Origin of the sequence: Bacteroides faecis MAJ27 (genome assembly GCF_900106755.1) — a bacterium.
GTDB lineage: Bacteria > Bacteroidota > Bacteroidia > Bacteroidales > Bacteroidaceae > Bacteroides > Bacteroides faecis.
Genome location: NZ_FNNN01000003.1, coordinates 57672 through 115342, shown reverse-complemented (window position 1 = coordinate 115342; position 57671 = coordinate 57672). Strand labels below are relative to the sequence as shown.

The following is a 57671-nucleotide window of genomic DNA, read 5'->3' as shown; positions in this document are numbered from 1 at the left end:
CATAGAATTGATAGAGTACACCCGAAGTAAACTGACTTGATAGTCTTTCTTCTCTATATAGGTGTAAGTCGCTTCAAAATCAATATTAGAGAGATAGAAATATACTTTATGTCCTTCACTGAACTCTCCCTTGATAGAAAGTGTTTCCATGATTGCAAGCAACTGGTATAGCTCTTCTTTCAGGTGTGCTACATCGTCTTCTGTGATCAGATTCAGACTGGCAAAGTACTTGATTTCCTTGATGAATGAAAGGAATATGTTGCTGTCCCAAATAAAATAGGTTTTCGGACATTGCTTCACACTTTCACTTAACTTCTTATGCGCTTTTACGATTTTCGGATCTACTTGCATTTCTGCCAATGAATTGGGAGTTTTCATTTGCCCGTTCTGGTAAATCCATCGACAGAGACGAAACTTGGACATGTGTTCAAAGGAAGAGTAAAGAGTGAAAGGGAGAAGATTGGAAGCTGTATAGACTTCCGTTGTGTTGTCTCCTTTCACATAATCGAATATTTGCTGATACCGATTAATAATCTCATAATAACTGTCCAAGGTGTTAGGTGAATTGAGCAGATTCATGTCAAAAGTAACTCTATTGGATAGATGGTTACCTATAATCTGATCAATGGAAATACCAAGCTTTTTGGATAGCAGGGCTACTTCGTCAATAGTAAAAGCCACTTCGCCACGAAGTCTACGATAAACTGCTTCTTTTCCCATATAGAGAATGTCTGCCAAAGAATTGGCAAGATTTTGTCCTTTGGGGATACGCTCTTTCATTGCAATAATCAACTCGTTTACAATACCATTTTTCATTGTTTGTTCTCTTTTATATACGTTAATAATCTGTATGATACATTCTATGCAAAATTAAGTCATGTAAACGATAGTTTTGTGTGGGAAAACAGCTCTGAGAGGTGATGGCTTTTTCTCATTTGATAGAATAGCTAAGTGCGGAGGTCGTATAATGAAAAAAGTAGGCAAGAGGCTTGTCTACTTTCATGATTTAGAACTAAGATTTTCGCTTAGTTTCGATAATCGAAACTAAGCGAAAATTAAAGAGCATCAATAATTTCACGTTTTTGCTTGAAGAACTGGATGCGTTGCATTTCTCCACTTTGTGAAATCAGTGTAGAGAATTTTTTTAGTGATTGAATCCATTCCTTCAAGCTTCGGAACATTTGAGCATCCAGCGTGGTTAGTGAGTTGATGGAATAAACTCGTATCATACTGAGTTGCATCAGGTTTGTTTCCAGGTAGCTGTAAGTTGCTTCAAAATTGATTTGTGACACATAGATATGCACATCATTGCCGAAGTCTGTTTTTCCTTTCATGGCGATGCTTTCCAACTCATCCGTAAGTTTCAGTAATTCCTCTTTAATGTTTTGCTTCATTTCGTCTGAAATAAGGTGAATGTCGGAGAAGTACTGTATGTCATTGATGAGATGAAGAAAAATCATACTGTCCCAAATATAATCGGTCGTATGAATATGCTGTGATAACTTCACAAAGTCTTGTTGGGCATTGATAATCTTTTGGGGAATTTTCAGGTCCTCAAAATGTTTGCAATTGATATGTTCATTTTGGTACATCCATTTGAAGAAACGAAACTTAGCCAGAAGTTCATGTTTCAGATAGAGCGTTTGGGGAATCACGTTTGAAGCAGTTCCTAATACAGCACTCGTATCTTCCCGTAATGTGTGGAATAACTTGACATGTTTGTTCAGGAAATCATAATAGGTCTCAAAGGGTTCGTTATGATCTACTACATTGATATCGAACATTGCATTATTGCTGAAGCTCACTCCTGCAATTCTATCCAATGATATCCCCAGTTCTTTTGAAATAACGGCTGCTTCCTGAAATGTAAAGGGGACTTCGCCGCGCAGCCTCCGGTAAATAGCTTCTTTGCCCATATAGAGGGTATCCATCAATATATTCGCTAGCTGTCCTTTTGCTGGGAATCTTTCTTTGGCCGCTTCTATCAGGTTTGTATTAAGTTCATTCATTATCATAATCCTATTGAATTAGTGGTTTATTGGTATTAATAACACTTGGTGCAGGGAAGTTGTTTCGAAAACTGAAACTATTTTATTTTTGCTTTTCTTAAAAAATATCCATCTCTAAAATTGTATATTATGAGCAAATCGTTTACATTTGCCTTTATAAACAAAACAGAGAAGTTATGTTCTCTGAAAAACAATAGTTAATATTAGAAAATGAAAAGAATATTGGTAAGTGGCGGGGCTGGATTTATAGGCTCTCATCTTTGTACTCGACTTGTAAATGAGGGGCACGACGTGATATGTCTGGATAACTTCTTTACAGGTTCCAAGGACAATATAAAGCATTTGATGGGGAACCATCATTTTGAAGTTGTAAGACACGACGTTACTTATCCTTATTCTGCCGAGGTGGATGAAATATACAACCTGGCTTGTCCGGCGTCTCCTATCCATTATCAACATGATCCGATTCAAACAGCCAAAACATCTGTGATGGGTGCTATCAATATGCTCGGACTGGCAATGAGACTGGATGCGAAAATACTGCAAGCCTCTACCAGCGAGGTGTATGGTGATCCGATTGTTCATCCCCAGCCGGAATTTTATTGGGGAAATGTGAATCCGGTGGGGTACCGGTCATGTTATGATGAAGGAAAACGATGTGCTGAAACATTGTTTATGGATTACTATCGTCAGAATCAGACACGTATCAAGATTATTCGTATCTTTAATACTTATGGCCCGAGAATGCTACCTAATGATGGACGTGTGGTTTCTAACTTTATCATACAGGCACTAAATAATGAAGACATCACTATATATGGTGATGGAAAACAGACACGCAGTTTCCAGTATATTGATGACCTGATAGAAGGTATGGTGCGGATGATGGATACGGAGGATGATTTTACAGGTCCTGTAAACCTTGGAAATCCAAATGAATTTCCGGTTCTTGAATTGGCGGAGAGAGTAATCCGGATGACGGGCTCTACTTCGAAGATTGTATTTAAGCCTCTGCCGACGGATGATCCGAAACAACGCCAGCCGGATATTAAACTGGCAAAAGAGAAACTGGGATGGCAGCCTACCGTCGAACTGGAAGACGGATTGAAGCGTATGATTGAGTATTTTAAAAATGTTTGATGTAACATAAAAATAGAATGATATGAATGTGGAAATAAATCCTTCCGAATATAAGATACTTATTGTGGACGATGTAATTTCAAATGTCCTTCTGCTGAAGGTGCTTCTGACTAATGAGAAGTTCAATATTGTAACAGCAGGTAATGGTACACAGGCTTTGGAACAGGTAAAGAAAGAGAAGCCTGATCTTGTATTATTGGATGTGATGATGCCGGATATCAGTGGTTTCGAAGTAGCCCGGCAAATGAAGGCGGACGAAGAAATGAGCGAAATTCCTGTTATCTTCCTTACTGCTTTGAATAGCACGGCGGATATCGTAAAAGGATTTCAGGTGGGTGGCAACGATTTTATTTCCAAGCCGTTCAATAAGGAGGAACTGATTATTCGTGTGACGCATCAGATTTCGCTGGTGGCAGCCAAACGAATTATTATAGCACAGACAGAAGAGCTACGCAGGACTATCATGGGACGTGATAAACTTTACTCTGTGATTGCGCATGACCTGCGTTCTCCTATGGGCTCTATCAAGATGGTACTCAATATGCTGATTCTGAACTTGCCGAGTGAAACGATCGGTCCTGAAATGTATGAACTGTTGACGATGGCCAATCAGACAACAGAGGATGTATTCTCATTACTCGATAACTTATTGAAGTGGACGAAGAGCCAGATCGGTAAGCTGAAGGTTGTTTACCAGAATATCGATATGGTAGAAGTTGTGGAAGGAGTCAGCGAGATCTTTACGATGGTAGCTGGTTTGAAGAATATCCGTATAGCAATGGATATTCCTGATGAACGTGTGGAAGTACGTGCAGATATTGATATGATTAAAACGGTGATTCGCAATCTGATAAGTAATGCCATCAAGTTCAGCAATGAAGGATCGGAAGTTTTGGTATCGCTGAAAGAAGAAGATAATATGGCGGTAGTGAGCGTGAAGGATAGCGGTTGTGGTATTGATGAAGAAAATCAGAAGAAATTGCTGCATACCGATACGCATTTTAGTACCTTTGGTACTAATAATGAGGAAGGTTCGGGACTCGGACTGTTGCTCTGCAAAGATTTTGTTACTAAAAATGGTGGTGAACTTTGGTTTACTTCGAAGAAAGAGGAAGGCTCTACATTCAGTTTCTCGATTCCGCTGTTAGAAAGCTAATATAAGTTCGATAAAAGTTGATATAAATTCGAGATAAGTCAAAAGACTGTCCTGTCATTCAGAGCGGGCATTACTTGATAGAAGTGGTGTCGGTCCGGAATGGCAGACAGTCTTTGTTATAACCCTCTATAGGAGTACTTCCTAATGAGCACAAGACTTGCTTGTGACAAGTACTTAAGTTATCCGATTCTTGTACAATATTTGAGTCAAAGATGTACAACGTTTGAGTTAAAGATGTGCTACATTTGAATGAAAGATGTACTAGTTTTACTCATACTATTATCGGGATACTTACCGCATTCAGCCTTTTCAGTATCTCTCGCAAATGCCCTGACAGAAGGGGATAGCGGCTGAAGACTCTATTTTATAACCTGTCTCTAGTAGGCTTTGGGAGGGGGTGAGTGGTTTCAGCCCTTTCAGCCTTGACCATACATAAATTCATCGTTTATTTAGCCTATGGTTACTCTGCCTGCAAGTGATCGTCACTTAACATACGGGGTGAATTTCGTAAGCCCCGAGATGAATTTCACTCACCACCGAGATGAACTTCACTCAGCCCCGAGATAAAGGCTACTCGCCTCCGAGGTAAAAGTAAGATGGTATGCCGACTTATTTTAAATGAATAAGCCGACCTATAGTTCAGAAAAAAAAGAGGGTCTGTTTACCTCAAACAGAGGTTCTATTGGGAACAAACAGAGCCTCTGTTTGAGGTAAACACAGGCTCTATTGAGTCAGAAATTATTAGCCTCTGAACTTTGAGTCTTCCCGACTGAAAGGGCTGAAACCGCCCCCCCCTTCTCAGAGCCTATCAGAGACAGGTTATAATATAGTGTCTTCAGCCGCTATCCCCTTCTGTCAGGGCATTTGCGAGAGATACTGAAAAGGCTGAATGCTGAATGGCTTTATCTTTTACAGATTGCCTTGAAATCACAATAAGCACATTTTTTAGTATCTTCTGTCTGTGTGAAAGGCTCATTCTTATCGAATATTTCTTCTAATAGTCTTTGCAGATGTTCGCGGAATTCATCCTCAAAAAAGGCAAAGTTGCTGACCGGGATTTTCGGTTGGCGAGGTTCTCCCATTTCAATGACCGGCGAATAGCTTTCAGAAGCAGCCCGATGGATATAAAGAAGGGAAGGAGCTACTTTCAGAGATTGCTGCCGGCTCATAATAGCAGCATACAGAAAAGTCTGGAAAATGTAGTTGGGACGACTTTCTGATGGAGTAAACAGTTGTTCAATGTTGGCAGGTGTCTTGGGACTTCCTCCGGTTTTATAGTCTACGATACGCAGAGTAGTGTCTTTGGCATCTATGCGGTCAACAGTTCCCCCTAGACGAAGGGTGATGGGACCTTGTCCGGTTTGGATCGTTATTTTCTCGGCAACTGGCTTTTCCATAGCGACCATTTCAAAGGGAGCGTATTGCAGGTCATTTCTCAGTAGTTGTTTCAGATAGGAAACAATCACTTTGGAATTGATGAGCTGCACACCATTGTATTCGGGTTTTTCTTCTGCCGGAACCTTAAAGAGTTCTTGCTTGAAAGCCAGATCCACATAGTTTTGCAGTTTGACTTCGTTGCGTAGCAGGCGTTCCAAATCTTCTTTTTGTATCATTCTCCCATTAGCGGTCAGGTCTGTGTAAGCTAATTGGGCGGAGAGATGGAAGATCGTTCCAAACAATGCGGAGTCGATTTCCGCACTGACTTCGTCCGGTGCTTTTAATTTGGCTACATAACGGTAGTAGAATTTCAGCCGGCAATCGAGATAGGCGTTGAGGGCTGAAGGAGAAAGTATATATGATTGAGGACTTGAACAATCATAGGCACTGCGTAGTCGTTCGAATACTTCGGGAGTTTTCTCTATACTGATATCTGTTGTGCTTTGAGGAGATTGTCCGGCTTCGAGATACTCACGGACAATTTTGTGAGGCCCTTCTACCAGTAGTTGAAGCATGAAACGGGATTCTTCTCCACGATTCAGTCCATTGGAAGAAGTGTTATAGAGCAAAGTAATGTTTTCCGCCCGTTGTATCAGTCGGTAGAAATAATAGGCGTAGACTGCATTCTTATGTTCGATGGTGGTCATGCCGAAAGCTTTCCGAAGGTTGTAGGGGATAAAAGAAGAGTCTCCTCCGGATTTCGGTAGCTGCCCTTCGTTGAGCGAAAGAAGGATTATATTGCGGAAATCAAGGTTACGGGTTTCCAGTACTCCCATGACTTGCATGCCAATGGCAGGTTCTCCATGGAAAGGAATGTTGGAAGCGGTCAGAACCTTGCTGATCAAGCGTCTTAACGTGTCGGTACGTATGTTCAGTTCTCCGCTTTCTATCAGGCTATAGAGACGATTGATAGTAGTATAGCTCTTGAAAAGTGATTCCCGGTATAGTTGGTTGAAGATATCGCTATACTCGCTTTCTTCCCGATAGAGAAGGGAGATTTCTTTGACTAATTCCGTCAAATAATCGCATAACTCTTTGATGCCGTTTCGAGGAGTAAAGAGCTTTGCCAGAAAGTCATCCATCTTCAGTTCCGAAGGGAGCGGGTAGAAGCGGTTGGTCTTGGTCAGTTCCCGTTCTAAAGGTTCGGCATTGATGGATAGCTGCCGGGTATAAGGGTGCTTCAGTATAGCAGATACGGTTTCGTAGGTGAAGCGTCCGGTATCGCTGCGGTAGCCGTTGGTTTGTAATTCCATAGCGGCATTGATAAAACTGTATACCGGAGTTTGTGCCAGCGGGAAACCCATCGTGATGTTGACGTTCTTCACTTCTTGTGGAATGGAATGGAGTACGGGAAGCAGCAGAGCTTCATTGCAGAGCACAACGGCGTTCTCTTTCTCTTCGTTGGTAGTGGAAAGAGTGTTATGTGCCCATTCAGGAAGAAAGCGGGCTTGTGCATTTTCAGTAGAAGCGGAGATGTAGCGTATATTTTTCGGTTTTCGCAAAGTGTCGAAACAACTTTCGGGTAATTCATTCGGAAATAGTTTCAGGTTACGGTTGATGAATTCTCCGGCTTCGTGTTTGGTAATCTGCTTGGTGTAGAAGATATCGTAATCCCAATAGAACATGGCTTTATCTGCATCTTGTAATAGTTGGAAGAATTTTGTCTCTACTTTATTGAGTACATTGAAGCCGACAAAGATATATTTGTCGTATTTCAATTGGGTGGTATCCAGTTGCTCGATTACATTGCGGTAGAGCATGCCTTCATAGGCTATTCCCAGTTCCGCTAAGTTTTCACGGTAACGGTGGTAGATGGTGCCTAGTTTGTCCCAAAGGGAGATGAATTTCTCTTTCAGCACTGTCCGGCGTTCGATAGAGAAATTTTGGAAGAACTGCCGGATCGCCTCTTCCTGTTCTTTATCAAGAAACTCGTAATCGTCCATCAGATTCTTCAGGTCCTGTAAATTGCTGAAAAGTTTATCCGCATCAACGAGATTTTTGTCTACGTCGTCGAAATCACTGATCAGCAGTTCGCCCCAAAAATAGAAATCGTCCAGCGTTTCCTGGCTTTCTGTCTCTTCGCGGAATACTTTATATAGTTCGCAGACCAGTCGGATAGGATCACCGGCTTTCTGCACAGATAACTTCCGGAACAGGTCGCTGATACTCATTGCAGCAGGTGACCAGATGGGTTGATCGGATTCTCCTGCCAAATATTCGTTGAAGAATAAGTTGGCACGTTTATTAGGGAATACGAGTACTGTACGAGATAAGTCGTTTCCTATCTTGGCATATAAATCGTGAGCGACTAGTTGGAGAAATGATTGCATATCAATTATAGATTTTCTAGCTTATATATTTGTTTATTGTAGCCTGAACATTACGGGAATTGTGAATCGGACGGCAACTTTCGTTCCGTCATCCAGCTCTCCCGGTTTCCATTTAGGCATAAGACCGACAATGCGTAATGCTTCTTTGTCTAAATAGGGATCTACACCACGCACCACTTTAGGCTGAATAATATTTCCTTCTTTATCAACGATAAATTGAACGATGACGCGACCTTGAGCGCCCAATTCTCCTTGAGCTATTTCTTTCGGATAATTTATATTTTTAGTGATAAACTTCATCAGTTCTTGTGCTCCTCCGGGAAATTCGGGCATGACAGCAGCCACTTCCAATACGTCGGCAAGCGAGTCTTTTACTGTTATTATATCGCCTGATATAGGAGTGATCTCAATTAATCCCTGTTCTTGGGGTAGCTCAGGTAATTCTTGTTTGTTTACTGTATCTCTCTCTACCATAGGTATAGTATCCTCTATAGGAGTCGGGCATACTTCTCCAAACATTACACTTGTATTGGCGGAGTCACTGATAGTTTCCTGATTACTTCCTTTATTAGGGGAACTACTACAGGAAGTCATCGGTGCCATTGCTACCAAGCCGGCAGATATCCCTAATATAGTTATAGCTTTCCCGGCCATCCGTTTACGTTCCAGTTGTTGCTCTAAATAGCGTACTTCTGCTTCGCATTTGGGACATGTGCCCAGACAATCTCCTTGATATTGACACTCGGAAGTAATGAACTCAATATCGTTGGCTTCTGCTATTTGTCTGCGGATATCCTTTAATATCTTGCAGGTTTGTTTTCCTCGTTTCATGGCTGGTAAGTATTAAGTGTTTTATATGTAAACCGATCGAACTGGGTGATACCCATTTCTTTTAGAAGACGGATACTGTTGTCTACGTCACTCTCTGAATTATACACGGGAATGATGGGGGTACGAACAATGATTTGCTCATTTTTTCCATGCTCAATTAAATAATGAAGATTATTCAGTACCTTTTCATTTTCTTTTCCGGTGTATTGCTGGTATATATCATTATTGATGTCCTTGATATCGATGATATAATAATCAATGACAGGTAATAGTTTCTCTATATTCTCTTGTGGTACATTGAGTGATGATTCTACGGAAAGTTGCCATTCCTGTCCACAGAGCTGACGGAATTCATAAATAAAATCACTTTGCAAACAAGGTTCTCCACCTCCGAAAGTGATTCCTCCATGAGTGGCGAGAAAGTATAATTCATCCAGTCTGACTTCCTCATAAAGCTGCATGCAGTCATAGTGCTTCCATATGCCTTCCGAATGCAGAGATTGCGGATTGAGGCAATACTTACAACGCAATGGACAACCATGGAAAGCCACAAGTGTAGTAACTCCCTCACCATCAGTAGTGAGCCGATGACGACTGATTCCTATGAGCGGTGCCGTCTTCATTATTTCACTTTTACAATTAGTCCTTCATCCACATACCACAGATAGCCTGTGATATTTTTATATCCCATCTTAGTGAGTAACTGCATGTACCCTTTAACCTGTTTATTGTATTGGAGGTTTTCTTTTCCGAATTTGAAGTCAACTACCACTACTTGTCCGTCTTTCATCATTACACGGTCAGGACGTCGGGTCTGTAAAGCCCCTTTTTCTTTGTAAATGATAGCACATTCGTTAAACAAGGTCCATTCCCCTGAATACCAGTCTTGAATTTCCGGAGAAGAAAAAGCTTTGTGAGCCACTTCACGTATTTCTTCTGCTTTTTCGTTGCTGCCGATGACCCCTTCGAAAATCAGACGTTCGATAGCCGGATCAATGTCTTCTGCCGTTTCAATGGCGGAAAATAGTGTGTGCAGCATACGCCCCCGGTTGATAAAACGGTCGTCCGATTCTTCTTCTTCGATTCCCTGAATGAAATCAGCGGAACGGTTGGATTGCCGGAATTCAATATCATGACGCATAGATTCCATGCGGACGGGTAATTTCTCAGGTTTTTGAGTTAGTTTGTTAGTCGAAGTTTTTGCTTTTTCTTCTTCCGAAGGACATAGTTCTCCTTGCTCATAACAATCTTCTTCCCAATCAGTACCTTCTTTGAGGGCAACTACAGGCAGCGTATTGGCTAACAGTTCGGACATGGTGCCTTTTTGACCTTTTTTACTCCATATGATAAGATTCTTTCCGGCACGGGTAAAGGCTACATAAAGCAAGTTGAGATTGTCCACCCACAGTTGAAGACGTTCCTGCAAATAATCGTTCCCGTAAATGGACTCGGCCATTTGTGTCGAGTAATTGATTGGAAGGATGTCCATGTCATTAAACGGAGCCTCTTGAGGAGCACACCATACCAGTTGGTTATTCGTTTCATTTTCCAGTTTCCAATCGCAGAAAGGGAGGAGTACTGTATGAAATTCCAATCCTTTGGATTTGTGGATGGAGAAGATCCGGATACCTTCCACTTCACCGCTGGGAATAGTTTTGCTGCATAGTGTCTCGTCCCAGTAGCGGATGAAACTGTCAAGCTCAGAGGAATTACTTTGCAAATAATCCGTCACGGCATCGAAGAAGGCAAACAGATAGGCATCTTGTTCTTTGATGTGCCCCATCTCGAAGATGCTGAATAGTTCTTCCAGTAATTCGTAGAGAGGCATGAAACGGAGTTCTCTTTGCTTTTCGAGAAATACGGATGGCAGATAGTTCTCTATTGGAAGAAGCAGGAGCGTATTCCAGTCCATATTCTTCTGCAAAACTTCATTTTGGTAGGCTATTGCCAGTTGGGCCCGGGCTATCTTATTGTTTTCATCGGACAGATAACGCAATGCGTCTATCATCATACAGATGGCGAGAGAGGCATCGAGGCGAAAGGCTTCGTCTGATACGATTTTATAATGTAACTCTTTGTCGAAATAGTCTGCGATACGGGGAATACTTTTGTTCTTTCGTACAAGGATCGCTATGTCATTCAGTCGTATACCGGAAGAGAGTAAGTGTTCTACTTCTTCCCCCAGACTAATTAATGTCTGTTCGATGTAGTCGTGTGTTTCGTCCGGTTCCAGAAAAGTAGCTTTGACATATCCCTTTTGCATACTTCGGGGGGATTCTTGTACAACATCGGCATAAGCCTTTTGTAAGTCATCGCAATCTTTGCCCAATTGTTGTTTGTAGACACCGTTCAGGTAATCTACAGCGGCAGTAAATATATGATTGTTGAATCGGATGACATTGGTTTCACTTCTTCGGTTGGTAGCCAGTGTTTTTACTTTAATAGGAAAGTGCTCAATGCGGTCATTCAGACCATTAAGAATTCCCCAGTCACCGTTTCGCCAGCGATAGATTGACTGTTTGACATCTCCTACTATCAGGCTGTCTGCTCCTTGTGAAAGACCTTCAAGCAACAGTAGCTTGAAGTTTCCCCATTGCATTCGGCTGGTATCCTGAAACTCGTCAATCATGACATTGCGGATGTTGGTTCCTATCTTCTCGAATACGAAGGAAGAATCTCCATCCTTGACCAGTTGATGTAACAAGGCATTGGTATCTGACAGAAGGAATCGGTTGTTGTCATGGTTCAGTTGGCGTACCTCCTCATCGATATTGGCGAGCAGCTGCACTTTGTTGAGATGTTGCAGGGAAAGCCGGCAACTGTTTAATAAAAGATTGTTTTTAGAACGTAGTTTTTCTGCATCTTCCAGTATCTGTATCAAACTGGAATTTGCCAGATCTATAATATCGGTATAACGGGGAGAGGTTTTTGTCGCCCAGTTCTTGGCGTCATCCAGACATTTCTCAACAGTCGCGTTACGAATGTCATTGCTTAGAATGCCATTATTCAATTTGCGGAAATAACTGCCTATTCCCCGTGAACCGTTTTTTAATTCATCGGCAGTCAGGGCGTGCCCTTCTAACTCTCCTTCAAACTGCTCGTAGAATCCTTTCATCTGCTCCAGTATCTCTGTTTCAAGAGCTTTCAGTTGCTTGCGGTATTCTTTGATAGTATCCGGATTACGGAGGCGTTGACGAAGACCTTCTCCTTTTTCTATATATCCTTCATCGAAGATGTTACGTCCAAAGTTTTTGACTTCATCCGATACATTCCAACGTTTGTCATCGGCTATTCGTTCATTAATGTAGTCCAACAGCCACGCGAGGACAGGAGAGGTAGGACCTAATTTCTCAATCATGCTATCCACTGCATCGCTGAGTACTTCTGCGTTGTTCAGTTCGATGTTTAAATTCGGACTGAGTTCCAGTTCGCGTGCCAGATTGCGCATGACGGACTGAAAGAAAGAGTCAATGGTCTCTACGCGGAAACGGCTGTAATCATGCAGCATAAATCCGAGAGCAATTCCTGCCGCTTCCCGTATTTCCAGTTCTGTTTTTCCTGTTTCTTCTTTGATACGGTTCAAGTAGGCTTCGGAATCTTTATCACCGATCTGAATACCGTATAGTTGGCTAAGGATACGTTCCTTCATTTCAGCTGTCGCCTTATTGGTAAAGGTAACGGCGAGTATCTGCCGATAGGCGCGTGGATTAAGTATCAGCAATTTTATATATTCTACGGCGAGGGTAAAGGTTTTGCCTGAACCTGCCGAGGCTTTATAGACTAGGAGTTCGCTCATGCTTTTAGTATGAATTGTTTCATGATTGTTTGAATATATTAGGCCCGAAATAAAGAATGAATAAAGGCAAATAGTCTTTTAAGGCAATACGTAACAGCTTTAATGCTTGTCCGATACGATAGTTGACTGTTTGGGGAGAGACGTTCAACTTCTCTGCAATTTCTTTATGAGTCAACCGGTGACTACGATTCATTTCGTATGCTTCACGATAATCTTTGGGAAGTTGCTTCAAGGCATTCTCATAAAGACGGAATAACTCATTTTCCAGATAAAAGTCAGGATTATCGAATTCTTTCTCGTATTTCTCTGTAATTTCCTGATGTACCTTACGCTTGATTTCAAAATGCGAAATACGGTTCAGGGCCTTGTTTTTCACGATAGTAAAAAGAAGCGTTTTCAATGTCAGCTCTTCTAGAAGGCTACAACGGTTTTCCCATAACCACATCATTGTGTCCTGTACAATCTCCTCAATCTCCTCTTGTTCGCTGACATATTGCGAACAAAAAGCACATAATCTACTGAAATAGTGCCTGTAGACGGCGTCGAATACATATTCTTCGCCTGCCTTTAAGGCGGTGATGATAGATTTATTATTGTTAATATCTAGGTATATAGGAGGTTGTTGCATTCTTCATTATTTTTTATGCAGAGCAAAAATAATGAAAGCAATGAAAGAAACGAAATAAAACGGGAGAAAATATTTTTTTCTTTTTTAGTTTAGTATCTTTGCGCTGTCAACTGTATTAATAACAGAGGTATTATATTTTTTTATAGTAAAAGGATGATTGAACATGGATGAATCTATCTTGGTGAACTACTTGCGGGGAGGAAGCAATGACGAAGAATGTCGGCAGGTAGAATTGTGGTGTGAAGAAGCACCGGAAAACCGACAAATACTAGAGCAACTTTATTATACCCTTTTTGTAGGCGACCGTATGGCAGTGATGGATGCTGTAGACACAGAAGCTTCATTGACGAAGTTTAAGTCGCTCGTACGTGAAAAGGAGAAAAAAGCCAAGCGAAGAAGTATATCGGTTCGATGGGGACATTATGCGTCCGCGGCAGCCGCTTTTCTGGCAGGTCTTGTTTTCGCAGGTGGAATTGCGTGGGGATTGCTTTCCAATAAACTTTCTGATTATACAGTGATGACTACCGGCGGACAGAGAGCGCAAACAGTACTTCCGGACGGTAGTAAGGTTTGGCTGAATGCATCTACGAAGCTTATTTACCGTAATTCTTTCTGGAGTACGGATCGTCAGATTGATTTGTCGGGTGAAGCTTATTTTGAGGTGGCTCGTGATAAGCATGCTCCTTTCATTGTTAATACTAAGCATATTAAGACCTGTGTGTTGGGTACAAAGTTTAATGTACGGGCACGTGAAGAAGAGGATAGGGTAGTGACTACTTTGTTGCAAGGTTCTGTAAGAATGGAATCTCCGCGAACCGTAAATAATGGATACTTGCTGAAGCCGGGACAAACGTTGAACATTAATACAACAACTTATCAGGCTGAATTGATAGAATATGCCGAGCCGACTGAAGTTCTGCTCTGGATTAACGGAAAGCTGAAATTCAAGCAGCATTCATTGCTGGAGATTACAAATATCATGGAGAAACTGTATGATTTGAAGTTTGTGTATGATGACGAGAGTTTGAAGGTTGAACGTTTTACCGGCGAATTTTCTACAGATAATCTTCCAGACGAGATATTGAATGTGTTGATGCATACAAATCACTTCAGTTATAAGAAGGAAGGGCGGATTATTCGATTGTCTAAAAAATAAAGAGATATAGAGAGAATGTTTAAAAAAGGTATGTCGCTGAATGGCATACCTTTTTTATTTGAACTTATCGGAGATCCTTTAACAGCAACTCTTTTCTTAGGTTTTATTCCAACCCTATTTCATCTACGAATATAAATGCGGGTCTTCCTTTTCCCCAGTGCCATGTCGGTATGTCATATTCCGGTCGGGCTGTTATTTTCACATAATGTGCCTGCACTGTATCAAAAGATAGTTCATGGGTATAAATACCATTTCTATCTTCCTTACTGGCAACAGGGTAAACTTCAGATTTTATTTCTTTGTATCCTTTCCCATCGTTTGATATGGCTACGGAAAGTTCGCGCAAATCGAGAATTTCTTCTCCTATTTCGGCATAAGTGCGTACCCATGCTTTGCTTATCGGAGTCTCCTGCTGTAAATCAATTACTGCTTCAAGGTCATTCTGATAGAATGCAATCCATCGTCCGGTACGATAATTTCTGCTGCCTGCCAACCCGTCAATTAGTGTGTTTTTTCCTTCGAATTTATACTTTTCATTGATGGGCTGTAGCATCGTTACTGGCTTCATAGTAGCTTTATTGAATTTAACTTCCTCTTTCAACACTGTACTTGTACCGTTTGGACGGATGGTGATTGCTTTCAATGTGCAGCTTTGATTAATTCTCAACGTATCTGTATATACGTTGGAACCGGCAGTAGGCTCATTGCCATCGAGGGTATAATAAATCGGAGCATTATCAATAGTAGATAGGACCACATTCAGTATATTGGCTTTTGTGTCAGGAATGTATTGGGATTTTACTTGAAAAATATGTTTGGCATAATTATAGTAGTTCAGATCATAGATGGTAATCAGTCCGGGCAATCGTTTCAGGAAATCTGCATAGTCTTTCTTCTCCGGCATAGTCCATTGTACTTCTGATAATGCAGCCATACGGGGTAATTCCATATATTCTACTTGGCTGTAAGTAGGAATATATTCCGTCCATAAATTGGCTTGTACTCCTACGATGTATTTTGCTTCTTCGGAAGTGAGTGTCTGAGGTACCGGTTCGTAGCTATATACTTTTTCCAAAGGTACATATCCGCCAATGGCAGGTGGTTCATTGTCTGTATCCATGGTCTGATAGTAGTCGAAGTACAGGAATAAACTGGGAGTCATGATCGCGTCGTGTTTGTGTTTTACAGCTTCAATTCCTCCTTCTATACCTCTCCATGACATGACAGTGGCATTAGGTGCCAATCCTCCCTCCAGTATCTCTTCCCAGCCGATGATCCGACGTCCTTTACCGTTAAGGAACTGCTCCGCATAATTGATGATGTAACTCTGTAGTTTCTGTTCGGCTGTATGATTTTTATCGGCTTTCAATCTTAGTTCTTTGATACGTGCCTGACATTTTGGACACTTTTCCCAGCGTATCTTCGGGCATTCATCTCCGCCAACGTGAATATATTCGGAAGGGAAGATATCTACCATTTCACTTAAAACGTCTTCTATAAATAGCAGAGTCTTGTCATTTCCCGCACATAACACGTCCTCCGATACTCCCCACATTTTCCATACTTCATAAGGACCGCCTGTACAACCCAATTCGGGATAAGCAGCAAGTGCGGCTTGCATGTGTCCCGGAAGATCTATTTCCGGTATTACCGTGATATGGCGTTCTTGGGCATATCTTACAATATCTTTGGCTTCGTCTTGTGTGTAAAATCCACTATAGGGAACGTCGTCGTATTCTCCGGAATTGTGCCCGATGACTGTTGCTGAACGTTTGGAACCTATAGTCGTGAGTTCCGGACGTTTTTTTATTTCGATTCTCCATCCCTGATCATCTGTCAGATGCCAGTGCAGACGATTGATATTATGTAAGGCCATCATATCAATGAAACGTTTAATGGAGTCGATAGGGAAGAAGTGGCGTGAAACGTCTAAATGTACTCCGCGATAGGAGAAACGTGGATAGTCGTTAATTTCGACACCAGGAAGGCTTATATCTCCTTTGTTTGTTGCCGGAAGTGACTTTCGTAATGTCTGTATACCATAAAAAGTACCAGCTTCTGAGGCTCCCCTAATAATTATATTATCCGGAGTTACTTTCAACTGGTATGCTTCAGCATTGTCTGTATTCAGTCCCGTTGTTAATGTAATAACGTTCGATGTAATCTGTTCATCGATAACTTTCAGCTTTTTGCCGGACATCTGACGAATGTATGTCGCCAGTAGGTTGGCATTTTGCTGCATTTCATCGTTGCCTTTCGGATAAACAATAGAAGTCCGGTCGTTCAGTACAAAATTACCAGTACTGATTTTGATTTCCTGGGGCAGAGGAATGATTTCATAATTTGCCTGTTGGATGACTTCTGAAGAACAGGAAAATAACCCACCGCATAAAAGAATAGCTCCTAATAGATGATGTTTTCTCATTTTATCTAATTTATGTTTGTCAAAGGTTGATTTTAGCTCTATATAAAACAAGAGCAAACTTATACATTTTCCTTGTAAGTTTGCTCTTGTCTGTTTTTTAATTGATGGAAAACTTATTCCACATGTTTATTCCCATGCATAGATATAGAATTTTGTGATATCTACACGGCTGGGAACAGTAACCATCTGATATTTCAGGTAACGTGTCTTAATCCGTTCATCAAAAGTAATGGTTTGGTTTCTTCCTTTCGTGTCCCATTGTCCGATAGACGTCCACTTGTCTCCATTTTCAGAGGAGAATATTTCCACTTTTGAAGGAGCATATCCGGCTCCCCAATGGGTAGTTTGAATACCTGTGACTGTTTTTACTTCTTTAAAGTCAACTGTCAGCCAAAAAGGTACTCCATTCGTGGCAACGTCATTGCTTCCTGTTCCTGCAACGGAGTTTGATTCTGCATTTTCTACTCCTTCTATAAAGGTGAATATCCAGTCTTTGGCATTGGTCAGCAATACACTTTCTTTTTTCTTTTCTGCAGTTTTAGAGATTTTCAGGATGATTTCCTGATAATATGCTGCATTTGCGACTTCCGACGATGTAGACTCAATATCTGTGATCTTGATTTTCAACGTATAGTCAAGGGCTTCTTTGGTGCTTTCCAGATACTTCCAGTCTGTAATACTTAAGGTAATCGGCTCTGAGGCTGTAGAACCACCTTTTATCACTAGATTTTTATCACTCAGATTGATCTTGTCTGCATCAATTCCATCACAAGTAACACTGTAGCGCACATTTATATCCTGAGCAATGGCTTTTTGTGTTGTAGCCATAAACTGAAACTCAACACTGCCTTCAATACCTTCTTCTTCAACATGTTTCAGTGTGAATGAAGGAGTCGGCTGCAAATAATCTGCCGGTAATAAAGAAACGTAACTCATATCCCATTCATTAACCGAATCATCATCACTGCAAGATGAGAAGAAGGGAATCATTGCACTCATGAGCGCAATGATTATAGATTGAAATACTTTATTCATAGTAATTATATTAATTTTATTTCCATGGAGTAGCTTCATCCGTAGACAGAATCTTATCTATCCACACTGGAGTGACTGTTGTGGTAATAGTATGTCCTTTGCCGGTAGCATCTTCAAATACATTACCTTTACCTTCATTGAATCTCCAATAAGCTTCTAATCCCGGAGATTTCGGGCTTGTGATAGTCATGTTATTCTGAATCTGAATTTCCGACCGGCATACGGACCAAATACGAGCTTCGCTCACCAATATCTTACATCCGCTCCACCAGCTACCGCCACTAAACCAACTCATACTACCAAATATACAAGGTCCGCCGGCAACGTCTTTTGAGCCTCCGTCTTTACCGTTAATGTAGATACGATATTTGGAACCATTGTATGTCACAGCAAGGTGTTGCCACTTATTAGGTTCGAAAGAGTAGGTCGGATTCAGATAGGTTTCGTGAGTCTGAATCTGAACCAATGAGTGAGCCTTGTGGTCATTATTATCGCTTTGCGGGTCTTCGAAACGTAATAACAAGCTCTTACCGTCGCTACCGGATGTGCTGAATACTGCACGGTTACGATTGGCGGTATTGCTGACCTGGAAACGTACTTCGACAGTAAATTCATTGTAAGTTTCGGGAGCTTCTGAGAATTTCTTGGCTACGAGTTCTGTGCTTCCGACAAACTGTGGAGCAGAGAATTCCATTATGCTATTGGCCAGAATCACCAGACTGCCGGTAACGGGCATTACGTCAATGCTGCCCTGTTTAGCTACCAAACGCACAGGTAAAGCATATGATTCGCCGGATGCGTTCATCTCTTCAGAGAATGCTTTAATGTGTATGGAAATGGGATCTGCGTTATAGGCACCTGCCTTTATCGTTATATTGTCCGGAAGGGTGTAATGAGTTTCCGGCAATGCGATATAGTTGGTACCATTAGCTTTGTTGTATGCGTCAAGAGCCGCCTGATCTATTGTCAGGCTGTAGCTGTTATCTTTTTGTTGTGTATTGCTGATATGAGCATTCAGAGTCACATTAGTTTCACCGCTGCCCATGACAGTCACTTTAGTGCTTGATGCAGTTAAAGCTTCTTCGAAAAAGACATGTGTATCCAATGTGCTATAATTCGCATCATCACAGCCAATCCATGTACCGCCTGCAATAAGCGATATCAGCAAGAAGTTTCTTATGTTCTTAATCTGTTTCATAGTGAATTAATATTTAATTAACGGTTTGGTAGAAGGATTCATAATTTGAATAGCTTTGCGTAGATTCTTGTATTCCGGGTTTGTCGGATACTCCGCTTCCATATGATAGCTTCCTACTCCGCCTTTACGGAAACCGTTTTTCGGTTGCCAGCGTGCCATTCCTTCCAAGGATTTCATGCTGTTACCATAACGGTCGATATAAGGATATCCACCATCCATTGCAGCATCTACGGCTTCAAAGTTTTCGGTCATGATGGTCATTTTTGTGATTTGTTCTTCGGACATTACACTGCCGTAGGTCTGAACAAGTCCCGGACCTGCCACACCGCCATCAATCAGTCGTTTGTCCAGGTTGTTGTCATTACCGGGTTTATAGGCCTGAATGATAAAGTAATCAAAGTAAGGACCTACATCGGGTCTGTTCTTTATACTTTGTGGTTCGCCGTCGATGATCAATAACTTGCCGGTTCCGGATTTAGGACCGAAGTATTTGCCAAGTTCGTCTACAAATATGAACATTCTGTCATCATCGTCTACAATGTTACCCGAATTACCATAATTGGGTTCGTAGTCAATGTCAAAACCGTCATATCCATATTTATTGATTGTATCAGCAATTGCACTCGCATATTTGCGGATGGATGCTTCAACTGCCTCTTTATTGGACTCATCGGAAGGCCACCCCCAGAAGTCATTTACAGCCTCCTGTTGACTGGCAAATCCCATTGATTCCCAATTGTCATATATATGTTGCGGAGTGATCTGTGTACCTACGGAAGTGATAATAAAGCACATAGTGAAACGAGTTCCTTTTACCTGCTGGCAGAATTGAAGGTCTTTCTTTTGTGCTTCTGTGATATTCGACCAGTTTCCCCAAATAGATACAACGTCTACGCTATCAGGTATTCCCGCCATGCTATTAACCAATGAAGCACCTTCGCCTGTCCAGTTGCCGAACCATCCGAAAGCTTTTGGATGATCAGACTTTTTATATGCACGCAAGGCTGCATAATATTCTTCAGAGGGACCTTCGAAGTAATCTTTCGCTTCTGATTCTGTCCAGTCATTACAACTCACCCATATCGGGGTGCTCAATGCTAACAATAAAAAATATAGTAAATAATTCTTTTTCATATTAACTTTAGTTAGGAGGTTATATTAATTTGTTTTTCCCCATGACAAATCTGTGGCTTCATTGTCCGGACCACCATTTCTCAGATACGAGACACCTTGCTGGTAGTTATTATGATTGTTCTGTACTTCCGTATAAGGGAATCTCAGGCGACGCATACCTCGTTTGCTATCTACTCCGGATGGAGACAGATTATCGATGCAAGGATAGAGCTCTGGATAACCGGTGCGGCGGTATTCAGCCCATGCTTCTAGTCCCAATGGATAGTTGGCTATCCATTTCTGAGTAATGATACGTTGAAGATTTTCTTCTTCATTGTCATTCCAGGCAACAGCAACTGTGTTGGAGATGGTGTATGCATGACCTCTGGGATCATTATTATGTGATACAACCGGTTTTTCCGTATTGGTCAGATAGTTGTCAGGCATCGTTGTTCCGTATTGTTCCATGGAGAGTTTGATTCCTTCTTCATAGTACTCTTTAGCTGATTTGCTGCCTACAGACCAGTTCTTTAATTTGCCTTCTGCACGAAGGAATGCAGTTTCGGCAGCGCAGAATACCAGTAGCTTGGAAGTACCTGCAATAGCCGGTATAGAATAACCTGCAACGTCACTTTTGGCAAAACCATCTTCTCCGGAACGCATACCCACATATTCCTGAGTATGACCAGTGAAAGTTGAATGATTAAAATACTTAGACATACGTGGATCGTTGTAGCCATTCATGTAATCAACGATATTAGCGTTAACACGCAAATCACCCCAACTTACAGCAGCCAATTGGTATGGGTTTGTCTGTGAGCCGCAATCCATCATAGCATTGTCATTATTCGCTTCAATCAACCCGGCTTCATGAGCTACAGCAGCTTCTGCGTTCTCTTTTGCCATCTCCGGATATGCTGTGCTAATGCGGATAGCAACTCTTAGTCGCATAGAATTTGCTAATCTTGCCCAATTGGCATAATTGCCGCTGAATACGGGGTCGTTGCTGGCGAGAGGGGCATTACCATTAGTGTCTTTATAATAGTTGTAGAGTACGTTTGCAGCACTTGCAAAGTCTTCCATTATATTCTTGTAGACTTGTTCTTCTGTGTCATAAGCTACATAGAAGTTACCTTTTTTCACTTGGCTGTAAGGCATCGGACCGTAACAATCGGCAACACGCAACATAGTTATGGCCCGTATCATACGTGCAAAAGCATAATAATGACCGCTTTCATTGGTTGCTTCCTGTATCTGAAAGAAATTACCGTATATTTTCTCGAAATTGGTATTCCAGGGACCTGCATTCCAGGCATCGCTTTGATTGAATGTGCCGAAATTAGTACCACTCCATACATTCGCACATGTCAGATAGCCTCCTAGTTGACCTACCATCTGATCCATCATCTGTGAGTCATTCTGCTGAATGTTTACAATCGTTTCAATCATTGACTTCATCAAAGTAGAAGGATCAGCTTCATGAATCTGGAATTGATTGGTGTTGTATTCTTCAAAATTACCAGTACAACTCCCGGCAACTAATGCCAAAGCAGTACCGACTGTTATATTTCTTAGATATTTCTTCATAATAATTTTCTCATTAATTTAGAATTGTACTTTCACATTAAATCCTATATTGCGCATGCTCGGTTGCATAAAGTAATCCACATTCATATAGTAATTACTTGACGTAGAAGCTGACAACTCTGGGTCAAACGGTGCTTTACAATAGATCATCCACAGGTTACGTCCCACAAGACCGAAAGTCACGTTGGCGACATTGTTCAGCCATTTCTTGGGAAGTGTATAACTAAGGCTAAGTTCCTGGAGGCGGACATTGGTAGCACTGTATAAATAATATCTTCCATAACCACCTTCACCGGTACCGATAGTCTGAAAGTATTTCTGTGTATCGACTTTTCCGTTATTCATTGGTACACCTTTATTGTCACGCGCATTGGCTGTAATACTTGATACACCATAGTAGTCAAGAACACCTTGTGTGGCTGAATATGCCAACCCACCTACACGTGCGGAAAGAACGACTCCCAGATTGATACCTTTATATGTGAAATTGTTTGTCCATCCTAAATTATAGTTGGCATTCAAGTTTCCGACTTTGGTAGGAGTCTCTGCTGTATGCATGCTAAGTCCTCCGGTTTGAGAATCTACTTTTATGTTTCCGTTATTATCTTTGGTCAATTCATTGTATACATAGATATCAGTCATTGTACCTCCTTCTGTTAAGATCACCCGGGGAGCCACATTCTCTTTACCGAGCCATCCTACAGGCATGTTCGGCATGTCAATCAGTTCGCCTGTTACGGGATTGGTGCTACCACCTGCCAGACGTTTCACTTTATTACGGTTTAGGGTGAATGTAGCATTTGAGGCCCATCTGAATCCTCCCCATTCGTCAGTAAAGCCAAGTGCCAGCTCAATTCCCTGATTTTGTACGTTACCAGTTTGTACAATAGCCTTATTATATCCGGAGGAAGAAGGAATATCTACTTTAAATGTTTGGTTCAAAGTATTGGAACGATAATAGGTTGCGTCCAGATTAAAGCGATTTTCCCAAAATTTTAAATTCAAACCGATTTCCCATGATTTGGTCTTTTCTGGTTTCAGATTATTCATTGGATAAACTGTCGGGTTTGCCCAGTTATGAGTCTGGCTGTTGTATTCATATCCCGGGTTAGTCAGGTAACGGTCGAAAGAAGAGGCTACAACAGTGTAAGACCCACGTACTTTTGCATAAGATATGATTTTAGGCAGAGCAAACATTTCTGTCAGTACAGCCGATAAGCCGACAGATGGGTAGAAGTATGAAGACTGATTGGAGAAAGCCAGTTTGGAATCCCAATCATTACGTCCGGTCAACGTGAGGTAAAGTTGACTTCTCCATCCTAATTCGACATTAGCGAATATACTTTGTACTTCGTCATCGTATCCGTCCGGTAGTGGTTTATAGTTTGCAGCGTAATTAATATTATTCAGTGCAAAGAAGTTAGGGATTATTAGGTCACCTGCAAAGCCGATTGTCTGCATGGAAGTGTGATAAAGTGACATACCGATATTGGTATTTAGACGGAAATCTCCGAATGTTTTATCAACAGTAGCCAGTACGTCAGTATATAAAGAACGTTCCTGGCGCATAGCATCTTCAAAGCCACCGTTAACAGAACAGAAAGTAGCAAGCGTTGAAGCATATTTCTCTGTTTTGTTACGATAGTCCGAATTATCCAGATTTACGCGTCCGGTGATATTTAACCAGTCTGTAATTTTCCATTTTAGGGAGGCATTCAACATATAACGCTTTTTGTCAGAGGTACGTCTGATACGGTTTTGAGTCCAGTATGGATTCTGCAATGACAATCCACCGTCGCCATAAGGCCAGTATTGTTTCATGAATCCGTAATTTGTATCGTAACGTTCGTACAGACGAATTTCATCAAAATTATCTCCGCGTGGAAATAGATACAAAGCGGGTAGGGGGTTGTAGTATTGTCCCTGAGATACCATGTTGGTATTATTCTGTATGATGTATTGTGCACCGATATCCAGTGTCAACTTATCATTCAGGAAGTTAGTAGTATTACGTGCGGTAAAGTTATAGCGGTTGTAGCTGTTATTGGGCAAAATACCATCTGAATTTGTCGTAGAAGCTGAGAAGTAAGTCTGATTTTTATCGCTTCCTGTCGATAATGTAATGGAGTTTATGATATTACTACCGGTATTGAAGAAGTCTTTCGGATCATATCTTTTATCTGTCAGATCTCCCCAGCTGAACAAGCCTGAACTTGTTCCGTATCTGTTCTGCATCTCAGGCATAATATATGCCTTGGAGAAGGTCGTACTATTGGAAACAGTAAGTGATATCTTTTCTTTTTTCCCTTTCTTTGTGTTAACCAGGACTACTCCATTGGCTGCGGCAGAGCCATAAAGGGCAGCAGCTGACGGTCCGGTCATCATACTTATACTTTCTATATCGTCCGGGTTTAAGTCTGCTACTGCATCAGAACCACCCATTGATCCGTACTGACCGTCACCACCACTTGAACCAGTGTTAAACATAGGTACACCGTCAATCACATATAAAGCATTGTTATTCTTGGTCAATGACTTCATACCACGCATTACAACACGTGTAGCACCACCGGCACCTGTAGCACCGCTGCTTATCTGCACACCGGCTACTTTACCTGCAAGCGAATTGATAAAGTTGGCATCTTTCACCGCTGTTAAAGTTTCTCCCTTTACTTGCTGTACATTATAACTCAACGTTTTTTGTTCACGCTTGATACCCAACGCAGTAACTACTACTTCGTCCAAGGTTTGCGTGTCTTCACCCATTGTGACTTTTAGGGGTTGGGCGTTGGCAAGCGTGATTGATTGGGAGATATGCGGAGTAGTATGAGAGAAGAACATCTCATACTAAATATAACCATTAATATTTGTATTTGATAATTCATATATTTGTGTAAATATATGAATTGTTGAGTGGATAGTTCTGTCTCTTTATTTATGTTGTTATTATTTACAATGTATAGTAAAAACAAAGGCTGCCTCATTCCAAAGGCAGCCTTTTCTATATGTACAATTTATTGTAGTTTGTTGCTATTCTTGCGGTGGGAATATAAACCCGTTCCCTTTGTTATCATCAAAAGAATAACTTGATGGCTTGGGTAAATTCTTACCATTCTTACTCCAGTCCCAAAGCAGAGTCTCATCCTCTGTAATTTCTCCGGTAGCACTATCCCTCTTCTTCCCATTCAATGGATAATAAAGCAGTAAATTGTCATCGTCAGGATTTACCATCTTCCATATATTCGAAGCTATCTCTTGCGAAGTTCTGGCCGTTTTCCAAAAACGAACCTCACGAATCAGCTCGTTTGAACCACCAATCCAAAAGCCAATCAATCCATAAGGACCTGTTCTGATTTCCCGGTCAGCAACCAGCACTCCGTTCACGTATACATAATTCTTTTGACCATCATATACGAAAGCTAACATATACCAAGTGTCAGGCTGTGCAGAGAATTTGTCAGCGGGAACATCAATCTGAGAGCTTCCCGTCTTAATTTGTAATTGATTAGGGTTAATAGTTACATCACCGAAACGAGTATAAATCTCATCCATAGGACCAGCATTGGCAACCAATTTAGTTCCACAAATAGAACGATTGTTACTTTTGTAACTAGCCCTATTGACCATAACTTCCATTGTCCATTGATCAACTTTGAAATCGTTAGGGAACATTTTATCATCCTCGCTCCCCGAACCACTTCCACTTGTACTTATCCGGAGCGCTTTTGTATTCACTCTTTGCTCAAGTACAAGTAAAGTCTCTTCTTGCCCTCTGATAATATTCACGTCACCTCCTGTAATACGTATAGGCAAAGCATAGTTACCTTCTAGTGAGAATTTTACATTCTTCAAAGAAATAGGAACATCCATCATTGCATAAAGAGGCATAAATGTTATTTTCTGTGAGATCTCATACATCTCTTTAGGAAGTACTATATAGTTAGTTCCATTTTTAGCATTATAAGCATCTAACTGAGCTTGATTACCAGCCTCCAATGTAACTTTTATTTCTTTAGTATCTTGAACAGCTAAAGCTACTTGCAGCCCTTTAATTTCCACATCTTTGCCTTCTTCCACAAAGCTTTGTAATACGCTGTTATTAGCTATATATACTCCTTGCTCACTTTGAAAATCATCCAAAGGATTTTTATATAACTCATTTTGACAACCTGTTAAGAATAACAGAACAGCTAAATAAATATTCTTTTTCATAATAGTCATTCTTTAATATTAATCGAACTTACCAGGATATACCTGATTACCAAAATACAAGGCTTTTCTCAACCATTTGTAAGGAGGGTCATTCGGGTAGTCATACTCCATATGATAAGTACCTATACCACCTATTCTCTTACCACTGGGCAAATCGAGTGTTGCATAGTCAAGAATCTGATTCCCTTCCATACTGTTCAATTCAGGACGCACACTTGTATAATAAGTTATGCCACCAGTTTTCCACCCTTGTTCAAATTCAACGGTAATAATTGTTTTACGCTCCCAGTCGTCCAGATTCGGTTTATTTATTTTATAAATTACAGAACTAGTACTTGATTCCCAGTATGCCTGATAGATGTAATGATCAACCAATTTTGAAGTTTCTGTAGATAAGAGATCCGGCTGACCATCCATAACTAACATTCTTCCAGCAGGACGTAGGCGGGCACTTAAAGTTTCAATGAAAACCTGCATCTTATTATTACCGCTAGGACTGATTGTCTGGTAGTTTGCTAAAGTTCCGGAATGTCCATATCCAGGTTCGTAGTCAATATCAAAACCATCAAGATTGTACTTTTCAATACTATCACAAATAGCATTTGCATATGCTTTTACTCCTTCAATGAAGTTTCCTTGTCCCTTTTCTTCTACCCAATATTGCGTTGCATTCAATCCTTTAGGAGTCAGCTGATCTCCCAAATCTTGAATAATCCAACATAATAATGCCTTTCCTCCTTTCACTTCCTGGAAGAATTTCAAATCTGCTTTCTGTTCATCAGAAAGGTAACCTCTTGTTCCCCAGAGAGATACAAAATCTACACTATCGGGTAACATCTTCAAATAATTTTGAGCGTTGTTTCCTTTTCCAGTCCAGTTACCAAACCAACCAAAGCCTTTCACATGAGGAGTTTTTCTATATTCTCTTATTTGAGCGAAATATTCACGCATGGTCGGTGTAAGATCTTCTTCGGTTTGGGCTTCTATTAGGGGAATCAGACGGTGCATTCCTTCTTGATTCTCAAAAACCTCTCTTTCTTCAGATGTCCAGTCAGAACAGCTTAGTATACTTAAGGCAGATATACCTATACACAAATACTTTAATAATTTCATAATTTTCTTTTCTTAAAAATGAATATCATTATTACTGATTAGGTTGTTTGGGCCTGTTTGAACGTACCCACCATAATTTAGTAGCTCCTATATCTCCACCTCCCAGCAATGTTGGAATTTCAGCCATATTAGGATTGGAATTATAGGCTGTAGGAGCAAATCTAAAGCGTTCAGGAACTCTGCAATCTTCTATTGAGGCGCCAATTCTTCCAGGAGCAGCTTCATCCATAGGTTTCATTAAATATGGGAAACCGGTTCTGCGATATTCGGTCCAGGCTTCCACAGCGTTCGGATATAGTGCCAGATATTTTTGCGTAATAATTTTCTGTAACTGTTCTTCTTGCTTACTCAAATTTCCTGTGTAATCATCCCATTTGGGTGAAGTATTTCCAATGCTTAAATCATGGTTATAAGTGCCATATTTGTAATTACTACCAGTGAGTCCGGTTGGTTTACCTGTTCCTGACAGGTATGTGGCAACTCCACTGACTCCTTGCTCTTGAAATGAAATATTTATTCCTTGTTCATAGAACGTTCTGGGGTCACCACCTATCAAATTGTAGAGAGCAGCTTCTGCTTTCAGAAAATAAGTTTCGGATGCTCTGAACCAATATAAAGGAGAATTGGAGTCTACTTTCGGACGCGATGCAAATTTTGCAGAATATGAGGTTTCCGATTTAGATTTACTATTCGTCGGTGCAACCGGAAAATAACCTGTTTGCGCCCAACTGCCAGATCCATATGTTCCTTCAGTAAAATATGCACTTAACCTAGGGTCTTTATATCCGTCCAAATATCCCCAAATAGTGGCGCCCATTCTTGTTTCGTTATATTCATTGACAGATGCTAACATTGAATTCAGCAATGGCATTTTGTCTGAACTTTTGATCTTTGCTTCACTTGAAATATCTTCGATAACACCGCCATTTTTAGGATCTAATGCTTTCGTAATATATTCTTTAGCCAAAGTCTCATCTATAAAATGTACTCTGACAGCTATTCTCAACATTAATGAGTTAGCCAGTTTTACCCAGTTTTGAACATTGCCATTGTATATCAAATCGTACTGGCCCATCACACTATAAGATATTGTGTTCAGCAATTCTACTGATTTTGACAAATCAGCCAGCATGCTTCTGTAAACAACTTCCTGGCTGTCGAATTTTGGCGCAATACTTCCATCACCTGCTGAGTTATAAGCAATAGGACCAAAAACGTCTGTAGCTCGCAACCATGCTATATTTCTGACAATATTAGCAATCTCCAATATAGCTTGTTCTGATGGGGAATCCGAATCTTTAGCGATTTCATATATTTCATTCCAGGGCAAAAAGATTTGCGAGTAAAAGTTCTGATATGCATAATTCATTCTACTATCTGTAAAATTCCAATTAGCCTCATTATTAAATCCCCAATTATTATTATTGCCAAAATAACCAATATAGTTACCGGAAGATATCAAATCAGTATTTTGTAAATCATTTCCAGGTCCAGTTGTCAAACTAGGTGAACCTATAGGGATCACTCTTTGCTGCATATTCATGAAACGGGCACCATATTTAAGAGGACCTAATTCCCCATCGGAGACACCGTAAGGATTGGTATTGACAGCTTCATAATCACAAGCTGACATAGAACAAAGTGCCAAAAGCAGAATTATATATTTTTTCATATTCAATTCCTTTATTTATTTTAGAATCCAAATTTCAAACTCAATCCATAAGTAGACTGGCTGGGTAACATAAAATAATCGTATCCTTGACCAAAAGTACCAGTGGAAGCTGTTAGTTCAGGATCATAAGGGGCCTTATTGTATATCATCCATAAATTAGTACCGTATACTGACAAGCTCAAATTATTAACAGTTCCTTTAAACCATTTATTGGGGAAAGTATAAGTTAGTCTGGCTTCCTGCAATCTCACATTAGTTGCTGAGTATGTATAGTAGGCATCCAAATTAGAAACTGCATCATAATAAGTTTTTGGATCAACTTTGAAATATCCTAATGATACACCACCTGCATCACGTGCATCTGCTGATGCTTCAGATACTCCATATCTGTCTAACATAGCTTGTGTTTTAGATATTACGATTCCTCCAATACGAGCTGTGAACAACAAGTTAAGATTAAATCCTTTGTAACTAAATCCATGCTGCCATCCCAAATTCCATTTAGGATTCACGCTACCTAGCTTGTAGGGTGTGGTGGTTTCTGTAGTTAATGCTTGACCTGGCTGATAGTCTACATAATTATCACCATCTCTTTTTAGCCATTCATTTGCATATACAGTACCAATTTCTCCTCCTTCTCTCAAACGGAAACGCCCAACCTGAATATCCGTTAAATCTATCAAGGTATTTGTTACCGGATTCAAGACATCGCGTGCCAATTGGATAATTTTATTTTTATTTGTCGTTGCAGTGAACGTTGTACTATAATTAAAATTACCAAATTTCTTGTCAAATCCTAAACTTAATTCAAGTCCTCTATTCTGGACATTACCAGCTTGTACAAACATATATTCAAAATTACTACCCAATGTAGCTTTCAGTAACTGATTATATGTATTTGAATGATAATACGTAACTCCGAAAGTTATTGTATTATTAAACCATTTGGAATCAAGACCTACTTCATAAGAACGAGTTCTTTCAGCTTTCAGATTGGAAATCGGATAATATTTAAAAGGTTTAAAGGTTCCTCCTTCAAGTTCGTGAGTGAGTGTTCCGGGAGTTAATCCTGTATAAGGGATCGGCGAACCTACCTCTGTATATGAAGCTCTGACTTTCAGGAAACCTAAAGTTGACTCTAATTTTTCTTTAATATTATTGGGTAACAGTTCAGTAATGATGGCAGACAAACCAACTGAAGGATAGAAAATCCACGGATCATCACTGTTTACCAATTGAGAAGGCTTATCGGCTCTCCCTGTCAAGGTTAGGTATAAGGCCGAATTCCATGATACCTCAGCAGAAGCAAATACAGCAAAATTTCTCCTGCGACTGTCTCCACCGGTTTGACTTGCGGTGCTCTGCGTCGGGTCTATATTGCTATATACAAATTTATTCGGTACTAATAGTAACTGTCCTCCATATCCACGTCCTTTTGTATCATATTCTTCGAAAGAAGTTCCTGCATTGATCGTAGCATGATAGATTTCAGCAAACTGTTTATCGAAGTTTACCATTATATCTGCATATTTCTGTCGAAACGTCTCGTTAGAGTATGTATAGCGTCCGTTTGTACTAGCATATGTGTTTATGGTAGATGCATAACGTTTATCTTCCTTTTCAGTATAGGTATTATCTAAACGTACACGACCTGCCACATTCAAATAGTTGGTAATATCGTACTTTAAAGAGGCATATAGCATATAACGGTCTTTTACTTCCGGACGAATGTTACGATAGGCAATCCAATATGGATTTTGTATATCCATACCAAAATCTCCGGGACTCCATTGCTGTTGAGAATATCCGAGTTCACTATTATAGCGTTCAAAATACTTCTCTTTCTCAAAATCTTCACCGCGCGGATATAAGTATGCGCCAACAATTGGATTAAAATAAGTTCCATAAGAAATCATATTGTTATAATACTCACGTATATAACTTGCAGATGCATCTAATGTCAGCTTATCATTCAAGAATTTAGCAGTATTTCTCAATGTCACATTGTAACGGTGGTACTTGTTATTGGGGACAATACCATCAGAATTTACAGCAGCAATCGAAAAATAAGTCTGATTCTTATCGTTTCCGGTTGAAAGATTAAATGAATTATTAAAGGTTGCCCCTAATTCAAAGAAGTCTTTAGGATCATACGATGATTGATTTTCCAGTTTATCTCCCCACGAATAATAGTTTCCTGATATTCCATATCTATTTTGGAATTTAGGCATTGTGAGCGGTGTCATAAACTCTACTGAAGAAGATACATCTATACGCATTTTTCCAGCTTCGCCTTTCTTCGTATTGATTAAGATTACTCCATTTGCTGCACTTGCTCCATACAATGCTGCAGCAGACGGTCCAGTCAATACTGACACACTTTCAATATCATCCGGATTGAAATTGGCGATACCTTCACCTGAAGTTCTGCCGCTTCCGAATCCTGTTCCGTCGCCAGTTCTGTCAGCTTGATTACCAATTGGTACACCATCAACTACATATAGAACATTGTTATCTCCGCTAATAGATTTGTTACCACGCATTGTAACACGAGTACTACCTCCTACACCGGAAGCACTGCGTTGTATATTCACACCAGCCACTTTTCCGTTTAGACTATTGACGAAGTTAGCATCCTTTACGGAAGTTAAAGCATCATTGTTAACTTTCTGCACATTATAGCTAAGTGCTTTTTCAGAACGTTTGATACCCAAAGCAGTAACAACAACTTCATCCAATTTTTGTGTATCTTCCCCCATTGTTATTTTCAATGGCTGGGCATTGGTCAACGTGATTGATTGGGAGGCATAACCGATATAGGAGATTTCTAATACATCACCTTTGGCTGCTTGTATTTTGAAATTTCCATCCATATCAGTAATTGCACCAGTAGCGGTTCCTTTCACTAGAATACTAACTCCAATCAAAGGTTCACCTTGTGCATCTGTTACTGTTCCTGTTGCAACGATTGGTGTTTTTTTCTGTTGTTCTACTTCTTTCTTAGTAGAAAGTACAATATGTTTATCGACTATTGAATAACTGATATTTGTTCCTTTAAACAACTGACCCATAACATTAGTCAGCGACTCTTTAGAAACTTTAATAGATATGACACGATTAATATCGACGTCATTTGTGTTGTATACTACTGACATTGAAGTTTGTTTCTCTATCTCTTTCAATGCAGTATTTAGAGGTACCTTCGATAGATTAAGGGTAATCATTCGTTCCTGCCCATAAGCTGAGGCAAAACTCGAAAACAATAAAAGGAAAAATAACAAGTATGGAAACTTGTGTTTTATAATTTCTTTCATCTTATTCTTTTTAATTAGAAATAGTTTTTAGGTAGTTAACAAACATGTGCGGATAAAAAATATAACCGCCACTCATACAAAGGATCTATGTATCTCTGTTTCTCATATTTATAAATTTAAAGGTTACACTAAAAATGATTTTTCATAAGCGCTTATTCATCAGTAATACATTTAATACTGCAACCATACTAAACGAAAATAAGATTTTTTTTCGTAAAAAATGGTTAGGCTAAGCATTTTTTTGAAAAATAAGTACATAATCATTTGATAAATAGAGCATTAAGTAATTCTGAAAAACTATTCAATTTATTACATTTGCATGCAATTTGCATATATTCAAATAACAGATAGATATAAAGCATCATTTTATGTTCAAATATTCAAAAGATGGAGTTTCTGTATTGACCATATTAGACATCAGAAGAGCTAAAATTAATGGATTATTTCCAGTTAAAGTTCAGGTAGTATTTCGGAGAAAACAGAAATATTATTCTACGGGGAAAGAATTGTCAAAAGAAGACTGGGATAGATTGTTAAAGGCAAAAAGTCAGTTATTAATGGAGGTAAGAGCTGATATAGAAAGTAGTTTTTCTATTATAAAACAACAAGTCAGCGAACTTATCCAAAAAGGAGAATTTAGTTTTGAAATATTAAGTATTAGACTTGGAAGGCATACGAAAGAAATTAATTTGCGTACAGCTTTCGAATTAAAGATGAAGGAATTAGAGGATAATGAGCAGGCAAGTACATTTTTAAATTATCGAAGTGCCTTGAAGAGTTTAGAAAGTTTTGGTGGTACCAATATTCCATTAGACAGAATAACAGTGGAGTGGCTGAAGCACTGTGAACGTTTTTGGATTTCTAACGGTAAAAGCTATTCAAGCGTGAGTATTTATTTTCGAACCTTAAAGTGCATATTAAACCGTGCTGTACGAGATGGAATATTGAAAGAATCATCATTTCCTTTTGGAAAGAATAAATATGAAATACCAGAAGGACATGGTCGAAAACTAGCTCTCACTCTCCCTGAGATAAAGAGAGTCATGTCTTTCCAAGATTCTACCAATGAATTAGAGGAATTTCGTGATTTATGGTTCTTCTCTTATTTATGTAATGGAATTAATTTTATGGATCTGTTATTTCTCCAGTACTCAAATATTGTAGATGGAGAAATTTGTTTTATACGTTCCAAAACATCCAGGACAACTAAACATAGTAAAGAAATACGTGCTACTATAACTCCTGAGATGTGGGATATCATTCATAAGTGGGGAAACCCCAATGTAAGTCCGCAGACCTACATTTTCAAATATGCCAAAGGGGATGAAGATGCTTTTGAAAAGATCAGATTAGTGCGTCGTATCGTTACTAAATGTAATAGAAAGTTAAAGAAAATAGCCCAAGGTACAGGTATTGCTCAGTTGACCACTTATACAGCAAGACATTCATTTGCGACAGTATTAAAACGTGGTGGAGCCAAAACCTCTTATATTTCCGAAAGTCTTGGTCACTCCAATTTAGCTGTTACTGAGAATTATTTAGCATGTTTTGAAAAGGAAGAGAGGATTAGAAATGCCCGACTACTGACTAATTTCGATCATAAAATGTAAATTTGAATGGTGCATGCAAATTGTATGCACAACGCTACTTTTTGTGTTTATTGCATAGGCATAAAATAAATGAGTATACGATAATATGATGAATTATAGAAAAATCTCATTGTGTCTAATATCATTACAAGATATGATTAGCCATACGGCTAATCATATCTTGTAATGTCGCATTTTATAAACAATAGAAAACATGAAATCAGTAAAATCAGCACATTCTTAAAAAAATGCATATTTAATGTACCTATAATGTAATATATTACATTAAACTATATAAGAATTAGAAATAAAGCTTGTATTCTCAATTTATTTTCAACGGCATGATTTAAATAAACGTTATTAATAATTATATGGTTATTAAATCGTGCAAAACACAGACATTATAATATAAATAACAATATGTAGAATCATATTGTCATTTCAGAATCAGACGAAAAAATAAACCAAATAGAGAAAAAGTTCTTTCAAAGTACTCATATTTATCTTGGTTTTAAAGGAATTGATGTTTCCTTTAAAACCAAAATGCCGTTCCTTTTAAACCAACGACTGGCTCGTTCATATGTTTTAAAGCTCTTTCATGGAATGGAAGATGACATTTTTATGCACTAAGCGATTATTTTATGCAAATACATCGCATAATCTCGCAATAAATTATACATTTTTTTTGCTATTTATTAGATTTCATAGACTTTGACCACTTGGCTATTCTTAAAAATAGAACATAAAGAAATATGAAAAGAGCTATAAATTCATTACTCCCAATCAATCACGCTTGCCAACGCCCAACCCCTAAAGGTTGTGATGGGAGAAGATACTCAGACATTAGAAGAAGTAGTAGTTACTGCGTTGGGTATCAAACGTGAACAAAAAGCGTTGAGTTATAATGTACAGCAAGTAAAGGGAGATGAATTGACTAATATAAAGGATGCTAACTTTATTAATGCTTTATCAGGAAAAGTAGCTGGCGTAACAATAAATGCTTCTTCAGCCGGTGCTGGGGCTGCGGCTCGTGTAGTTATGCGTGGTACAAAGTCTTTGGAGAAAAATGATAATGCACTTTATGTTATTGATGGTATTCCAATGTTTAATGTAAATTCAGGAGATAATGCTGGAGGTACGATGAACAAACAGCCAGGATCTAATAGCGTAGCTGATATTAATCCTGAAGATATTGAGAGCATGACAATTTTAACAGGACCTTCCGCTGCAGCCTTGTATGGTTCGGATGCTTCTAATGGAGTTATTCTTATTACTACTAAAAAAGGTACTGTAGGAAAAGTGCAAATTTCTTATAGTAATAGTACAAGTTTTTCATCTCCGATGATGATGCCGAAGTTTCAGAATATTTATGGTAATCGTGAAGGAGAGTTAGGCAGTTGGGGGAGCTTGATGGATACTCCTAGCAACTTTGATCCATCTGACTTCTTCAATACGGGAATGACGGAGATGAATGGTTTCACGTTGACCACTGGTACTGAACAAAATCAAACTTACGCATCTGTCTCTACTACAAACTCTACAGGTATCTTACCTAATAATGCTTATAACCGCTATAATTTCTCTATTCGTAATACCGCTAAATTCTGTGATAATAAGTTGAGTCTTGATTTGGGAGCTCAATATATTATTCAAAATAATAAGAATATGGTAGGTAGTGGACAATATTTTAATCCCTTGGTATCTCTTTATCTTTTTCCACGAGGTGAAAACTTTCAGGAAGTACAGATGTATGAACGCTATAGTGAGGCTCGAAACCTTATGGTACAATATTGGCCGGAATCTATATTTGGTACTGATTTGGATATGCAAAACCCATATTGGATTATGAATCGAATGCAGAATGAGCTTTCTAAACGTCGTTATATGTTTAATGCTAGTCTGAAATGGGATATAACAGATTGGGTGAATGTAACAGGGCGAGTACGTGTGGATAATTCAGATAGCGATAGTTATGAAAAGTATTATGCTAGTACACGAGGTACTTTTACAGAAAGTAGTTCTAAAGGTTATTATGGACATACTAAACAAAATGATCGGTCTGTTTATGCTGATGTAATGGCTAGCATAAATAAGAATTTCTTTGATGACAAACTTTCATTGAATGCAACTGTTGGTGCTTCTATTAATGATATTCAGGAAGATGCTATGTATCTAAAAGGAGGATTGGAGCAAATTCCTAATTTCTTCCATTATGGCAATATTAATGTCAATACTTCCAAGCGTAATGAATCAAAATGGCATGATCAAGTACAAAGTGTTTTTGCAAGTGCAGAATTAGGATGGAATCATCAATTGTATTTGACTGTCACTGGGCGTAATGACTGGGCATCTCAATTAGCTTTTACCAGCAAAGGTTCCTACTTTTATCCGTCTGTTGGTCTGTCATGGCTTGTTAGTGAATCTGTAAAGCTACCAAAAGCTATTTCTTATTTGAAAGTTCGTGGTTCGTGGGCGGAGGTCGCTTCTTCCCCTAATCGATACCTTACCCAAATGCAATATACTTATAATGAGCAAACAAATACATATGAATATCCTGCAAGTCATTATAATACTAATCTGAAACCAGAAAATACAAAATCATGGGAACTAGGCGTCAATGCTAAATTCCTTGGCAACCGTATTAATTTAGATATGACCTTCTATCGTTCTAATACCTTCAATCAGACATTCTATGTTGATGCATCGGCTTCATCTGGATATAAGAATAATATTGTGCAGACTGGTAATATTCAGAATCAGGGTATTGAGCTGGCTTTAGGATATTCTGATACATTTGATAAAGTGAAGGTATCTACAAATTTCACTTACACTCTTAATCAAAACAAGATCGTTAGTTTAGCGAATGGTGCCATCAATCCGGAAACCGGCGAAGCTATCGAAATGGAGTATTACTCAAAAGGAACATTGGGAACTAGTGGTGGTCCGACTTTAAGACTCTATGAAAACGGATCAATGGGAGATATTTATATCAATCAGCGTTTGCGTCAGTCTCCTAATGGATATATTTGGAAAGACCCCTCTAATGGAAGTTTGGCTATTGAAAATACGGAATACCGCAAGGTTGGCTCTATTCTTCCTAAATATTATTTGGGATGGAATGGTAGTGTTGCTTGGAAGGGATGGAATCTTGGATTTGCATTCACCGGGCGTTTTGGAGGATTAGTTGTATCGGATACACAAGCCATGATTGATAAATATGGTGTATCTGAAAGTTCTGCAGTTGCTCGTCAGGCAGGCGGTGTATGGGTTGGAGACAGTAAAGTGGATGCTGAGGAATATTATAGTAAAGTAACTACCGCTGTTGGTACTTATTATACATATAGTGCAACGAATATTCGCCTTTCTGAACTGAGCTTGAGCTACCAACTTCCTAAAACATGGTTCAAAAATCATGTAAATATGACACTGGGGCTTACAGGAAAGAATTTATGGATGATTTATTGTAAAGCACCTTATGATCCGGAAAGTACATCTTCTGTCACTAGTAATTTCTATCAGGGGGTTGACTATTTTCAACAACCTAGTTTGAGAAGTCTCGGATTTAATGTCAAACTAACATTCTAGTTTAGATTATGAAAAAGAATAAGATAATAAAGAAGTTTGCAAAACTGTCTGTGTGTACTTTGTTAGTAGCACTAGCAACAGGTTGTACCGATAAATTTGAAGAGTACAATACAAATCCTTTTGGACCTAAGCCTGACCAGATGCTGGGTGATAATGCAATCACTGGATCATTGATTAAAAGCATGATTCCTGCATTAGTACAAGGACAACAGAACAATTCACAGATGTTGGATCAGATGATTGGATCTGAATATGGTGGAGAAATTACTTGTATCGCCCAATGGGGTAATGGAGGTAATTATTATACTTACAATCCAAGAGTTGGGTGGTATGGAAATATGTTTGATACTACTATGCCACAGATTTATACCGGATATTTCCAGATACGTGATCTTTCTGATGGCAAAGGATTGGCTTATCAATGGGCACAGATTCTTCGTGTGGCAGCTTCACTTAAAATTAGTGATTGTTATGGACCGATTCCTTATTCTCAAATTACAGGAACTGCTTTTACTGTAGAATATGACAATATGGAGGATCTTTATAAACACATGTTTGATGATTTGGATGAAGCGATTTCTGCTTTTAAAGTAGCTGTGTTAGGTAATGAAGATATGAGTTCTTTATCAGAATACGATCTTGTATTTAATGGAGATTTTAACAAATGGGTGAAATTTGCCAATTCTTTAAAGCTTCGTATGGCAATGCGCATTTCTAGTGTTTCTCCAGCACTTGCCAAGGAGAAAGCAGAAGAAGCTGTTTCTGATGTAATTGGTGTGATGACATCTGCATCAGATGCTGCATATAGTAAATATAATGACGGTATGAATCCATATTATCGTGTTACTTCTTCATGGAATGAAATTCGTATCAGTGCTAATATCACTTCATATTTAAGCGGTTATAATGATCCTCGTTTGGCTAAATATGCATCAGAAGCAGATGCTTCTATCGGTGGAGGACAAATAGGAGTGCGAAATGGTATTTACCAAAGTGCTACAACTCAGGCAAATTATACAAAATTCTCCCGCCTGAATATTGGTATAGATGATGAATTGCTCATTATGTCTGCGTCTGAAGCTTATTTTTTACGTGCAGAAGCTGCATTGATGTATAAATGGAATATGGGAGGAACTCCCAAAGAACTCTATGACGCAGGAGTGACAGTGTCTATGGAAGAACGTAAAGCTACTATTGGCGATTATTTGAAAAGTGAAAAGGTTCCTGCTGCTTACAGTGACCCTTCGGATTCAGGTAAGGATATAGCAGCAGTGTCAACTATAACTCCGAAATATAATGAATCAGCAAGTGTTACAGAGAATTTGGAGCGTATTTTGATTCAGAAGTGGATTGCCAATTTTCCGAATGGTTGGGAAACGTGGGCTGACATTCGTCGTACAGGTTATCCTAAACTATTTCCTATCGTGAATAATCTGAATACAGACGGAGTGACAGTACAACGTGGTATGCGTCGTTTGCCTTTCCCTCAGTCAGAATATAATACGAATAATGCAAATGTGAAAGCAGCTGTATCAATGTTAGGTGGTGCAGATAACTCTGCCACAGATCTTTGGTGGGCTAAGAAAAATTAAATCAGAACGTTAAAATAATTTTTATTATGAAAACGAGCAAATTGAAAAAAATAATATACGGAATAGGAATTTCTCTCTTTTTTTCGCAGGGATTCTTAAATATCGCATGTAGTGATTGGACCGACATAGAGGCGAAAGATTATTATGAACCTCCTACGCAAGGTTATGAAAATAATTTGAAGGATTATTTTAACTCTCCACATAAGATTATGTTTGGCTGGTTTGGTAACTGGGCAGGTAAGGGAGGTTCTTCCATGCAATATGCTTTATGTGGATTACCGGACAGTACGGATTTTGTGAGCCTTTGGCTCTGTTGGGGAAATCTGACGGTTGAGCAACAGGCTGATTTAAAAGACTTTCAGGCTAAGGGTTCCAGAGCAGTGCTTTGTTGGCGCGCAGGAGATATTGGTGATAATCTCACACCGGGGGGTAACGATGATGCAGTGAAGGAAGCGTTTTGGGGCTTTGATCCTAAAGATGAGCAATCTTGCATTGAGGCTGCTAAGAAATATGCACTTGCTATTGTAGATACATGTAACAAATATAATATCGATGGATTTGATTATGATATTGAGGATTGGGGGACTTTAATGAACTCCAGTATGCCATCAGTACCCAATGCGTTTATGAAGACTTTACGTGAGGAGTTTGATAAGACGGGGAAAATGTTGGTTGCTGATATCCCTGGTGGTGCAGGTTGGTTGAGCTTTTATGAAGTGCTTTCAGAGGAAACAGTTCTAAGTCTTGATTATATAGCTTGGCAGACCTATGAACTAGGACATTCTGGATTGGATTCTTTCTTTGAAGCTGTACGTAGAAGTCACCCTAATGTCTTTAAAGAAGCTATGGGGAAATCTATTGTGACTGCAACTTTTGAAAGAGCAGTGGATAAGCATTACTTTACCGAGCAACAGAGCTATCATCCGGCTTGTGGAATAGAACATGCAGGTATGGGGGCTTATCATATTGAGTATGATTATCCTGGAAATCCTGATTATCCCACAGTGCGTGCAGCTATTGCTGCACAGAATCCTCCTATTAATAACTAAAAGAAAGGGTTAAACAATGAAGAGAATATCTTTACTTAAAATAATGGCATTTGGGGTACTGGCACTGGTCCATACTGCATGTGAAAATGCTAAGTATGATGTTATAGATAATTTAGTCTATATAAATGAAGCGTCTACATCCAAAACTAAAGAATTGACATTGACAGAGGGTACGACGCGTACTTCGTTAACTGTACGTTTGGTGAATATTATTAATCAAACAATAAAAGCTAATTTATTTATTGACGAATCTGTATTAGATGCTTATAATAAGAAGAATGAAACTAATTATAAAATGCCTCCTAAAGAATATATATCATTTCCTGAATCAGTGACAATTGAAGCAGGTTCTGTAAGTGCAGATCCTGTGAATGTTGATATTAAAAGTTTTGAAGCTGAAGGCGGTGCTCAATATGCAATTCCCATCAGTATTAAGAATGTGGAAGGAGGTATTGAGAAGTCGGAATCCTCTTCCAGTTTTTTATTGGTTCTTGTGAAGCCTTTGAAACAAGCTGTTCCTAAATTAACATGGTATAATGGTATGCATGCAGCCCCGGAAGGAGCTTGGGGGTTAGCTTTGCCAAATTATACATTGGAATGGTGGAGTAAAGTCACCTCTAAATCAGGGAACGGTGGATATACTAAGAATAATCAGGCTATAATAAACTCAGGAGGTTCAGGGACAGAACTATATATACGGTTTGGTGACTTAATCTATTCCGAGAATGGTAGCTATAAAAATAATTTCCTACAAGTAAAAACGATGGGGTCTCAATTTGATACAGGTGATCCAACTAAGGGAAAAGGTTTAGAAGCACAAAAATGGTATCATTTTGCAGTGAGTTATGATGCAGCATCCGGTACTACTTTATTGTACCAAAATGGTACTGTAGTTGCCTCATTATCTTCTTCAATAGGACAACCGATGAATATTGATCAATTTCAGATGATTTCTTCAGGAGAAGAATATTTTCCGGATTTCTGTGAAATGTGTCAGGTTCGTTTTTGGAAAGTTACACGCACAGTTAATCAGATAAAGAAATCTATGTATACCGAAGTTGACTATACAGACAAGAATTTGTTGTTGTATCTGCCAATGAATGAAGGTGAAGGAGCTACAATACTACACGATGTAACCGGTAATGGTCATGATGTGGAAATTGGCAATTCTAACCTAGGTAACGAAAACCGTCAAAAGGTGACATGGGAAACATATTCATTTGCTCAATAATTTAAAATAGTATGATATGAAAGCATTATTTAAATATATATTATATAGTACATTTTTTGCTATGTCATTGCCATTAGTCACAGCATGTGACGATGACGAAGCAACAGATCCGTATGATATCAATTATGTCTATATTTATAAACCAAGTGAAACAAATGCTACTTTAGAGTATAAAGGAGACGGAACTTTTTTGAAAGAAATCGCCACCGAACATATTTTGTCTCCTGTCAGGTGTACTAAACCTGCACCACAAGATTTGACCATCCAATTAGCTATTGACAGGTCATTGGTAGATGCATACAACAGTGAATATGGAACGAGCTATGTAGCTTTACAAAATGCAGAACTGGAAAATGCAACTTTGTATATAAAACAAGGGGAATATATCTCTGCAGATACTTTAAAAGTGCATTATACTAATATGGAAGAATTTAAGAACGGATCGGAAAATTATATTCTCCCGATTGCTATAACTTCTATTAATGGAACAGGAGTATCAGCGAGTGAAAGTAATAGTAAGATATTCTTGACATTTGAATCGACTTACAAACCAAATCATGTCACACTGACTTCAAGTAAAGAATATCTGTTAGAGTATCAGTATAGTCAAGGATTTACAAATTTAAGCAGTGAATGGAAGCTTGACGGTATCTTAAAATCGGCATGGGCCGCAGATGGTGACACCAAAGTTACTCTTGCTATTAATCCGGCATTAGTTGGAACGTATAATGCATTGCATGGCACAGATTATTCTTTACTGACTAGTGCAAGTTTGAAGCAATCGACAATAATGATTAAACAAGGAAAAACAACTCCGGAAGAGAGTGTTGCCTTGAGTTTTTCGGATGATATGGCTTCTGTGCAGCTGGGTACTAACTATGTTATTCCAGTGACAATCACGAATGTTGATGGAGTAGGAGCAGATATAGGCGAGAATAAAGTTATATATATTGTTTATAAAACAGCACTTGTCGGATTTTTATCTTGTGTAGACAAACCGGTAGGTTCTGTAATAAATGACCATTCGGGTTGGAGTTTTACTTTGAATGGACAATCTAGCGACTTGTATGATTATGTTCCGGATGGCAGCATACTTGATATCGATTTGGGAAAACAAGAGAATATAAAAACTATTGCTTTACATTTCTATGAATGGTTTTATTCTTCGGAAAGTGCAAGTATAGCGATAAGTAATGATGGAGAGAAATATGAGGATCTTGGTGTAGCTTCAGGATTTGCAAATAAGACAAGTTACATTCTTCTTCTTGTGGCTAAACAAGCGCAATATATAAGAGTAACTTTCCATGGAGCTCTTTATTATTCTCCTTATATTAATACTGTAGGTATTTATACTGAAACTGAATAAAAAATGGCCCAAGTTTATTACTGAATGAGCTTGGGCTATTTGCTGTTTATATCATGTTGTGATCAGTTCTAAGTTTTCTTTGTTAATAAAACTTAGAACTGATTTTTTTCTTGAGTATCTTATATTTTTGGATTGTATTATCTAAAAACTAATTAAAGGAAATGCTATGAGAATCATTCGCCGTATTATTTTTCAGCTGCTTTGTTTGTTGGGAGCATGTTGTTATATTCCTGCAACAGCACAAGTCGTTTTAGTTGATAATGGAAAAACTAAATCCAGGATTATTCTATCAGAAAATGACCAGATTAATCAAATATCAGCAAATTTATTTCAATTGTTCCTTCAGAGAATTTCAGGTTGTACATTTCCCATTGTAAAAGGACAGAATGCAAAAAAAGGAGATATTATAATCAGTAGCAAAACCCCAGCTGGAGTGACAGAAGACGGTTTCAGCCTATCTACGAAAGATGGAATCTTACGTATTTCAGGCAGTGGGAATGGGGCAGTCTACGGAGTTGTAACTTTACTTGAACAATATCTTGGAGTGGATTATTGGGGAGAAAACGAATACTCTTTTAACCCTGCGAAGACAGTCGAACTGCCGCTTATCGATAAAATAGATAATCCGGCTTTTCGTTACCGCCAGACACAATGTTATGCTATTCGTACAGACTCCATATATAAATGGTGGAACAGGCTGGAAGAGCCAAATGAAGTGTTTGCTGCCGGTTATTGGGTGCATACTTTTGATAAGTTGCTTCCTGCTTCCGTATATGGAAAAGACCATCCGGAATATTATTCTTATTTTAAAGGCAAACGCCATCCGGGGAAAGCGAGCCAATGGTGTCTGAGTAACCCGAAAGTTTTTGAGATCGTGGCTCAGCGGATTGATTCTATTTTTAAGGCAAATCCGGATAAGCATATTATGTCTGTGAGTCAGAATGATGGTAATTACACTAATTGTACATGTGATGCCTGTAAAGCAATAGATGATTATGAAGGAGCACTTTCTGGAAGTATCATTACTTTTTTGAATAAACTGGCTGCCCGTTTTCCTGATAAGGAATTTTCCACGCTTGCCTATCTGTATACGATGAATCCTCCGAAACATGTGAAGCCATTGCCGAATGTGAATATCATGCTTTGTGATATAGATTGTGACCGTGAAGTGACTTTGACGGAAAATGCCTCAGGTAAAGAGTTTGTGAAAGCAATGGAAGGCTGGTCTGCCATCACTAATAATATTTTCGTGTGGGATTATGGTATTAATTTTGATAATTATCTGGCTCCGTTCCCTAATTTTCATATCTTGCAGGATAATATTCGTCTGTTCAAAAAGAATCATGCTACTATGCACTTCTCGCAGATTGCAGGAAGCAGGGGAGGAGATTTCGCTGAGTTACGTGCCTATCTGGTATCTAAGTTAATGTGGAATCCCGAAGCGAATGTTGATTCTTTGATGCAGCATTTCCTGCATGGATACTATGGAGAGGCTGCGCCATACCTTTATCAGTATATCAAGGTGATGGAGGGAGCGTTGATAGGCAGCGGACAAAGATTGTGGATTTATGATTCCCCTGTTTCCCATAAATATGGAATGCTGAAACCACAACTGATGCGACGTTATAATCAACTGTTTGATGATGCAGAGAAAGCGGTGGCTGAAGATAATAAATTCCTGAAGCGTGTGCAGCGTGCCCGCTTACCCATTCAGTATTCGGAATTAGAAATTGCCCGTACTGATATTGGTACGGATATGAATGAGATCAGTCCGAAATTGGCACTTTTTGAAAAACGGGTGAAAGAATTTAATGTACCGACATTGAATGAGCGTTCCAATTCTCCTGTGGAATATTGTCAGTTGTATCGGGAAAGATATATGCCCCGTGCAGAAAAAAGCGTTGCGATAGGAGCGAAGGTCACTTATCTTATTCCTCCTACTGGTAAATATGCAGAGATCGGAAAAACGGCATTAGTGGACGGATTATTCGGAGGATCTACTTTCGTTGAAAGCTGGGTTGGCTGGGAAGGAACAGACGGTGCTTTTGTTATAGATTTGGGTAAAGAGAAAGAAATACATAGTATAGAGACGGATTTCCTGCATCAGATCGGAGCCTGGATTCTTTTCCCTCTGAAGGTGGTTTATTCTTATTCTGAAGATGGAGAGAATTATACGCATTGGGGAACACATGATATGCCGGAAAACCGTTCGGGCAAAGTGGAGTTCCGCGGAGTGAAGACTGAATCGGATACGCCGGTGCATGCCCGTTACGTGAAAGTTGAAGTCACCGGTACGAAAGAATGTCCCGAATGGCATTACGGTGTAGGCCATCCTTCGTGGTTTTTTATCGACGAAGTAACAATAAAATAAAAAAAAGTGGGGGCAAGCGTTAGTAGTTTGCCCTTTTTAGTTGTATTATATATAGATGGGTCAGAAAAATGACCCTTTCATCTATATACTATTGAATTATGCAACAGAATAAAACTGCTTCTCAAAGAAAAACGATCAACCCGGTCTATTGGGTTCCTACCGCTTATTTTGCAATGGGACTTCCCTTCATTGCTATCAATCTGGTTTCAGTATTCATGTTTAAGGATTTGGGTATATCCGATACTCAGATAACGTTTTGGACCTCCCTTATCATGATGCCCTGGACACTCAAATTCTTATGGAGTCCTTTTCTTGAAATGTATCGGACTAAGAAGTTCTTTGTATTGGTAACCGAACTATTGAGTGGTATATTATTTGGAGTAGTAGCTTTTTCGCTGTTTTTTGATTATTTTTTTGCTATTAGTATTTCCACTATGGCGGTGATTGCATTCAGCGGGGCCACACATGATATTGCTTGTGACGGTGTATATATGGCAGAACTGAATAAAGAGGACCAGGCGAAATATATTGGAGTGCAAGGAGCTTTCTATAATGTGGCAAAGTTGGTTGCAAATGGCGGGCTGGTTGCTTTGGCCGGTATGTTGGCAGAGCATTTCGGAGCTATAGAAGGGGCATCGATTGATGCCAATAAAGGTGCATATTCGTCCGCATGGACGATTATTTTCGCTGTAATTGCTGCAATAATGGTGTTGATCGGTATTTATCACATAAAAATGCTGCCGTCTACCCAAGTCCCTGCTACCGGTAAGAAAACCACCTCAGAAATTGTGACGGATTTACTCAATGTGATTGGCAACTTCTTTACGAAAAGGCATATTGTTTATTATATCTTCTTTATTATTCTCTACCGATTGGCAGAAGGATTTATAATGAAAGTTGCCCCTCTGTTTTTGCGCGCATCCAGAGAGGTCGGTGGTTTAGGATTATCATTGAAAGAGATAGGTACATTGAATGGAGTTTTTGGTTCTGCAGCCTTTGTCATCGGTTCTCTGCTAGGCGGAATTTTTGTTGCCAGATATGGATTGAAGAAAACACTGTTCACACTTTGCTGTGTATTCAATCTTCCTTTTATTGCATATACTTTTCTGGCGGTAGTCCAACCGACCAGCCTTTATCTGATCGGAACATGTATAACGATGGAGTATTTCGGTTATGGCTTTGGCTTTGTCGGACTGACCTTATTCATGATGCAGCAGATTGCTCCGGGCAAGCATCAGATGTCACATTATGCATTCGCTTCTGGAATCATGAACCTGGGAGTTATGCTTCCGGGAATGGTCAGCGGTTATTTTAGTGATTTACTAGGCTACCGTAGTTTCTTTATCTATGTACTGATCGCAACGATTCCTGCTTTTTTGATGACCTATTTTATACCTTTTACGTATGATGATTCAAAAAAGAAAAAATAAATTGCTATTTTTGAGAGATAATAGAAAACCAATTACTAAATAAATAATTATTATGAATAAGATTCAAATTCCTTGGGAAGAACGTCCTGCCGGATGCACAGACGTAATGTGGCGTTATTCACAAAATCCGGTGATCGGACGCTACCATATTCCTTCATCTAATAGTATTTTCAATAGTGCCGTCGTTCCTTTTAAAGATGGATTCGCCGGTGTATTCCGTTGTGATAACAAAGCGGTACAGATGAATATCTTCACAGGATTCAGTAAAGATGGTATTCACTGGGATATTAGCCATGAACCGATTCAGTTTAAGGCTGGTAATACGGAGATGATTGAATCTGAATATAAATATGATCCGCGTGTTACATGGATTGAAGACCGTTACTGGGTAACGTGGTGCAACGGTTATCATGGACCTACAATCGGTATTGCCTATACGTTTGACTTTGTAGATTTTTTCCAATGCGAAAATGCTTTCTTACCTTTCAATCGTAATGGAGTACTTTTCCCGCAAAAGATAGATGGCAAATATGCTATGCTAAGCCGTCCAAGCGACAATGGACATACCCCGTTTGGTGATATCTATATCAGCTACAGTCCGGATATGAAATATTGGGGTGAACATCGTTGTGTAATGAAAGTCACTCCTTTCCCCGAAAGTGCCTGGCAGTGTACCAAGATTGGTGCAGGTTCGGTACCTTTCCTTACTGATGAAGGCTGGTTGCTTTTCTATCATGGAGTTATCACTACTTGCAACGGTTTCCGCTATGCGATGGGGTCAGCTATACTTGATAAGGATCATCCGGAAAAGGTGCTCTACCGTACCCGTGAATATCTGATAGGTCCGGCTGCACCTTATGAACTTCAGGGTGATGTACCAAATGTGGTATTTCCTTGTGCAGCATTGCAGGACGGAGAGCGTGTAGCTGTCTATTATGGAGCTGCAGACACTGTTGTAGGAATGGCTTTCGGCTATATCCGGGAAATAATTGATTTCACAAAACGAACGAGCATTATCTAAAAAGAATATGAGACGTATATTATTAACTTGCACACTGGCTTTCACCCTTCTTCCCGTATTTGGGGGAGAGGGTAAGGCCCCCCCTGCAAATAAGGAAAAGAGTCTGTTGATAGACTATGTAGATCCTTTTATTGGAACAACAAACTTTGGTACGACTAATCCCGGAGCTGTTTGTCCGAATGGAATGATGTCTGTAGTACCTTTCAATGTAATGGGGTCTGCCGATAATACATACGATAAAGATGCACGTTGGTGGTCCACGCCTTATGAACATACCAATTGTTTCTTTACCGGATATTCTCATGTGAATTTAAGTGGTGTCGGTTGTCCGGAACTGGGTTCTTTATTGCTGATGCCTACTACTGGAGAGCTGAATGTTGACTATAAGGAATATGGGAGTAAATATAAAGACGAACAGGCTTCTCCCGGTTATTACTCCAATTATCTTACGAAATATAATGTAAAGACAGAAGTTTCCGCTACTCCACGTACAGGCATTGCCCGTTTCACTTTTCCTAAAGGAAAAAGTCATATACTTTTAAATTTGGGCGAAGGTTTGACTAATGAAAGTGGAGCCATGCTTCGCCGTGTAAGCGACAGTGAAATAGAGGGAATGAAACTGCTTGGCACATTCTGTTATAATCCTCAGGCTGTGTTTCCCATCTATTTTGTGATGAGAGTAAATAAGGTTCCTGCTGCAACCGGATATTGGAAAAAGCAACGTCCGATGACTGGGGTGGAAGCTGAATGGGCCCCCGATCAGGGTAAGTATAAGTTATATACCCGCTACGGAAAAGAAATAGCAGGTGACGATGTGGGTGCTTATTTCACTTTTGAAACGGAAGAAGGAGAGCAAGTCGAGGTGCAAATGGGAGTTTCCTTTGTAAGTATAGAGAATGCTCGGTTGAATCTGGATAAAGAACAGGCAGGAAAGAACTTTGAACAAGTGTTATCTGATGCCCGTGCACAGTGGAACGATGACTTGTCTCGCATCACGGTAGAAGGAGGAACGGATGCACAGAAGACTGTTTTCTATACGGCACTTTATCATCTGCTGATTCACCCGAATGTTCTGCAAGATGTGAATGGTGAATATCCGGCTATGGAAAGCGATCAGATACTGACGACGAAAGGAACCCGATATACCGTATTCTCTTTGTGGGATACTTATCGAAACGTGCATCAACTATTGACTTTGGTTTATCCTGAACGTCAGATGGAAATGGTACGTACGATGCTTGACATGTATCGCGAACACGGATGGTTCCCTAAATGGGAGTTGTATGGAAGAGAGACACTTACGATGGAAGGTGACCCGAGTATTCCGGTGATTGTGGATACATGGATGAAAGGATTGCGTGACTTTGATGTAGATCTGGCTTATGAAGCGATGTATAAGTCGGCTACATTACCCGGTGCAGAGAATTTGATGCGTCCGGATAATGATGATTATATGTCAAAAGGGTATGTGCCGCTCCGTGAACAGTATGATAATTCTGTTTCTCATGCACTGGAATATTATATCGCCGACTTTGCCCTTTCCCGTTTTGCGGATGCTTTAGGAAAGAAGAAAGATGCGGAGATGTTCTATAAACGTTCATTGGGATATAAGCATTATTATAGCAAGGAGTTTGGTACATTCCGTCCCATTCTTCCGGACGGAACTTTCTATAGTCCGTTTAATCCGAGACAGGGAGAGAACTTTGAACCGAATCCCGGTTTCCATGAAGGTAATTCCTGGAATTATACTTTCTATGTACCACATGATGTATATGGATTGGCTAAACTGATGGGTGGAAAGAAACCTTTTGTTGATAAACTACAGATGGTGTTTGATGAAGGATTGTATGATCCGGCTAACGAGCCTGATATTGCTTATGCCCATCTGTTCTCTTACTTCAAAGGAGAAGAATGGCGTACGCAGAAAGAGACGCAGCGACTGCTGGATAAGTACTTTACGACCAAACCGGACGGTATTCCCGGAAATGATGATACAGGTACGATGTCTGCATGGGCTATTTTCAATATGATAGGTTTTTATCCCGACTGTCCGGGATTGCCGGAATATACATTGACTACTCCGGTATTTAATAAAGTAACGATTCGCCTGGATCCCAAATGGTACAAAGAAAATGAACTGGTAATTGAAAGTAATCGTACCGGATCGGAAACTCTTTATATAAATAAGGTGTTATTGGATGGTAAGAAGTTTAATAAATACCGTATTACCCACGATGAACTTGTTCATGGTAAACGCTTGATATTTGATTTGAAATAACACACAGTGTTTCATAGGTATCGTTTTTGGGTTGACAGAGCTGTCGGACTATTTTCTTAAGTCCGGCAGCTCATTTTTTTACATTATTCTGGGTTATTCTTCTTGAAAAGATAGTGACGGTATCCGCTTGGGATAGTGACACTATATGAGCAGGATAGTGACGCCATCTACATGGGATAGTGTCACTATCCTGTCTTTATTCAAAATACTTTTTCCGTTTTAGTATTAAATATTTGGAATGTAGCCGATTACAAAGTTTCCTTTCATCCGTCTTTTATACGATCAGCATATATTAAGATGATGAATAAAAAGAAATTATTTCAACATATCCTTTGGATATTGATCGTAGCGGAATGTTTTCCGGTGTTGGCAGTTTCCGCACCGAAACAAAAAGAGCAACGTTATAAGATTGCCGTATGTGACTGGATGATCTTGAAACGTCAGAAGATTGGTTCGTTCCAATTAGTGCATGAGCTGAAGGGAGATGGAGTCGAGTTGGATATGGGCAGTCTCGGTAAAAGAGAAATGTTCGATAACAAATTGCGTGAACCCCATTTCCAACAACTATTTCGCGAAACGGCTCAGAATTATAACTTAGAGGTCTCTTCTATTGCTATGTCCGGTTTTTATGGACAGTCTTTTTTAGATCGTACTAATTATAAAGAATTAGTACGAGATTGTCTGGACGCAATGAAAGTAATGGATGTCAAGGTTGCTTTCCTTCCTTTGGGTGGAGTGAAAGCAGGCTGGCAAGATACTCCGGAACTTCGAACGGCTTTGGTAAAACGCCTGAAAGAAGTAGGGGATATGGCTGCTTCCGAAGGAGTTGTTATTGGTATTGAAACCCAACTAGAGGCAAAAGAGGAAGTAAAACTACTGAAAGAAATTAATTCTCCCGGTATCAAGATCTATTTTAAATTTCAGAATGCATTAGAGAATGGACGGGATTTGTGCAAGGAACTTAAGACTTTGGGAAAAAAGAGAATCTGCCAGATTCATTGTACGGATACGGATGGAGTAACTCTTCCTTTTAATGAACGCCTGGATATGAATAGGGTGAAAAAGACACTCGACAAAATGGGCTGGAGGGGCTGGCTGGTAGTAGAACGCTCACGAGACAAGGATGATGTGAGGAACGTGAAGAAGAATTATGGAACGAATATTGAATACTTGAAGCAAATCTTTCAATAGAATATTTCCGGTAGTTCAATCAACCGTTCCTTTTGAGTCAATCGGGCACTTTATTGGATGTAATCGACTGTATTCTTTTCTTTGATCAACCGCTCGATTCAATCTTATAAATGGGACATTTTTTATCTCTTTGATTTTTTTATTCTTTTTGAGTGATTACATATTTTTAAGCTGTACGTCATCTATTAAAGAAACTTTATATTTTGAAGATATTATATATTATTTTGTTTAAAATTAAAATTTAATCTATGAAGAGTAAGATGAAGATTAAAAAAACAGTCGTCGAAAGTCTAGTGTGCTTATCGATAGCTTTTTCTATCGGCTCTTGTGCAGGAGACGGTTTCGATGAAGAAACTTTTTCTGGGGGCGTGACAGGCACACAATTATTGTCACCGGAAGCATCTGGTGTTGAATTTGCAAAACTTGCCGGTACTACTAATGTAAAGGTTACTTGGCCGGTGATTATGGGGGCGGGTGGTTACCAGTTTTCCTTATATATTGTGGATGATCCCTCTAATCCTATCACTGTTGTAAAAGATAGTATTATAGACGGGGCGTCTGTAGTGTGTCCCTATTTGGACGATACAAATTATAAGGCGGAGATTGTAACGTTGGGAAATGCGAAATTAAACAATGCAACTGCTACTTCGCCTACTGAAGCGAGTTGGTCTACTCTTGTTCCTGCAACGAGTATTCCTGATGGAGCAGATTTGACTACATGGTTTGCTGACAATCCTGTCACTAGCGGAAAAGATACTGAAGTTGCCTATGAATTGGCGGCAGGAGGAACGTATACTATTTCAGGGGATTTGGATTTTGGAGTAAACAACGTACAATTACGTGGTAATAAACTAGATCATGCCAAAGTAAAATTTACAGGTCCGGGTTCTATTATTTCATGTGGTGGAGGATTAGCGTTGAAGTTTATAGAGTTCGACTGTGACGTAGTGACAGGTGGAACTTTCTTGAAATTCGGTAATGTACCTAGTGAAATATTGGGAATGAATAGCTATGGAATCGTTACTAATCCAATGATTTTCCAATCTTGCGAGATATTGAATGTGCGTCATTATCTTGTCAATATTAATGGTAAGAACTATGCCATACAGAATTTCATTATCAGAGACTGTTTAATCAAACTGTACCAAGATGGTGATCTTATCAATTTTAATGCAAATAGTACATTTGTAAAGGACTTTGAAATCAGTAATACAACTTTTTATAATGTTTCGAATGCTAATAATGGTCGTTTCTTACGTGTTGCTGGTGGACAAGCTTCTAGGGCTGGTTGGACAAGTTGTTCAATGAACTTCACAAGTAATACATTCTACAATATTTCTAAAACACAGCAAGCCTTCAATTCTAATGTTTGGAATAGACAAGCTAATACTGTCAATTTGAGCAAGAATATATTTTTCGATTCTTGTAGTGGTGAGTTTAATCGGCGTATTGTGGGGGGACGTACTGATAATAGTAAAACTTGCGATAACAACTGTTATTGGTTTGATGGATCCTTGCCGGTAAATGAAACAACAGGACAAAGTACAGGTGATAAGAGTTCCACAGCCTATGGCGTAGACCCGGGATTTGCAGATCCGGCTAATGGAGACTTTACTCCGAGCGCTCCAGAAGTGTTCAGTCATGGTAGTGGTGACCCGCGTTGGTTAAAATAAAACAGAGAGTTAAATCTATAATATAATAAAAATGAAACATAAGAATATACTTAAATTATGTTTGTGCATGCTTTTGGCTTTTGTAATGGCTATGTCGGCAATGGCTCAGAATGCAAGAACATTCAAAGGGATTGTTTTGGATGAAGCCGAACAACCTATTATTGGGGCTGCTGTAAAGGTTGTGGGAACAACTACAGGAACGATTACCGATCTGGATGGAAATTTCACGCTGAATGTGCCTGCAGGTAAAGAAGTTGAAATATCTTATATTGGCTATGTGTCGCAACGGTTCTCTTCTTTTTCCTCTAAACTGGCCAAGATTATTTTAAAGGAAGATGCACAGCAATTGGATGAAGTAGTAGTTGTAGGTTATGGCACACAGAAGAAGGCCCATCTAACCGGTGCTATTGCAACGGTTCCCGTAGATGAAATTCAAGACGTTTCTAGCGGTAGCTTATCCAATACGTTGAGAGGTTTGGTAAACGGAGTTTCTGTAAGTGGAGGTGATAGCCGTCCGGGTGAAAATGCGAGCATTTCGATTCGCCAGAATAAAGCATTAGAAGATATTGGTGGAAGCAACTTGACTCCATTGTATGTGATAGATGGTTACATTTATCCGACGGAGGTGAAAGTTGGAAATAGCACAGTGAATCTAGGTGCGGAAGCTTTCAACAACCTAGATCCTACGGTCGTAGAAAGTATTTCTATATTGAAGGATGCTTCGGCAGCGGTATATGGTGCCCGTGCAGCTAATGGTGTTGTTTTGGTGACAACGAAGAAGGGAAAATTAGGAACTCCTAAAATATCATATAGCGGTACATTCGGTATAACAGATGAAGTATCTCGCCCAAGTATGTTGAGTGCATATGAATATGGCAAATTGTGGAATGCAGTACGTATGGGAGACCCTACGGAAACTGGTATTGACCCGTTGAAGCAACTTTTCCAACAAGATGAGCTTAATGCTATGAAAAGCTTGAACTATGATTTATTGGATAAGAACTGGAAAGCTGCATTGACTCAACAGCACAGTGTGAATTTGAGTGGCGCCACTGAAAGGGCAAGCTATTTTGCCGGTATTTCCTATTTTGACCAGGATGGTAATTTGGGTAAGTTGGATTACAACCGTTGGAACTATCGTGCTGGTATTGACGTAAAGATAAGCAAGTGGGTGAAAGCAAATATCCAGGTTTCGGGTGATTATGGAAAAAAGAATACTCCACTCAACCAAGTAGGCGGATCGCAAGCCGAGAAGGACTACAATACACTGTTGACGCATCCTTATTATATCCCCGAATATGTGGGTGATTATGCGGTTGCCGCTTACGGTCCTACCAATGAGCAGGTGAGTAACATACAAAACTATAACTTTAGTGTGTTGCAGAACAACGGTGACTATAAACGCAATATGTCTTCAAACATGAATGTGAATGCTGGACTGGAGTATGACTTCGGATGGAATAAGTGGTTGAAAGGATTGAAGTTGAAGTTTTCTTATTCAAAGAGCATTAATTCCGATAAAACAAATGATTATGGTACCTCTTATGAACTTTACTATTTAGAGAATCGTGCAGGTAGTGGGCAGCATCTATACACTCCAATTGATGGTGCGGACAATAGTTTGTTTGAGAATACCAGATTCTTGTATGCTAATGGTGGAAAATTGGTGGTAAACTCCAGTTCTTCGGATACCGAAGGCTATTTGTCTCGTTCAATGACGCGTTCAGATAACTATCAGATGAACTTTACGGCAACTTACAACAGAGATTTCGGACAACATTCAATAGCAGCTTTGTTCTCTATTGAGAAGTCAGAATCGGAAACCGAATATTTATATGGTTCTGTTACCGACCCTTATGAATTTACAACAGGACAGTCCAATTCGGTAAAATATACTAGTACACCGGGAACAACTTTCACTCGTTATGAATCAGGAAACTTGTCTTATATCGGTCGTTTGAACTATTCATATGCAGACAGATATTTGTTTGAGTTCCTGCTACGTTCGGACTCTTCTACTAAGTTTGCCCCTGAAAACTATTGGGGATTCTTCCCCTCGGTATCTGCCGGTTGGATAATTTCGCAGGAAAGCTGGTTTAGTAAAAATGTAAAATGGGTGGACTATTTGAAGCTACGTGCATCATTCGGTTTAACCGGACGTGATAATACGACACCGTGGCAATGGTTACAGACTTATGGTACGGATTTGGATAAGGGACCTGTCTTGGGTACAGATCCCACTTCTCAGGCCGGTAGCCGTCTTACAATGAATAGCAGAAACGCTGCAGTCAACCGTGACGCCCATTGGGATAAGTCTTATAAAGGAAACTTCGGACTTGATTTCAACGTCCTCAATAATCGGTTGTCATTTAATATTGACGCTTATTATGAATGGAATCGTGAAATGTTACTTAGCTATAATGAGTCTGTTCCGTCTATTGTTGGAGCGAACTCCGCTAAGGTTAATTATGGTGAACTAGATGCTTATGGTGTAGAACTGTCCGCAACCTGGAGAGATCGAATTGGCAAGGACTTTAAATACAAAATTCAGATTAACACAGGTTATAGTGATAATAAAATTTTGGTAAGAGACTGGGTTACAGAACCGACTTACAAGGATTATAGAAGAGGTGACCGTACGGATCAGGGCTCATGGGGAATGCAGTGTCTAGGTATGTTCCGCAGCTATCAGGATATTGATGAATATTTTACAAAATACAATATTTCCACCTATATGGGACTTAATAAAGAAGATGTAAAACCTGGTATGTTGATTTATAAGGATGTACGCGGAGCTAGACAGGCTGACGGTACTTATGCTGCACCAGACGGGGTTGTCAGCACTGAAAATGACCAAGTACGATTGTCTAATCGGAATAATCCTTATGGTATGACTATGAATTTGAGTGCAGAATGGAAAGGTATTTCTCTGACAGCCCAGTTCAACGCTGGTTGGGGAGGGTATAGCTTTATTCCTTCCAGTGCCTATTCGTTGGGAAATATGGGAACGTCGGCTAACAAATATAATGATTTGGAATATGCGAATATGCCCTCTTTTTGGACAACAGATAATATGTTTGTATATAATGACGTAACTGATGCAGCAGGCAACGTAGTTGTGAAGGCTAATCGTAACGGTGAATATCCAAACTTGAGATGGACTAGCGTAAATGGAGTACAATCTTCATTCTGGAGAGTTAGTGGAACACGTATTCGATTGAATCGTTTGACACTGGCTTATTCTATCCCCTCAAAATATATGAAAGTAATAGGCATTGAAAGTTGCCGTTTCAACGTTACCGGACAGAATTTGCTCAGCTTCTATAATCCGTATCCAGACAATTTCATCGATCCGATGACCTCTTACGGAAGTTATCCTACATTGCGTAAATTCACGATTGGTGTCAATTTAACATTCTAAAAGAACAGTATAATGAAAAGAAAAAATATTTTTCGTATCAGTAGTCTCGCTTTTCTGACCGCAGCAATTTTCACTTCTTGCAGCGACTCGTTTTTGGAGGAAAAACAGAACTATGACAGTACAACTAGAGAAGCTTATAACTATTGGAGTGGAGCATCTGCACGTGTGTCGGCTATTTACAGAACATGTTTGCCCGATGCAGCAGCAAATGCATCTGCAAGATTCAATTGTACAGGCTTAGCTGATGACCAGTCTAAATCGACGGAAGAGTATAGTGGATTCAGCGTTTTTGTGAATCCGCAGGCTCCTTTGACTTATCAGACAGGCAATAATCCCGTACCCGATTATTTTCAAGGGACTAAGGGAAACCCTCTTGAAGGCGTTTATGGTCGTATTCGTGATGTCAACGATGTAATTATTGGTGTAACTGAAAGTACGCTTTCGCAGGATGAAAAAGATCAGTTATTAGGCCAGGCTTATTTCTTAAGGGCATGGTGTTATTACAATCTGGTGAAATGGTATGGCGGTGTGCCTATCGTTACGGATGTATTGGAACCTATTGCCAGTTCGGTTGTTCCTCGTTCTTCTACTAAGGCATGTATTGACTTTATCTGTGATGACTTGAATACAGCCGAAACCTTGTTGGCTCGTTTTACAGGAAGCGGACAATGGATGTCGGGCGAAAATTACGGTCGCGTTACTTCCGGTGCGGCGGTAGCTTTGTTGGGTCGTGTACGCTTGCTGTATGCCAGTCCAATGTTTAACCGTACAAATGATGTAACCCGTTGGACACAAGCTTATGAGGATATTAAAAGGTCCATTGGTGTATTGACAGCTGCCGGTTATGGATTGGCAAATGAAAGTAATCCTGGTATCAACGCTTCAGGCTGGGCTAGCATGTTCTCTCAAGTACCAAACACGGAGGGCATATTCGTAACGCTTTATAATACACTTGTTCAGGGAACTCCGGATTATCGGAAGAATAATACTTGGGAGCATGGTATCCGTCCAAATAATACTTTGGGGGGTGGTGGAAAAACTCCTTCTGCCATGTTGGTAGATATGTTCCCGATGCGTGATGGTAAAGTACCAGGAGGCTGCAACACCTATACGAAATTGGATAAATCAGAATCAGATTATAATCCACAGTTTCCTTTTATCGATCGCGACCCGCGTTTTTACCGTACATTTGCTTTTCCGGGTGTCCGTTGGACATTTACCGGTGATCCTCGAAATGATAATAACGATAATCCTTATAATGGTACTGACTATGAGCTTTGGAACTACGTGTGGTATACTTCTCCCGCTTTACGAGATGATATAACTGCAAACAGTGAAGCTACATACGGTGCTGACAACTTATTGAATAACGTAAAAGGATTTTATGTACGTAAACGTTCAGACGACCGGGATGTAAATTCTACTTCACGATATGAGTATACACAAGCTTCAGGTTTTACTCGTAGCGCATCTCCGTATATGGAAATTCGCTTTGCAGAAGTGTTACTTAACTATGCAGAAGCTGCTTGTGGTGCAGGGCATTTGGATGAAGCCGTAGCCCAATTGCAAAGAATACGTGCCCGCGTAGGCTATACAGCCGAAAACAACTATGGCTTGCAAGCCAATTTAAGTGGAGATGCTGCCGCATGTATGGCTGCTATCTTGTATGAACGGCAGATTGAATTGGCTTATGAAGGTAAACGTTTCGATGATTTGCGTCGT

At 39.6% G+C, this 57671-nt stretch carries 34 protein-coding genes (2 of these 34 cut by a window edge); 17 read left to right on the top strand and 17 right to left on the bottom strand.

Annotated features, from left to right (window positions below; genetic code table 11):
• Both BLW31_RS03775 and BLW31_RS03770 read right to left on the bottom strand, forming a co-directional pair.
• Positions 1-816, bottom strand: the 5' portion of a protein-coding gene (locus tag BLW31_RS03775; RefSeq protein ID WP_010537877.1) for a helix-turn-helix domain-containing protein. 144 nt of this gene lie to the left of the window's left edge; 816 of the gene's 960 nt are visible here — the first part of the coding sequence; its start codon is at positions 814-816; the stop codon falls past the left edge of the window.
• A 239-nt stretch (positions 817-1055) separates the two neighbouring features.
• Positions 1056-2015 carry a hypothetical protein gene (locus tag BLW31_RS03770; protein ID WP_010537878.1) on the bottom strand — a complete coding sequence of 320 codons (960 nt, stop codon included), beginning with the start codon at positions 2013-2015 and terminating at the stop codon, positions 1056-1058.
• 204 nt (positions 2016-2219) lie between these two features.
• On the opposite strand from BLW31_RS03770, the gene BLW31_RS03765 reads away from it, so the two are divergent.
• Positions 2220-3149, top strand: coding sequence for a UDP-glucuronic acid decarboxylase family protein (locus BLW31_RS03765; RefSeq protein ID WP_022301079.1), 930 nt, complete (start codon positions 2220-2222; stop codon positions 3147-3149).
• 22 nt (positions 3150-3171) lie between these two features.
• Positions 3172-4305 carry an ATP-binding response regulator gene (locus BLW31_RS03760; RefSeq protein WP_010537880.1) on the top strand — a complete coding sequence of 378 codons (1134 nt, stop codon included), beginning with the start codon at positions 3172-3174 and terminating at the stop codon, positions 4303-4305.
• Positions 4306-5207: 902 nt separating this feature from the next.
• On the opposite strand, the gene BLW31_RS03755 is transcribed toward BLW31_RS03760, so the two are convergent.
• Genes BLW31_RS03755 through BLW31_RS03735 form a run of 5 tightly spaced genes read right to left on the bottom strand, consistent with a single transcriptional unit; the run spans position 5208 to position 13327 of the window.
• Complete coding sequence (locus BLW31_RS03755; protein ID WP_010537881.1) at positions 5208-8072, bottom strand: PD-(D/E)XK nuclease family protein; 2865 nt, start codon at positions 8070-8072, stop codon at positions 5208-5210.
• Positions 8073-8105: 33 nt separating this feature from the next.
• Complete coding sequence (locus tag BLW31_RS03750) at positions 8106-8903, bottom strand: energy transducer TonB (RefSeq protein ID WP_010537882.1); 798 nt, start codon at positions 8901-8903, stop codon at positions 8106-8108.
• Complete coding sequence (locus BLW31_RS03745) at positions 8900-9526, bottom strand: radical SAM protein (protein ID WP_010537883.1); 627 nt, start codon at positions 9524-9526, stop codon at positions 8900-8902. The genes BLW31_RS03750 and BLW31_RS03745 overlap by 4 nt, the downstream gene beginning before the upstream one ends.
• Positions 9526-12699, bottom strand: coding sequence for a UvrD-helicase domain-containing protein (locus BLW31_RS03740; protein ID WP_010537884.1), 3174 nt, complete (start codon positions 12697-12699; stop codon positions 9526-9528). The genes BLW31_RS03745 and BLW31_RS03740 overlap by 1 nt, the downstream gene beginning before the upstream one ends.
• 19 nt (positions 12700-12718) lie before the next feature.
• Complete coding sequence (locus tag BLW31_RS03735) at positions 12719-13327, bottom strand: RNA polymerase sigma-70 factor (protein ID WP_010537885.1); 609 nt, start codon at positions 13325-13327, stop codon at positions 12719-12721.
• A gap of 163 nt (positions 13328-13490) precedes the next feature.
• Here BLW31_RS03735 and BLW31_RS03730 point away from each other — a divergent pair, with 163 nt between their 5' ends.
• Positions 13491-14483 carry a FecR family protein gene (locus BLW31_RS03730; protein ID WP_010537886.1) on the top strand — a complete coding sequence of 331 codons (993 nt, stop codon included), beginning with the start codon at positions 13491-13493 and terminating at the stop codon, positions 14481-14483.
• A 103-nt stretch (positions 14484-14586) separates the two neighbouring features.
• On the opposite strand, the gene BLW31_RS03725 is transcribed toward BLW31_RS03730, so the two are convergent.
• The 10 genes from BLW31_RS03725 to BLW31_RS03680 form a co-directional block, all read right to left on the bottom strand.
• A complete protein-coding gene (locus BLW31_RS03725; protein ID WP_010537887.1) occupies positions 14587-16908 on the bottom strand; it encodes a glycoside hydrolase family 20 protein in 2322 nt (773 codons plus the stop codon).
• A 126-nt stretch (positions 16909-17034) separates the two neighbouring features.
• Complete coding sequence (locus tag BLW31_RS03720) at positions 17035-17943, bottom strand: DUF4999 domain-containing protein (protein ID WP_010537888.1); 909 nt, start codon at positions 17941-17943, stop codon at positions 17035-17037.
• A 16-nt stretch (positions 17944-17959) separates the two neighbouring features.
• A complete protein-coding gene (locus BLW31_RS03715; protein WP_010537889.1) occupies positions 17960-19141 on the bottom strand; it encodes a DUF1735 and LamG domain-containing protein in 1182 nt (393 codons plus the stop codon).
• Between the two features lie 6 nt (positions 19142-19147).
• Positions 19148-20275, bottom strand: coding sequence for a glycoside hydrolase family 18 (locus BLW31_RS03710; RefSeq protein WP_022301083.1), 1128 nt, complete (start codon positions 20273-20275; stop codon positions 19148-19150).
• Positions 20276-20299: 24 nt separating this feature from the next.
• Entirely contained in the window at positions 20300-21841 is a 1542-nt protein-coding gene (locus BLW31_RS03705) for a SusD/RagB family nutrient-binding outer membrane lipoprotein (protein ID WP_010537891.1), read from the bottom strand.
• 18 nt (positions 21842-21859) lie between these two features.
• Entirely contained in the window at positions 21860-24682 is a 2823-nt protein-coding gene (locus BLW31_RS03700; RefSeq protein WP_074759461.1) for a SusC/RagA family TonB-linked outer membrane protein, read from the bottom strand.
• 189 nt (positions 24683-24871) lie between these two features.
• A complete protein-coding gene (locus BLW31_RS03695; RefSeq protein WP_008765829.1) occupies positions 24872-26053 on the bottom strand; it encodes a DUF1735 and LamG domain-containing protein in 1182 nt (393 codons plus the stop codon).
• Between the two features lie 18 nt (positions 26054-26071).
• On the bottom strand, positions 26072-27166 hold the full coding sequence (locus tag BLW31_RS03690) for an endo-beta-N-acetylglucosaminidase (protein WP_008761680.1): 1095 nt from the start codon (positions 27164-27166) through the stop codon (positions 26072-26074).
• Between the two features lie 31 nt (positions 27167-27197).
• Complete coding sequence (locus tag BLW31_RS03685; RefSeq protein ID WP_010537893.1) at positions 27198-28838, bottom strand: SusD/RagB family nutrient-binding outer membrane lipoprotein; 1641 nt, start codon at positions 28836-28838, stop codon at positions 27198-27200.
• Between the two features lie 20 nt (positions 28839-28858).
• The gene (locus tag BLW31_RS03680) at positions 28859-32152 is read right to left on the bottom strand and encodes a TonB-dependent receptor (RefSeq protein ID WP_074759459.1); all 3294 of its coding nucleotides are present in this window, start codon (positions 32150-32152) and stop codon (positions 28859-28861) included.
• 368 nt (positions 32153-32520) lie between these two features.
• Between BLW31_RS03680 and BLW31_RS03675 the strand changes: the two genes are divergently transcribed.
• From BLW31_RS03675 to BLW31_RS03610, 14 genes are all read left to right on the top strand, one after another.
• Positions 32521-33762: a site-specific integrase gene (locus tag BLW31_RS03675; RefSeq protein WP_010537895.1), complete on the top strand. Its 1242-nt coding sequence runs from the start codon at positions 32521-32523 to the stop codon at positions 33760-33762.
• 747 nt (positions 33763-34509) lie between these two features.
• Complete coding sequence (locus BLW31_RS03670; RefSeq protein ID WP_074759458.1) at positions 34510-37326, top strand: SusC/RagA family TonB-linked outer membrane protein; 2817 nt, start codon at positions 34510-34512, stop codon at positions 37324-37326.
• Between the two features lie 8 nt (positions 37327-37334).
• Positions 37335-38918: a SusD/RagB family nutrient-binding outer membrane lipoprotein gene (locus tag BLW31_RS03665; protein ID WP_010537898.1), complete on the top strand. Its 1584-nt coding sequence runs from the start codon at positions 37335-37337 to the stop codon at positions 38916-38918.
• Between the two features lie 26 nt (positions 38919-38944).
• Positions 38945-39967: an endo-beta-N-acetylglucosaminidase gene (locus BLW31_RS03660; RefSeq protein WP_008765826.1), complete on the top strand. Its 1023-nt coding sequence runs from the start codon at positions 38945-38947 to the stop codon at positions 39965-39967.
• Positions 39968-39983: 16 nt separating this feature from the next.
• Entirely contained in the window at positions 39984-41198 is a 1215-nt protein-coding gene (locus tag BLW31_RS03655) for a BT_3987 domain-containing protein (protein ID WP_008765825.1), read from the top strand.
• Positions 41199-41214: 16 nt separating this feature from the next.
• Positions 41215-42564, top strand: a complete 1350-nt coding sequence (locus BLW31_RS03650; protein ID WP_010537900.1) for a DUF4999 domain-containing protein — start codon at positions 41215-41217, stop codon at positions 42562-42564.
• Between the two features lie 166 nt (positions 42565-42730).
• Positions 42731-44935 (top strand): DUF4838 domain-containing protein, encoded by a 2205-nt coding sequence (locus BLW31_RS03645; RefSeq protein ID WP_010537901.1) that lies wholly within the window; start codon positions 42731-42733, stop codon positions 44933-44935.
• 98 nt (positions 44936-45033) lie between these two features.
• Positions 45034-46365 carry an MFS transporter gene (locus BLW31_RS03640; RefSeq protein ID WP_010537902.1) on the top strand — a complete coding sequence of 444 codons (1332 nt, stop codon included), beginning with the start codon at positions 45034-45036 and terminating at the stop codon, positions 46363-46365.
• A gap of 52 nt (positions 46366-46417) precedes the next feature.
• Entirely contained in the window at positions 46418-47386 is a 969-nt protein-coding gene (locus BLW31_RS03635; RefSeq protein ID WP_010537903.1) for a 1,4-beta-mannosyl-N-acetylglucosamine phosphorylase, read from the top strand.
• Positions 47387-47393: 7 nt separating this feature from the next.
• On the top strand, positions 47394-49664 hold the full coding sequence (locus tag BLW31_RS03630; RefSeq protein WP_010537904.1) for a GH92 family glycosyl hydrolase: 2271 nt from the start codon (positions 47394-47396) through the stop codon (positions 49662-49664).
• A gap of 300 nt (positions 49665-49964) precedes the next feature.
• Positions 49965-50855, top strand: a complete 891-nt coding sequence (locus BLW31_RS03625) for a sugar phosphate isomerase/epimerase family protein (RefSeq protein ID WP_010537905.1) — start codon at positions 49965-49967, stop codon at positions 50853-50855.
• Between the two features lie 248 nt (positions 50856-51103).
• Positions 51104-52528: a DUF4992 family lipoprotein gene (locus tag BLW31_RS03620; RefSeq protein ID WP_022301531.1), complete on the top strand. Its 1425-nt coding sequence runs from the start codon at positions 51104-51106 to the stop codon at positions 52526-52528.
• A 31-nt stretch (positions 52529-52559) separates the two neighbouring features.
• Positions 52560-55949 (top strand): SusC/RagA family TonB-linked outer membrane protein, encoded by a 3390-nt coding sequence (locus BLW31_RS03615; RefSeq protein WP_029425536.1) that lies wholly within the window; start codon positions 52560-52562, stop codon positions 55947-55949.
• Between the two features lie 12 nt (positions 55950-55961).
• Positions 55962-57671, top strand: partial view of a RagB/SusD family nutrient uptake outer membrane protein gene (locus tag BLW31_RS03610; RefSeq protein WP_010537908.1) — the 5' portion only. The gene runs 495 nt beyond the window's last position; the window shows 1710 of its 2205 coding nt (coding positions 1-1710); its start codon is at positions 55962-55964; its stop codon lies beyond the right edge, outside the window.

What these genes read in the sequence shown, in the direction of transcription:
- BLW31_RS03680 (WP_074759459.1), bottom strand. Translation starts at nt 32,152, where the DNA reads ATGAAAGAAATTATAAAACACAAGTTTCCATACTTGTTATTTTTCCTT.
- BLW31_RS03725 (WP_010537887.1), bottom strand. Translation starts at nt 16,908, where the DNA reads ATGAGAAAACATCATCTATTAGGAGCTATTCTTTTATGCGGTGGGTTA.
- BLW31_RS03660 (WP_008765826.1), top strand. Translation starts at nt 38,945, where the DNA reads ATGAAAACGAGCAAATTGAAAAAAATAATATACGGAATAGGAATTTCT.
- BLW31_RS03635 (WP_010537903.1), top strand. Translation starts at nt 46,418, where the DNA reads ATGAATAAGATTCAAATTCCTTGGGAAGAACGTCCTGCCGGATGCACA.
- BLW31_RS03705 (WP_010537891.1), bottom strand. Translation starts at nt 21,841, where the DNA reads ATGAAGAAATATCTAAGAAATATAACAGTCGGTACTGCTTTGGCATTA.
- BLW31_RS03755 (WP_010537881.1), bottom strand. Translation starts at nt 8,072, where the DNA reads ATGCAATCATTTCTCCAACTAGTCGCTCACGATTTATATGCCAAGATA.
- BLW31_RS03650 (WP_010537900.1), top strand. Translation starts at nt 41,215, where the DNA reads ATGAAAGCATTATTTAAATATATATTATATAGTACATTTTTTGCTATG.
- BLW31_RS03620 (WP_022301531.1), top strand. Translation starts at nt 51,104, where the DNA reads ATGAAGAGTAAGATGAAGATTAAAAAAACAGTCGTCGAAAGTCTAGTG.
- BLW31_RS03765 (WP_022301079.1), top strand. Translation starts at nt 2,220, where the DNA reads ATGAAAAGAATATTGGTAAGTGGCGGGGCTGGATTTATAGGCTCTCAT.
- BLW31_RS03625 (WP_010537905.1), top strand. Translation starts at nt 49,965, where the DNA reads ATGAATAAAAAGAAATTATTTCAACATATCCTTTGGATATTGATCGTA.
- BLW31_RS03695 (WP_008765829.1), bottom strand. Translation starts at nt 26,053, where the DNA reads ATGAAAAAGAATATTTATTTAGCTGTTCTGTTATTCTTAACAGGTTGT.
- BLW31_RS03675 (WP_010537895.1), top strand. Translation starts at nt 32,521, where the DNA reads ATGTTCAAATATTCAAAAGATGGAGTTTCTGTATTGACCATATTAGAC.
- BLW31_RS03735 (WP_010537885.1), bottom strand. Translation starts at nt 13,327, where the DNA reads ATGCAACAACCTCCTATATACCTAGATATTAACAATAATAAATCTATC.
- BLW31_RS03640 (WP_010537902.1), top strand. Translation starts at nt 45,034, where the DNA reads ATGCAACAGAATAAAACTGCTTCTCAAAGAAAAACGATCAACCCGGTC.
- BLW31_RS03615 (WP_029425536.1), top strand. Translation starts at nt 52,560, where the DNA reads ATGAAACATAAGAATATACTTAAATTATGTTTGTGCATGCTTTTGGCT.
- BLW31_RS03700 (WP_074759461.1), bottom strand. Translation starts at nt 24,682, where the DNA reads ATGTTCTTCTCTCATACTACTCCGCATATCTCCCAATCAATCACGCTT.
- BLW31_RS03770 (WP_010537878.1), bottom strand. Translation starts at nt 2,015, where the DNA reads ATGATAATGAATGAACTTAATACAAACCTGATAGAAGCGGCCAAAGAA.
- BLW31_RS03710 (WP_022301083.1), bottom strand. Translation starts at nt 20,275, where the DNA reads ATGAAAAAGAATTATTTACTATATTTTTTATTGTTAGCATTGAGCACC.
- BLW31_RS03750 (WP_010537882.1), bottom strand. Translation starts at nt 8,903, where the DNA reads ATGAAACGAGGAAAACAAACCTGCAAGATATTAAAGGATATCCGCAGA.
- BLW31_RS03655 (WP_008765825.1), top strand. Translation starts at nt 39,984, where the DNA reads ATGAAGAGAATATCTTTACTTAAAATAATGGCATTTGGGGTACTGGCA.
- BLW31_RS03685 (WP_010537893.1), bottom strand. Translation starts at nt 28,838, where the DNA reads ATGAAAAAATATATAATTCTGCTTTTGGCACTTTGTTCTATGTCAGCT.
- BLW31_RS03630 (WP_010537904.1), top strand. Translation starts at nt 47,394, where the DNA reads ATGAGACGTATATTATTAACTTGCACACTGGCTTTCACCCTTCTTCCC.
- BLW31_RS03690 (WP_008761680.1), bottom strand. Translation starts at nt 27,166, where the DNA reads ATGAAATTATTAAAGTATTTGTGTATAGGTATATCTGCCTTAAGTATA.
- BLW31_RS03745 (WP_010537883.1), bottom strand. Translation starts at nt 9,526, where the DNA reads ATGAAGACGGCACCGCTCATAGGAATCAGTCGTCATCGGCTCACTACT.
- BLW31_RS03740 (WP_010537884.1), bottom strand. Translation starts at nt 12,699, where the DNA reads ATGAGCGAACTCCTAGTCTATAAAGCCTCGGCAGGTTCAGGCAAAACC.
- BLW31_RS03730 (WP_010537886.1), top strand. Translation starts at nt 13,491, where the DNA reads ATGGATGAATCTATCTTGGTGAACTACTTGCGGGGAGGAAGCAATGAC.
- BLW31_RS03760 (WP_010537880.1), top strand. Translation starts at nt 3,172, where the DNA reads ATGAATGTGGAAATAAATCCTTCCGAATATAAGATACTTATTGTGGAC.
- BLW31_RS03645 (WP_010537901.1), top strand. Translation starts at nt 42,731, where the DNA reads ATGAGAATCATTCGCCGTATTATTTTTCAGCTGCTTTGTTTGTTGGGA.
- BLW31_RS03715 (WP_010537889.1), bottom strand. Translation starts at nt 19,141, where the DNA reads ATGAAACAGATTAAGAACATAAGAAACTTCTTGCTGATATCGCTTATT.
- BLW31_RS03665 (WP_010537898.1), top strand. Translation starts at nt 37,335, where the DNA reads ATGAAAAAGAATAAGATAATAAAGAAGTTTGCAAAACTGTCTGTGTGT.
- BLW31_RS03720 (WP_010537888.1), bottom strand. Translation starts at nt 17,943, where the DNA reads ATGAATAAAGTATTTCAATCTATAATCATTGCGCTCATGAGTGCAATG.